The sequence below is a fragment of the Planotetraspora sp. A-T 1434 genome (assembly GCF_025420585.1).
Lineage (GTDB): Bacteria > Actinomycetota > Actinomycetes > Streptosporangiales > Streptosporangiaceae > JAOEGB01.
Window position 1 is genome coordinate 229064 of record NZ_JAOEGB010000004.1, and the last position, 56927, is coordinate 285990.

General features: G+C 70.3%; 51 protein-coding genes and 1 riboswitch (2 of these 52 running past the window's edge). Of the genes, 23 read left to right on the forward strand and 28 right to left on the reverse strand.

All coding sequences use genetic code 11. The annotated features are described in order from the left end of the window. The 3 genes in view from N5079_RS07675 to mtnK are tightly spaced (each overlapping or abutting the next) and all read left to right on the forward strand, a layout consistent with a single transcriptional unit that may run on beyond the window. Nucleotides 1-824, forward strand: partial view of a sugar ABC transporter ATP-binding protein gene (locus tag N5079_RS07675; RefSeq protein WP_261582877.1) — the 3' portion only. Its footprint begins 736 nt before the window's first position; the window shows 824 of its 1560 coding nt (coding positions 737-1560); the start codon falls outside the window, past its left edge; it ends in the stop codon at nt 822-824. Next, entirely contained in the window at nt 821-1807 is a 987-nt protein-coding gene (locus N5079_RS07680) for an ABC transporter permease (RefSeq protein WP_261582878.1), read from the forward strand. Before N5079_RS07675 ends, N5079_RS07680 begins: the two co-directional genes overlap by 4 nt. Further along, complete coding sequence (gene mtnK / locus N5079_RS07685) at nt 1804-3036, forward strand: S-methyl-5-thioribose kinase (protein WP_261582879.1); 1233 nt, start codon at nt 1804-1806, stop codon at nt 3034-3036. The genes N5079_RS07680 and mtnK overlap by 4 nt, the downstream gene beginning before the upstream one ends. A gap of 128 nt (nt 3037-3164) precedes the next feature. On the opposite strand, the gene mtnB is transcribed toward mtnK, so the two are convergent. The 9 genes from mtnB to N5079_RS07730 all read right to left on the reverse strand — a co-directional run bounded on the left by mtnB (nt 3165) and on the right by N5079_RS07730 (nt 11805). Next, entirely contained in the window at nt 3165-3788 is a 624-nt protein-coding gene (gene mtnB / locus N5079_RS07690; RefSeq protein ID WP_261582880.1) for a methylthioribulose 1-phosphate dehydratase, read from the reverse strand. Next, nucleotides 3785-4486, reverse strand: coding sequence for an acireductone synthase (gene mtnC / locus N5079_RS07695; protein ID WP_261582881.1), 702 nt, complete (start codon nt 4484-4486; stop codon nt 3785-3787). Before mtnC ends, mtnB begins: the two co-directional genes overlap by 4 nt. Beyond that, the gene (locus N5079_RS07700) at nt 4483-5439 is read right to left on the reverse strand and encodes a nucleoside hydrolase (RefSeq protein WP_261582882.1); all 957 of its coding nucleotides are present in this window, start codon (nt 5437-5439) and stop codon (nt 4483-4485) included. Before N5079_RS07700 ends, mtnC begins: the two co-directional genes overlap by 4 nt. Further along, complete coding sequence (locus N5079_RS07705) at nt 5436-6491, reverse strand: hypothetical protein (protein WP_261582883.1); 1056 nt, start codon at nt 6489-6491, stop codon at nt 5436-5438. The genes N5079_RS07700 and N5079_RS07705 overlap by 4 nt, the downstream gene beginning before the upstream one ends. Then, on the reverse strand, nt 6488-7399 hold the full coding sequence (locus N5079_RS07710) for an ABC transporter permease (RefSeq protein ID WP_261582884.1): 912 nt from the start codon (nt 7397-7399) through the stop codon (nt 6488-6490). Before N5079_RS07710 ends, N5079_RS07705 begins: the two co-directional genes overlap by 4 nt. Next, nucleotides 7396-8565, reverse strand: a complete 1170-nt coding sequence (locus N5079_RS07715) for an ABC transporter permease (RefSeq protein ID WP_261582885.1) — start codon at nt 8563-8565, stop codon at nt 7396-7398. Before N5079_RS07715 ends, N5079_RS07710 begins: the two co-directional genes overlap by 4 nt. Then, a complete protein-coding gene (locus N5079_RS07720) occupies nt 8562-10097 on the reverse strand; it encodes an ABC transporter ATP-binding protein (protein ID WP_261582886.1) in 1536 nt (511 codons plus the stop codon). The genes N5079_RS07715 and N5079_RS07720 overlap by 4 nt, the downstream gene beginning before the upstream one ends. Before the next feature lie 2 nt (nt 10098-10099). Then, nucleotides 10100-11140 (reverse strand): BMP family ABC transporter substrate-binding protein, encoded by a 1041-nt coding sequence (locus tag N5079_RS07725; RefSeq protein WP_261582887.1) that lies wholly within the window; start codon nt 11138-11140, stop codon nt 10100-10102. 98 nt (nt 11141-11238) lie between these two features. After that, nucleotides 11239-11805 carry a GNAT family N-acetyltransferase gene (locus N5079_RS07730; RefSeq protein ID WP_261582888.1) on the reverse strand — a complete coding sequence of 189 codons (567 nt, stop codon included), beginning with the start codon at nt 11803-11805 and terminating at the stop codon, nt 11239-11241. 212 nt (nt 11806-12017) lie between these two features. Here N5079_RS07730 and N5079_RS07735 point away from each other — a divergent pair, with 212 nt between their 5' ends. The 3 genes from N5079_RS07735 (at nt 12018) to N5079_RS07745 (ending at nt 15504) form a co-directional block, all read left to right on the forward strand. Then, nucleotides 12018-13334: an NYN domain-containing protein gene (locus N5079_RS07735; protein WP_261582889.1), complete on the forward strand. Its 1317-nt coding sequence runs from the start codon at nt 12018-12020 to the stop codon at nt 13332-13334. Nucleotides 13335-13479: 145 nt separating this feature from the next. After that, nucleotides 13480-14424: a C40 family peptidase gene (locus tag N5079_RS07740; RefSeq protein ID WP_261582890.1), complete on the forward strand. Its 945-nt coding sequence runs from the start codon at nt 13480-13482 to the stop codon at nt 14422-14424. A gap of 308 nt (nt 14425-14732) precedes the next feature. Continuing rightward, nucleotides 14733-14891, forward strand: a riboswitch (cyclic di-AMP (ydaO/yuaA leader). A 142-nt stretch (nt 14892-15033) separates the two neighbouring features. Continuing rightward, the gene (locus tag N5079_RS07745) at nt 15034-15504 is read left to right on the forward strand and encodes a C40 family peptidase (protein WP_261582891.1); all 471 of its coding nucleotides are present in this window, start codon (nt 15034-15036) and stop codon (nt 15502-15504) included. Between the two features lie 98 nt (nt 15505-15602). On the opposite strand, the gene N5079_RS07750 is transcribed toward N5079_RS07745, so the two are convergent. The 3 genes from N5079_RS07750 to N5079_RS07760 all read right to left on the reverse strand — a co-directional run bounded on the left by N5079_RS07750 (nt 15603) and on the right by N5079_RS07760 (nt 18391). Next, nucleotides 15603-16466, reverse strand: a complete 864-nt coding sequence (locus N5079_RS07750; protein ID WP_261582892.1) for a hypothetical protein — start codon at nt 16464-16466, stop codon at nt 15603-15605. A 342-nt stretch (nt 16467-16808) separates the two neighbouring features. Then, nucleotides 16809-18209, reverse strand: coding sequence for an inositol monophosphatase family protein (locus tag N5079_RS07755; protein WP_261582893.1), 1401 nt, complete (start codon nt 18207-18209; stop codon nt 16809-16811). Further along, nucleotides 18203-18391, reverse strand: a complete 189-nt coding sequence (locus N5079_RS07760) for a hypothetical protein (RefSeq protein WP_261582894.1) — start codon at nt 18389-18391, stop codon at nt 18203-18205. Before N5079_RS07760 ends, N5079_RS07755 begins: the two co-directional genes overlap by 7 nt. 151 nt (nt 18392-18542) lie before the next feature. On the opposite strand from N5079_RS07760, the gene N5079_RS07765 reads away from it, so the two are divergent. Together N5079_RS07765 and N5079_RS07770 are read left to right on the forward strand one after the other, a co-directional pair. Further along, a complete protein-coding gene (locus N5079_RS07765) occupies nt 18543-19556 on the forward strand; it encodes a hypothetical protein (RefSeq protein WP_261582895.1) in 1014 nt (337 codons plus the stop codon). Between the two features lie 282 nt (nt 19557-19838). Then, entirely contained in the window at nt 19839-21008 is a 1170-nt protein-coding gene (locus N5079_RS07770) for a glycosyltransferase family 4 protein (protein WP_261582896.1), read from the forward strand. On the opposite strand, the gene N5079_RS07775 is transcribed toward N5079_RS07770, so the two are convergent. The 4 genes from N5079_RS07775 to N5079_RS07790 form a co-directional block, all read right to left on the reverse strand. Then, nucleotides 20974-22305, reverse strand: coding sequence for a glycoside hydrolase family 36 protein (locus N5079_RS07775; RefSeq protein WP_261582897.1), 1332 nt, complete (start codon nt 22303-22305; stop codon nt 20974-20976). The two genes, N5079_RS07770 and N5079_RS07775, sit on opposite strands and share 35 nt — an antisense overlap. 19 nt (nt 22306-22324) lie before the next feature. Further along, complete coding sequence (locus N5079_RS07780; RefSeq protein ID WP_261582898.1) at nt 22325-23353, reverse strand: ABC transporter permease; 1029 nt, start codon at nt 23351-23353, stop codon at nt 22325-22327. Continuing rightward, the gene (locus N5079_RS07785) at nt 23350-25014 is read right to left on the reverse strand and encodes a sugar ABC transporter ATP-binding protein (RefSeq protein ID WP_261582899.1); all 1665 of its coding nucleotides are present in this window, start codon (nt 25012-25014) and stop codon (nt 23350-23352) included. Before N5079_RS07785 ends, N5079_RS07780 begins: the two co-directional genes overlap by 4 nt. Before the next feature lie 88 nt (nt 25015-25102). Then, nucleotides 25103-26146: a substrate-binding domain-containing protein gene (locus N5079_RS07790; protein ID WP_261582900.1), complete on the reverse strand. Its 1044-nt coding sequence runs from the start codon at nt 26144-26146 to the stop codon at nt 25103-25105. Nucleotides 26147-26370: 224 nt separating this feature from the next. Here N5079_RS07790 and N5079_RS07795 point away from each other — a divergent pair, with 224 nt between their 5' ends. Both N5079_RS07795 and N5079_RS07800 read left to right on the forward strand, forming a co-directional pair. Beyond that, nucleotides 26371-27147, forward strand: coding sequence for a DeoR/GlpR family DNA-binding transcription regulator (locus N5079_RS07795; RefSeq protein WP_261582901.1), 777 nt, complete (start codon nt 26371-26373; stop codon nt 27145-27147). 186 nt (nt 27148-27333) lie between these two features. Further along, a complete protein-coding gene (locus N5079_RS07800) occupies nt 27334-28170 on the forward strand; it encodes an SAM-dependent methyltransferase (RefSeq protein WP_261582902.1) in 837 nt (278 codons plus the stop codon). A 62-nt stretch (nt 28171-28232) separates the two neighbouring features. Here the strand turns inward: N5079_RS07800 and N5079_RS07805 are convergent, their stop codons facing one another. From N5079_RS07805 to N5079_RS07815, 3 genes are all read right to left on the reverse strand, one after another. Then, nucleotides 28233-29063 (reverse strand): carbohydrate ABC transporter permease, encoded by an 831-nt coding sequence (locus N5079_RS07805; protein WP_261582903.1) that lies wholly within the window; start codon nt 29061-29063, stop codon nt 28233-28235. Next, a complete protein-coding gene (locus N5079_RS07810) occupies nt 29060-29887 on the reverse strand; it encodes a carbohydrate ABC transporter permease (protein ID WP_261582904.1) in 828 nt (275 codons plus the stop codon). The genes N5079_RS07805 and N5079_RS07810 overlap by 4 nt, the downstream gene beginning before the upstream one ends. A 240-nt stretch (nt 29888-30127) precedes the next feature. Next, complete coding sequence (locus tag N5079_RS07815; RefSeq protein ID WP_261582905.1) at nt 30128-31423, reverse strand: ABC transporter substrate-binding protein; 1296 nt, start codon at nt 31421-31423, stop codon at nt 30128-30130. Between the two features lie 359 nt (nt 31424-31782). On the opposite strand from N5079_RS07815, the gene N5079_RS07820 reads away from it, so the two are divergent. Both N5079_RS07820 and N5079_RS07825 read left to right on the forward strand, forming a co-directional pair. Continuing rightward, entirely contained in the window at nt 31783-33426 is a 1644-nt protein-coding gene (locus N5079_RS07820) for an L-lactate permease (protein ID WP_261582906.1), read from the forward strand. A 115-nt stretch (nt 33427-33541) separates the two neighbouring features. Beyond that, the gene (locus tag N5079_RS07825; protein WP_261582907.1) at nt 33542-34273 is read left to right on the forward strand and encodes a FadR/GntR family transcriptional regulator; all 732 of its coding nucleotides are present in this window, start codon (nt 33542-33544) and stop codon (nt 34271-34273) included. Between the two features lie 388 nt (nt 34274-34661). Here the strand turns inward: N5079_RS07825 and N5079_RS07830 are convergent, their stop codons facing one another. Next, nucleotides 34662-36458, reverse strand: coding sequence for an AMP-dependent synthetase/ligase (locus N5079_RS07830; RefSeq protein ID WP_261582908.1), 1797 nt, complete (start codon nt 36456-36458; stop codon nt 34662-34664). A 269-nt stretch (nt 36459-36727) separates the two neighbouring features. Here N5079_RS07830 and N5079_RS07835 point away from each other — a divergent pair, with 269 nt between their 5' ends. The 7 genes from N5079_RS07835 to N5079_RS07865 all read left to right on the forward strand — a co-directional run bounded on the left by N5079_RS07835 (nt 36728) and on the right by N5079_RS07865 (nt 42834). Beyond that, the gene (locus tag N5079_RS07835) at nt 36728-37495 is read left to right on the forward strand and encodes a metallophosphoesterase (RefSeq protein ID WP_261582909.1); all 768 of its coding nucleotides are present in this window, start codon (nt 36728-36730) and stop codon (nt 37493-37495) included. A 14-nt stretch (nt 37496-37509) separates the two neighbouring features. Next, entirely contained in the window at nt 37510-37947 is a 438-nt protein-coding gene (locus N5079_RS07840; protein ID WP_261582910.1) for an SRPBCC family protein, read from the forward strand. Further along, entirely contained in the window at nt 37944-39104 is a 1161-nt protein-coding gene (locus N5079_RS07845) for an ArsA family ATPase (protein WP_261582911.1), read from the forward strand. The genes N5079_RS07840 and N5079_RS07845 overlap by 4 nt, the downstream gene beginning before the upstream one ends. Further along, on the forward strand, nt 39101-39607 hold the full coding sequence (locus N5079_RS07850; protein WP_261582912.1) for a DUF5304 domain-containing protein: 507 nt from the start codon (nt 39101-39103) through the stop codon (nt 39605-39607). Before N5079_RS07845 ends, N5079_RS07850 begins: the two co-directional genes overlap by 4 nt. Nucleotides 39608-39664: 57 nt before the next feature. Further along, nucleotides 39665-40606: an ROK family glucokinase gene (locus N5079_RS07855; RefSeq protein WP_261582913.1), complete on the forward strand. Its 942-nt coding sequence runs from the start codon at nt 39665-39667 to the stop codon at nt 40604-40606. 124 nt (nt 40607-40730) lie between these two features. After that, nucleotides 40731-41492 (forward strand): endonuclease/exonuclease/phosphatase family protein, encoded by a 762-nt coding sequence (locus N5079_RS07860; RefSeq protein ID WP_261582914.1) that lies wholly within the window; start codon nt 40731-40733, stop codon nt 41490-41492. 43 nt (nt 41493-41535) lie between these two features. After that, a complete protein-coding gene (locus N5079_RS07865) occupies nt 41536-42834 on the forward strand; it encodes a hypothetical protein (RefSeq protein ID WP_261582915.1) in 1299 nt (432 codons plus the stop codon). A 13-nt stretch (nt 42835-42847) separates the two neighbouring features. On the opposite strand, the gene N5079_RS07870 is transcribed toward N5079_RS07865, so the two are convergent. Then, nucleotides 42848-43300, reverse strand: a complete 453-nt coding sequence (locus N5079_RS07870) for a hypothetical protein (RefSeq protein WP_261582916.1) — start codon at nt 43298-43300, stop codon at nt 42848-42850. 12 nt (nt 43301-43312) lie between these two features. Continuing rightward, entirely contained in the window at nt 43313-44077 is a 765-nt protein-coding gene (locus tag N5079_RS07875; RefSeq protein ID WP_261582917.1) for an alpha/beta hydrolase, read from the reverse strand. A 128-nt stretch (nt 44078-44205) separates the two neighbouring features. On the opposite strand from N5079_RS07875, the gene N5079_RS07880 reads away from it, so the two are divergent. Both N5079_RS07880 and N5079_RS07885 read left to right on the forward strand, forming a co-directional pair. Continuing rightward, the gene (locus N5079_RS07880; RefSeq protein ID WP_261582918.1) at nt 44206-44904 is read left to right on the forward strand and encodes a lysophospholipid acyltransferase family protein; all 699 of its coding nucleotides are present in this window, start codon (nt 44206-44208) and stop codon (nt 44902-44904) included. A gap of 79 nt (nt 44905-44983) precedes the next feature. Further along, the gene (locus N5079_RS07885) at nt 44984-46522 is read left to right on the forward strand and encodes an MDR family MFS transporter (protein WP_261582919.1); all 1539 of its coding nucleotides are present in this window, start codon (nt 44984-44986) and stop codon (nt 46520-46522) included. Between the two features lie 136 nt (nt 46523-46658). Here the strand turns inward: N5079_RS07885 and N5079_RS07890 are convergent, their stop codons facing one another. The 4 genes from N5079_RS07890 to N5079_RS07905 form a co-directional block, all read right to left on the reverse strand. Then, nucleotides 46659-47243, reverse strand: a complete 585-nt coding sequence (locus tag N5079_RS07890) for a DUF4352 domain-containing protein (protein WP_261582920.1) — start codon at nt 47241-47243, stop codon at nt 46659-46661. A 259-nt stretch (nt 47244-47502) separates the two neighbouring features. Then, nucleotides 47503-48375 (reverse strand): homocysteine S-methyltransferase, encoded by an 873-nt coding sequence (gene mmuM / locus N5079_RS07895; RefSeq protein WP_261582921.1) that lies wholly within the window; start codon nt 48373-48375, stop codon nt 47503-47505. A 304-nt stretch (nt 48376-48679) separates the two neighbouring features. Then, on the reverse strand, nt 48680-51265 hold the full coding sequence (locus N5079_RS07900) for a VIT domain-containing protein (protein ID WP_261582922.1): 2586 nt from the start codon (nt 51263-51265) through the stop codon (nt 48680-48682). After that, the gene (locus N5079_RS07905) at nt 51262-52209 is read right to left on the reverse strand and encodes a helix-turn-helix domain-containing protein (protein WP_261582923.1); all 948 of its coding nucleotides are present in this window, start codon (nt 52207-52209) and stop codon (nt 51262-51264) included. The genes N5079_RS07900 and N5079_RS07905 overlap by 4 nt, the downstream gene beginning before the upstream one ends. 475 nt (nt 52210-52684) lie before the next feature. On the opposite strand from N5079_RS07905, the gene N5079_RS07910 reads away from it, so the two are divergent. Further along, nucleotides 52685-53803, forward strand: coding sequence for a PhoX family protein (locus tag N5079_RS07910; protein WP_261582924.1), 1119 nt, complete (start codon nt 52685-52687; stop codon nt 53801-53803). 637 nt (nt 53804-54440) lie between these two features. On the opposite strand, the gene N5079_RS07915 is transcribed toward N5079_RS07910, so the two are convergent. Both N5079_RS07915 and N5079_RS07920 read right to left on the reverse strand, forming a co-directional pair. After that, the gene (locus N5079_RS07915; RefSeq protein WP_261582925.1) at nt 54441-54911 is read right to left on the reverse strand and encodes a hypothetical protein; all 471 of its coding nucleotides are present in this window, start codon (nt 54909-54911) and stop codon (nt 54441-54443) included. Between the two features lie 402 nt (nt 54912-55313). Further along, nucleotides 55314-56222, reverse strand: a complete 909-nt coding sequence (locus N5079_RS07920) for a helix-turn-helix domain-containing GNAT family N-acetyltransferase (RefSeq protein WP_261582926.1) — start codon at nt 56220-56222, stop codon at nt 55314-55316. A gap of 114 nt (nt 56223-56336) precedes the next feature. Between N5079_RS07920 and N5079_RS07925 the strand changes: the two genes are divergently transcribed. Beyond that, a protein-coding gene (locus tag N5079_RS07925) for a DUF6185 family protein (RefSeq protein WP_261582927.1) crosses the window boundary here: on the forward strand, nt 56337-56927 show its 5' portion. 1902 nt of this gene lie beyond the right edge of the window; only the first 591 of its 2493 coding nucleotides appear in the window; its start codon is at nt 56337-56339; its stop codon lies beyond the right edge, outside the window.

Here is a 56927-nt window from a genome sequence, read left to right on the forward strand (position 1 = left end):
ACGCCTGGGAGGCCCTGGACCAGGGCCGGGGAGACGCCGCAGCGCCGCCGAAGCGCGACCTTCCGCGGGTTCCCGTGCTCGCGGCGGCCGGGATCCGGACCAGGCCCGGCGGCGAGCCGTTCGACCTGGAGGTCCGCGCGGGCGAGATCGTCGGCGTGACCGGTCTCGTCGGCTCGGGCAAGACCGAGCTGCTCGAACAGCTCTACGGCGCCCGGCCGCTGTCGTCGGGCGAGGTGCGCCTGGGCGGCCTGCCGTACCGGCCGCGTGACCCGCACGCGGCGGTGGCGGCGGGGGTCGCGTTCGCCGCGGAGGAGCGCTCGGCCCAGGCGATCGTGCCCGGCTGGTCGGTCCGCGCGCACGTCACGCTCCCCAGGCTGCGGCACCACAACCGCGCGGGGCTCCTGTCCCGCCGTTCCGAGCGCGGCTCGGCCGCGACCGTGGTCGAGCGGTTCGGCGTGCGCGGGCCCGGCGGCCCGGCCCCGGTCGAGGCTCCGATGGAGACCCTTTCCGGCGGCAACCAGCAGAAGGTCGTCGTGGGCCGATGGCTGGAGGCGTCGCCCGCGCTGCTGCTCCTCGACGAGCCGTTCCGCGGCGTGGACGTGGGGGCGCGGGCCGACATCGGCCGCACGCTCGCCCAGCACGCGGCGGACGTCGCGGTGATCGTCGCGTCATCGGACCCCCAGGAGCTGCTCGGGCTGGCCGACCGGATCCTGGTCCTCCATGAGGGAGACCTGGCGGGGGAGATCCCCGCCGCCGACGCGACCGCCGCACGCCTGGCGGCGCTCATGTCGGGCGCGTCCGGAGCGCCGGGGGCGGCGGCATGACGGCCCGCGCGGTAGCCCTCGTCCAGCGTTACGGGCTCGTCGTGGTCCTGGTCGCGATGCTCGCCGTCTTCTCTCTGGTCGCCCCGGCTTTCGGGACATACGGCAACGCCCTCATCGTGCTCCAGTCGGTCGCCGTCGTCGGCGTCGTGGCGCTCGGCGTGACCGTCTCGATGACCACGGGCGGGTTCGACCTGTCGGCCGGGGCGTGCGTCGGCTTCGTCGTGATGGTGACGGCGCTCACCATGGTCAGGTTCAACCTGACCGGCGGCACGGCGATCGTCGCCGGCCTGATCGCCGGTCTGGTCGTGGCCGGGATCAACGTGCTGCTGACCGTGGTGGCGAAGGTCCCCGACCTGGTGGCGACCCTCGGAACCATGTTCCTGTTCCAGGGGCTCGCGCTCATCGTCACGTCCGGCCAGTCGGTGTCGGCCGGGATGACGATCGGCGGGTCTCCCGCCCCCGGCCGGTACACCGGGGGGTTCGTCTGGCTCGGCGGCGGCACGGTCGGGTCCGTGCCGGTGCCCGTCATCGTGTTCGCCGTGCTGGCCGCGACCGTGTTCGTGTTCCTCAACCACACCCGCTGGGGCCGTGCGCTCTACGCCATCGGCGGGAACGCCGAGGCGGCCAGGCTGGCGGGCATCCGCGTCGGCCGCTACCGGGCCACGGCGTACGTGATCTCCGGGCTGTGCGCGGCCGTCGGGGGCATCCTGCTGTCCGCCAGGCTGGGCCGGGGCGACGTCGGCGCCGGTGATCCGTACCTGCTGCAGAGCGTCGCCGCCGCCCTCATCGGCTTCGCCGTGCTCGGGGCCAACCGGCCCAACGCGCTGGGCACCGTCGTGGGCGCCCTGTTCATCGGAGTGATGATCAACGGGCTCACGATGCTCAACGCGCCCTACTACACGCAGACCTTCGTCCAGGGAGCGCTGCTCGTGGGCTCCCTCGTGGTGAGCTACACCGGACGACGTGAAAGGAAGACGACGTGACAGCCACGGTTGACGCCGGCCAGTCCTATGAGCTCCTCTCGGCCGAGACCGTCCCGGCCTACATCGCCGGACGGCCGGCGCTGCGCCGCCTGCTCGACCCGGCCGCGATCAGCCAGGTGCGCGAGGTCGGCGACGGGAACATGAACCTCGTGTTCGTCGTGGAGGCCGCGACAGGGCAAGGGCTGGTGCTCAAGCAGGCTCTGCCGTACGTGCGGGTCGATCCGACCTGGCCGATCACGCCCGAGCGGAACGGGTACGAGGCGCGGGCGCTGCTCGCGCACAACTCGGTGGCGCCCGGCCTAGTGCCCGCGTTCTACGACGCCGACGAGGCCCGGCACGTGGTGGCCATGGAGGACCTGTCGGATCACCGGGTGTGGCGCGGCGCGCTCAACGAGGGTCTGCGCCACGAGGGAGTGGCCGCCGACCTGGGCAGATACGTCGCTCGGGTGGCGTTCGGCACGTCCGTCTTCGGACTCGGCGCCAAGGCGCACAAGGCCGCGCTCGCCGCCTCCGTCAACCCGGAGCTCTGTGAGATCACCGAGGACCTCGTCTTCACCGAGCCGTACATCCGGCACGAGCACAACCGGATTCTCCCGGCCAACGAGGCCGACGTGGCGGCCTACGCGGGCGACCCCGAGGTCCGTACGGCCATCGGCGCGGCGAAGCTCGCGTTCATGACGCACGCCGAGGCGCTGATCCACGGGGACCTGCACACCGGATCGGTCCTCGTCCGCGCCGAGACGCCGGGGATTCCTGCCTCGACCAGGGCGTTCGACATCGAGTTCGCCTTCTACGGCCCCGTGGGGTTCGACATCGGCGCGCTGTGGGGCAACTACCTGCTCGCCGCCGCCCGTGGATTCGCGCTCGGCGACGAGGCTCACGCCGCGTGGGTGCTCGGACGGGCGGAGGAGACCTGGCGGACGTTCCGCGAGGAGTTCACGGCGCTGTGGCCGGATCGCGCCGACCCCCGCGTCTTCGGCGACGGCGTGCTGGAGGGTTACCTGGCCAAGGTGTACGGCGACGCCGCTGCGGCCGGCGCCGCGAAGGCGGCCCGCAGGGTGATCGGCTTCTCCCGGGTCACCGACATCGAGACGCTGCCCGAGGAGGAGCGGGTCCGGGCGATCCGGGGCGTGCTCCGGGCCGCCCGGCTGCTCCTGGTGGAGGGGGCCGCCGTCACGGACCCTGCCGCGCTGTTCGACCGCGCCGGCGAGACCCTCTCCGCGCCGTGATCATGCAGGGTTTCCCGGGAAGCGCGAGGACGTGGGTTCCCCCCGGGAAGCGCGAGGACGTGCGTTCCCAGGGAAGTGCCGGGTGGGGCGGTGTGTGCGGGAACATGTGCATGATCACGGCGGGTGGGTCATCCGATGGCGAGGGCGTAGGACAGGAGCCACTCGACGCACTCGGTGACGTGCCGCGCCCGCGTGAGGTCGGCCCCCCAGGCGTACATGCCATGGGAGGCGACGATCACGGCGGGCGTGCGCGGATCGTAGGCCGCCTCGAACCAGTCGCCCAGCTCGGCCATGTCCTGGCTGTTGCGGATCACCGGGATGACGACCTCGTCGTCGTGGGCCAGGCGGCCGATGCCCTTCAGCGTCTCGACGTCGCGCAGGCGCACTCCGCCGGGCCAGCGGTGGCCCGCCACCACGGCGCTCAGCGCGTGGACGTGGACGACCCCGCCCGCGCCGGTCAGGGCCGCGACTCGGGCGTGCAGCCCGGCCTCGGCGGAGGGGACCAGCGGCGGGACGCCCTCGACCGCCACCGGATCCCCCGTGGGGCCGACGACGGCGACGTCCGTGGCGGTCAGCTCGCCCTTGTCCAGCCCGCTGGCGGTCACGGCGAGCCGCAGCGGGTCGCGGGAGACGACCTCGGACAGGTTGCCGGACGTGCCGCGCATCCAGCCGAAGCCGGTGAACCGTGCCGACTCGACGGCCAGCCGTCCGCCGGCCTCGTAGACGCGCCCGGCGGTGAGCGATTCGGTCATGAGACCCGGACCTCCCCGAACGACGCGACGACGGGATGGGCGCCGAAGTCCGCGTGCTCGCTCGGCTCGCCGGGCCGGCGCAGCCCGGTCGTGTGCCAGCCCGCCGCCACGGCCGCGTCCAGTTCGGCGGGCACATCGGAGAGGAAGAGCAGCCGGCCGCCCGGCTCGCCCAGGGCCTCCGCGATGCGGGCGTAGGACGCCGCCTCGCGCTTGGGGCCCGCGTTCACCGTGTCGAAGTGCCGCTCGACCAGGGCCGAAAGGTCACCCGCTTCGGTGTGCTTGAACCAGGGGCGCTGGCTGGCGACCGATCCGGACGAGAACACGGCGAGCCGCCGCCCGGACTCGTGCCACTCCCGCAGGGCGGCCGGGACGTCGGGGAAGAAGTGCGCGGTGAGCTCGCCGGCCGCGAACCCGGCCGCCCAGATCTGCCCCTGCAGGGTCTTCAGCGGCGTCGCCTTGACGTCGCCGTCCATCCACTCGTGGAGGGCCTTCACCACGTCGGCGGTCGTGGCGTCCTCGGGCAGGCCGGCCTGCCGACACGTGTCCGCCACGGCGGCGCGGACCTCGGGGTCGTCCGGATGGCCGTCGATCCACGAGCCCAGCCGGGGCCGGGCGTAGGCGTAGAGCCCGACGTGGACCGACTCGGTCGAGCTGGTCGTGCCCTCGATATCCAAGATGATCCAAGAAATCTGTGTCATCGCGTCAATACCTCCACGAAGTCGGCGACGAAGCGGGTGGCGTCCACGGCGGTGATCACCCGTGTGCCGGGAGCGGGCTCGTACGGGAACGCCGGCGGCAGGCCGTCCACGGTCCGCATGAGCCGGGCCCGCGACAGGAAGCCGTCGCTGACCACGTTGACCGGCCCGTCCGTCCACGCGGTCGCGAAACCGGGATCGAGGAGGATCCCGGCCGCCAGCGGATCGTGCAGCGGGATGATCCGGCGGCCCCACTCGTTCTGGTAGAAGTCCAGGTACGCCTCGAGGATCTCGCTCGCGAACCGCGCCCGCGGGGTGTCGGTCGCGCGGAGGGCCGCGATGGCCCGCTCGTCCAGGATCGTCCCGGCGGTGACGTTGACGCCCACCATGACGAGCTCCCGGCGCGGCGCGGAGAAGACGGCCCGCGCGGCCACCGGGTCGTTGTTGATGTTGGCGTCGATCATCAGCAGGGTGCCGGGCTCGGCGTACGGCCCGGACCCGCCCATCAGCACGACGGAGCGGTATTTGGTGAACAGGTCCGGGTCGATGCGCAGCGCGAGCCCCAGATTGGTCAGCGGGCCCAGCGCCAGCAGGTCGAGCTCTCCGGGCTGCTCGTTCGCCAGCCGTACGAGCAGCTCCGCTCCCGTCTCGCCGGTCACCTCGGGGAGCGGGCGGTCGTAGCCGCGGTCGCCCAGGCCGTCCTTGCCGTGGACGTAACCGGCGATGTGCGCGGCCCCGGCCAGCGGCTCGGCCGCGCCACGGGCGATCGGGACGTCCAGCTCCAGCAGCCGGGTGACGTAGCCGATGTTGCGCGTGGCGTCCTCCTCCACGCAGTTGCCGAACACCGAGGTGACGGCGACGATCTCGGCGTCGGGACGGCCCGCGAGATACAGCAGGGTGTGGGCGTCGTCGATGCCGGTGTCGGTGTCCACGACGACGCGGCGGACCTGGCTCATGAATTCTCCTCGAAGTGCTGTGACACGTGCTCCGGCCGGAAGGCGCCGCGTTCGGTGACGATCCGGGTCACCAGCCTCGGTGGGGTGGCGTCGAAGGCGGGGTAGTAGCCGGTGGTTCCCTCGGCCGCGCTCCGGGCCCCCAGGACATGCAGGACCTCGTCGCCGTCGCGGTGCTCGATCACCACGTCGCCGATGCCCGGCGCGAGCGGGTCGGGCGCCTGGACCAGCGCGTAGAAGGGCAGGTCGAAGGCGCGGGCGGCCAGCGCGACGCCGAGCGTGCCCACCTTGTTGACGACGTGGCCGTCCATCGTCACCCGGTCGGCGGCGGTCAGCGCCACGTCGGCGAGCCCGTCGGACAGCGCCGCCGCCACCATGCCGTCCGTGATGACGGTCGGCCGGTAACCCATCTCCACGAGCGTCGCGGCGGTGAGCCGCGCACCCTGGAGGTAGGGCCGGGTCTCCGTGCAGACGAACTCCAGCCGCTTGCCCGCCTCCTGAGCCGCCTCGACGGTGGCGATCAGGTAGGCGTCGGCCCAGCAGTGGGTGAGCACCCGGGCGCCGTCGTCCAGCAGCGCCGCGGCGTGCCGGCCGAGGGCGGCGCTGCGCGCCCAGTAGGCGGCGTCGTGCTCGGCCCCCGCCGCCGTGACCGCCTCGACCAGCTCGTCCCCGGACGCCTCCGGCAGCGGGCCGTCCACGGTGGCCGCCAGGATGGCCCGTACGGCGTCGCGGATGTGGTTGTTCGTCGGGCGGGTGGCGACCAGCCGCCTGCCGGACGCCCGCAGCCGCTCGGCGGCGCGGCCCGGAGGCTCGTCCCTGGCCTCCCGGGCGGCGAGTGTCATGCCGGCCGTCGTCGCGAACAGCGGGCCCGAGCTCTGGGTGACCATCTGCTCGATCGCCACGGCGACGTCCTCGCTCGTGGCGCAGTGCACCCACCGCCGCTCGAACGGATAGACCCGCCGGTCGAGGATCTCCACGCCGTCGCCGGAGAGCCGGACCGAGTCGGCCAGCGCCGGGCGCCGGGATGTCGCGTTCATGTCAACTCCGGTGCTCATGTGAACTCCAAGCGGGCCGACCGCCGCCGACCGGCCACACTGGCGAGGACCAGGGCGAGCAAAGTGATCACGTACGGCGCGGCGTCGGCGAACTGCTGCGGCAGGCCCACGCCCTGGAGCCGGAAGCCGAGGGCCTCGGCCACACCGAACAGGAGGCAGGCGCCGAGCACGCGGTACGGCCGGACGCCGCCCAGCATGACCGCCACGACGGCGACCCAGCCGCGGCCCGCGCTCATCCCCTCACTGAACAGCGTCACGTTGCCGAGCGCGAGCTGAGCCCCGGCGAGCCCGCACAGGGCCCCCGCGGCGAGCACGACCCCGTGCCGGTACGGCCCGACCTTGAGGCCGAGCGACTCGGCCGCCTCCGGGTGCTGCCCGATCCCGCGCAGCCGCAGCCCCGAGCGGGTCCGCTTCAGCCACCAGGCCGCAGCGACCACCAGGACGAACGCCACCGGCACCAGCGGAGACTGCGGTCCAAGGACCGGGCCGATCACGGTGATCTTCCCCAGTCCCAGGGACGCCAGGGTCGGCAGGCCACGCAGCTCGGGGGAAGTGTAGGTGCCGGCGGTGCCGAGGATCCGCCGCATCAGGAACGACGTCAGCCCCAGCGCCAGCAGGTTGAGGCCGACCGCCACCACGACCGGGTCCGCGCGGAAGGTCACCGCGGAGACGGACAGGACGGCCGAATACAGCGCCGTCGCCGCCACGCCTCCCGCGACCCCGCACCACGCGTTGCCCGTCAGGTGGCTGACCACCACGGCGCTGAACGCGCCGAACAGGAGCTGGCCCTCCAGCGCCATGTTGAAGATGCCCGACACCGAGCAGAGCAGCCCGCCGAGGGCCGCCAGGACCACGGGGGCCGTGGCGGTCAGGACGGACGCGACGAAGGTCCATTCCAGGATGTTCACGACTCCGCCTCCGTGACGCCGGCCGCCTGCCCAGCCCGGGCAGGCTCCGTGCTCCGCGCCTCGGCCTCCCCGGGCTCCGGGGCGTCTGCCCTGATCGCGGCCGCGACCGCGCGTTTCCCGGCGCGATGCCGCACCGTGGCGAGGACCGCCACGATTACGATGATCAGCCCCTGCATGATCTGGGTGAGCTGGCTCGGCACGCCCGCGTCGCGCTCCATGCCCTGGCCGCCCACCTGCAGGATCGTCATGAGCGCCACAGTGAATGGGACCACGACCGGTCGCCCGGTCGCCAGCAGGACCGCCGCGATGGCGGTGAAGGTGTAGCCGGGGGCGGTCAGCGCGCCGTCGACGAAGCGGAACGGCGGGCCGAGCACGATGAGCCCGCCCACCAGACCGGCGAACGCGCCGCCGCCCGCCAGCGTGGAGATCTCCAGCCGGTCCACCGGCACGCCGCCGTAGCGGGCGAACTCCCGGTTGGCGCCCGTCGCACGGATCTCGTAGCCGAGGACCGTCCGCCCGTCCACGTACAGCCAGGCCGCCGTGAGCAGGAGGATCAGCGGCAGCCCGAGGGTGACGTAGCCGCTCTCTCCGACTGACGGCAGGTGCGCGTCGTCCGGGATGAGAGGGGTCTGCGCGTTGCCGGTGCCGGCCTCGGCGAGCGGGAAGCGGACGAGGTAGGACGCGAGCGCCACGGCGGGGCTGCTGATGAGAAGGGTGGTCACGATGGCCGGGATGCCCAGCCGCGTCCGCAGCGGCGCGGAGACCCCCGCCACCAGCGCCCCGGTGAGCGTCGCGGCGGCGAGCGGCACGATCACCGCGATTCCGGACGGAAGCGGCACGCGCAGCGCCAGCGCCGCCGCGACCACGCCGCCGAGCGCCATCTGACCGTCGCCGCCCAGGTTGAACTCTCCCGTCCGCAGAGGGATCGCGAACGCCAGCGCCATGCCCAGCGTCGGGACGAAGGAGGCGATCGTGTACTCCAGGTTGCCGTCGGCGACCGCGCCCCTGATCAGGGCCGGATACGCCTCGGCCGGATCGACTCGCACGATCACCATGACGAGCGTCGTCAGGGCCAGCGCGCCGGCGATCGTGAGCACGGCGGTGCCGCTCCTGTCCATGAGGCGGCTCACGACCCGGCTCATGACCTGGTTCACGTCGCGGCTCATGACTCGGCCCCCGTCATGGCGGCCCCGAGACGCTCGTCGCCGGCCTCGTCGCCCGGGATCTCGGCGACCACCCGGCCCTCGTACATGACCAGGACGCGGTCGGCCAGCGCGCGCAGCTCGGCGAGCTCGCTCGACTGGAGCAGCACGGCCTGTCCCCGGTCGCGCGCTTCGAGCAGCAGCGCGTGGATCTGCTCCTGCGCGCCGACGTCCACGCCCTGGGTCGGCTCCTCGACGACGATCACGGGCGTCCGCCGCGACAGCTCGCGGGCGAGCACCGCCTTCTGCGCGTTGCCGCCGGACAGCGTCGAGATCGGATCGCCGACGGAGGCGGCCCGAATGGAGAACCGCTCGACCAGGCTCTTCGCCCGATCCCGTACGGCACGGCCCGATAAGCCGATCCGGCCGCGCAGTTGGGGCGACCGGTGGTCGCCCATCGCGAGGTTCTCCGCGAGCGACATGGCGGGGGCCGTTCCCCGGCCGTGCCGGTCCTCGGGGACGTAGGCGACGCCCGGCTCCCGGCCCCGCCGTACGGGCTCGCCGGACAGCAGCACCTCGCCCGAGTCGCCCGGCCCGGGCGGGCGCAGGCCCGTCACGGTGTCGGCGAGCTCCCGCTGGCCGCTGCCGGCGACGCCCGCGAGGCCGACGATCTCGCCGGGCCGCACGCCGAAGGAGACTCCGGAGAGCCGGAGGACGCCGTCGCGGTCGCGGACCGTGAGATTCCTGACCTCCAGCGCGTACGGCTCGGCGGAAGCCCGCGAAGAGGTCCTGGACGGGGCCTGCGACGTGCCGAGGGAGCGGCCGATCATGGCGACCACGAGCTCGTCCGCCGTCGTCTCCGCAGTGACGAAGGAGCCGGTCACCCGGCCGTGGCGCAGCACCGTCACCCGGTCGCTCGCCGACAGCACCTCGGTCAGCTTGTGCGTCACGAGCACGACCGACACCCCGGTCTCCGTGACCGTGCGGAGCACGTCGAAAAGGCGGGCCGCCTCGCCGGGGGTCAGCACCGCTGTGGGCTCGTCGAGGATCAGCACCTCGGCCCGGCGGTAGAGCGCCTTGAGGATCTCCACCCGCTGGCGCACCCCCACGGGCAGCCGCCCGACCTCGGCCAAGGGGTCGGCTCGCAGGCCGTAGAGCTCCCCGAGCCGCTCGACCTCGAGCCTGGCGGCCGCCAGGTCGAGCGCGCCGCGGCGGGCCGGCTCGGCGCCGATCACGACGTTCTCGGCGACCGTCAGCTCGGGGAACAGCCGGAACCGCTGGTGCACCATGCCGAGCCCGTGGGTGATGGCGTCGGCGGGGGAGCGCAGCCGGATCCGCGACCCGTTCCTGAGGACGTGACCGGCGTCCGGCCGGTGCATGCCGTACAGGATGGACATGAGCGTGGACTTGCCGGCCCCGTTCTCGCCGACCACCGCGTGGATCTCACCGCGCGCGATCGCGAGGTCGATCCCGTCGTTCGCGACGACGGGACCGAACCTCTTGGTGACGCCGACGAGCTCGGCCGCCGCCTGGGCGGGACCGCTGTCGGTCGGCATGCCTAGCCCGCCAGCGGGTCGGCGACGGTGACCTTGCCCGCGACGATGTCGTCGCGGACCTGCTTGACCTTCGCGATCACCTCGGGACTGGAGGCGACGGTGCACTGCGAGGACGCCACGTCGCCGTCCAGCGCGTTGACGCCAACGCCGCCCTCGGCCAGGCCGTACACCTTGGTGCCTCCGGTCTTGCCCGCCGCGATGTCCTTGATCGCGGCGGACTCGGCCACGTCGACGTGCTTGATGACGTTGTCGATGATGTTCCCGGGGCTCTGGGCGCACTGGTTGACGTCGACGCCGAAGGACTTCGCGCCGGCCGCCGCCACGGCCTCGAACACGCCCTGGTTGCCGCCCGACGCGGACGCCGCGACGACGTCGGCGCCTTGCCCGATCATCGTCTGGGTCTGCGACTTGGCCCGCGCGGGGTCACTGAAGGGGTTGTTGCCGCCCACGTAGAGCGTGGTGCCGGCGGTCTTGGGGTTGACCGACTTGGCGCCGGCGTAGAACGGATCGATCCACCGGTGCATGAAGGGCGTGTCAAGGGGGGCGACCACGCCGATCTTGCCGCTCTTGGACAGCATCCCGGCCTCGACCCCGGCCAGGTAGGCGGCCTCGTGCTCCTTGAAGGACACGCAGGTCAGGTTGGGGGCCTGGGTCTTGGCGCAGGAGTCCACCTCGAGGAACTGCAGGTCCGGGTGCTGCTTGGGGACGGTGCTGAAGATGTCGTCGAAGGAGAAGCTGATGCCCACGATGATCGTCGGCTTCGCCCGGACCGCCGCGTCGACGTTCTGCGCGATGCTGTTCGGGTCCTTGCTCTCGTACAGCTTGAACGAGGCGCCGATCTCCTTCGCCGCGGCCTGGGCGCCCTTGACGCCCAACTGGAGGAAGCTGTTCACGCCGACGGGGTTCGGGCTGATCAGGATGACCGACTTGCCCGGCGCGGACGCACCGGTCTCGGGGGTGGAGCTCGTGCCGCACGCGGCGAGCATCAGGGCAAGTGCCGCGCCGGTATAAGCGAAGAGGCCGGTTTTAAAGGTGGTTCGCATAGTATGTCGTCTTGTTCCTTCAGTGCCACCGTCCGGGGGATATGCCCGGCTCAACACCGCGCAGCATATAGACTTATTTCCTACCCGGACAAGGTGGATTAGCCGGGCGCGCTCTCCGTCCACTCGCGGCGGAGCATCGCGTAGATCAGCTCATCGCCCCACTCGCCCTTGAACAGCTCGTTCTCCACCAGGTGGGCCTCGCGACGCATGCCGAGGCGCTCCATGAGCCTGGCCGAGGCGGTGTTGCGCGCGTCGCAGCGGCCGAATATCCGGTGCAGCCCCAGGCCGTCGAACCCCAGCCTGAGGATCTCCCGCGCGGCCTCCGTGGCCAGCCCGCGGCCCTGGTGGCCGGGATGGAAGACGAACCCGATCTCCCCCTGGCGGTGCTCGCGGCTCCGCCAGTACAGGCTCAGGTCCCCGATCAGGGCGCCGCTCTCCCGCGACTCGGCGGCGACGCTCAGCGCCCGCCCCTCCACCCGGAGCTCCGAGCCGCCGATCTTCTCCTCCAGCACGGCCCTCGTCTCCTCGCGGGTGTGCGGCTCCCAGTAGAGATAGCGGGTCACCTCGGGGAGGGAGCGGAAGGAGTGCAGGTCATCGAGGTCGCCGGGGGCGAAGGGACGGAGCAGCAGCCGGGGGGTTTCGATGGGGTAGGGAGGCTTGAGCATCCGGACAGCGTATGTTCGCGCCCGCGAGGGCGGCCAGGGGTTATCGCGCAGCCCGCCGCGGGCAGGAGATCGCGACCGGCGGGAGCCCGAGGCCTGGCAGGAGGCCGCCGCCGGATGGGCGATCGCCGGCGGAGGGGAGATCGCGAAGGCGACTCTCCCATGGGCGCGGCAGCCGTACCCTTGGATGAAGGACAAGTACAAGGAGCGACAGGATGAGTTCAGCCGGAGAGGGCCTGTCTCGTCCGTTGCCCGAGCAGGTCCGGTTACATGTCGTGGAGCTCGCGGCGCAGGTGCTGGGCTCGATGCCCGCGGCCACGGTTCCGCCCCCGCTGCGGGGAATCGCGAAGTTCGACCCGCGCAAGCGCGCCCGCCTCGGCAGCGCTCCGATCGCCGCCCAGCTGGAGAGCGACAAGGAGTTCCGCGAGCTGGTAGCCGAGGCGATCCAGACGGCCTGGCCCGAGCTGGTGGCCGGCCTCGCCGAGGGCACGGTGCCACCGGCGGCCGAGCCGGTGCTGGTCGCCGCCGCCGCCTACCTGACGCGCCCGCCCGGCTGGCCGGACATGGTGGAGCAGGCGCGGGCCGACCTGGAGCAGGCGGCATCTATCGGCACGCAGCGGGAGCAGGCGGAGACGCGGCTGCGCGAGCAGCTCGCGGCCCAGCGCGCCGCCGCCAAAGAAGAGGTGGACCGGGTCCGCGAGCAACTCAGGGCCGCGCGCGCGGAGAACTCCGACCTGCGGCGGAAGCTGCACGACGCCCGCGAGCGGGTCAAGGCCGCCGAGGCGAGGGCGGCCGAGCTGGAGGCGGAGACCGCGGAGACGCGGGCCAAGGTCGCGGGCGCGAACGGCGCGGCGGAGACCGAGATCCGCAGGCTCAAGGAGCGCCTCGCCGACGCCGAGCGCCAGCTGGAGGCGAGCCGCCGGGCCGCCCGTGAGGGGCGCAGCGTGGAGGACGCCCGGATCCGCGTCCTCATGGACGCCCTCCAGGACTCGGTGGCCGGGCTGCGCAAGGAGCTCGCCCTCCCCACCACGATCAGCAGGCCGGCCGACTACGTGACGGCGGTGACGCCGGGCGCTCCCAGTGTCGGCGCGGTCCCCGCGCGGGCGCTCGCCAACGACGATCCTCAACTGCTCGACCAGCTGCTCGCGATCCCGCATCTCCACTTGATCATCGACGGGTACAACGTCACGAAGACGGGCTATCCGTCGCTCACCCTGGCCGACCAGCGTGCCCGGCTCCTCACGGGCCTCGGCGGCCTCGCCGTACAGGCCCGGGTGGAGGTGACCTGTGTGTTCGACGGCGCAGAGCTTAACGGGCCGGTCCAGGTGTCGGCGCCGCGCGGGGTGCGGGTCATGTTCAGCGCGCCGGGCGAGATCGCCGACGACCTGATCCGGCAACTCGTGCGCGCCGAGCCCGCGGGGAGGCAGATCGCCGTCGTGTCCTCCGATCGGGAGGTCGCCGAGTCCGTGCGGCGGATGGGCGCCCGGCCGGTCCCCTCCACGCTGCTGCTCCGCCGCCTCGGCCGCAGCTGATCACGGTACGGCTCTTACCCCTTGCTCTGAGTCATGAATGCCGTGAATACCTGCGAATAGGTTGAAGCTTCATGATCGCCTGAGTAGAGTCGCGCCGCGGGTTTCGGACTATTCCCAGGGGGCCTGAGTGCGAGGGCGTGTACCGGTGGCCGCTGGACTGGCCACCGCGTTTCTGTTGCTGCCGATCGCGGGCGCGCAGGCCGATCCGAAGCCCACAGCCGCACAGGTCAAGGCCAAGCTGCACAAGCTCAACACGCAGGCCGACCAGCTCGTCGACCGCTACAACGCGGCCAACGAGAAGTGGAAGAAGGCCAAGAAGCAGTACGGCGCGCTGAACGACGACTACAAGCAGCGGTACAGCAGGGTCGAAGCGCTCCGGCAGGGCCTCGTCTCGATGGCGGTGAACGGCTACCAGACCGGCGACTTCGGGTCATGGGGCGGCGTGTTCTACAGCTCGGCCCCGGAGGCGACGCTCAGCGGCCTCGCCGCGCTCGACCAGGTCTCCCTGGCGCGGACGACGCAGCTTCAGGAGTACGAGAGCGCCATCAAGGGCCTCAAGCAGCAGCGGGACCAGAAGAAGGCGGTGTTCGACCAGGCCGCGAAGGTCAAGGCGGACCTGGCGGAGCAGAAGGATCAGGTCGAGAAGCTCGTCAAGCGGCAGACGCGGCTGCTTCGCGACCTCGGAGTCTTCAACGCCGGCAATCCGAACAGCCCCGGCGTCGTCTACAACGGCCCGGCGTCCGGCAACGCGCGGGCGGCTCTGGAGTTCGCCTACAAGCAGGTCGGCAAGCCGTACCGGTACGGCGGGACCGGCCCGGGCGCATGGGACTGCTCGGGGCTCGTCCAGGCTTCCTGGGCGGCGGGTGGCGTCGGCCTTCCCCGGACCAGCTACGAGCAGTGGGCGTGGGGCGCGAGCCGCCGGGTGTCGCTCGACGAACTCCAGCCGGGGGATCTGCTCTTTCACGCGGGTTACGGACACGTTGGTCTGTACGCGGGTGACGGCAAGGTCGTCCACGCCCCTCAGACGGGGGAAGTAGTGAAGATTGTCACACTCTCCGAGTACAACGCCATCGGTGCCGTACGCCCTTAAGATCATAACTTCTGTGACTGATGTGACCAATGTGACAACGTTCAGGTTCTGTTCCGTTAATTGTGAGCAGCATCACATTTAGGTAAATAAGGCATGGGTATGCTGCGGCTTTCTCTTTGCCTACGGCCTCGTTTGATCTCTGTTCATGGTCCGCGCTTTGCCTGAAGCGGGAATCGCTCGGTAGCTTCTGGCCCGCGGCGAGCACGCCATGCCCGCCGGAAAGATCGGCCACCCGGCCGATTTCGCACCGCAAAATCCACATGTCGCCGTCGTCGTCAACCACCATCCCCCCAAAGGGATCTCTTGGCGGCGGTGACCTGCCGAGTCCGTGCAGTCAGGAGGCACGGAGCCGGGGAACCATTCGACCTTCGGTGAAGGTCCGGGGTGAATCGGCGCTCACAGCGCCGTAGGGCGACTTCCCTGCCCGAATCCGTCAGCTAACCCGGTAGGCGCAAGCGGAAGACCATAGGAGAGATCCTGTCTACCACCCCCGCACGTCTGTCCCGTATTGCCCGCCTCTCCCTGGGGGGCGTCGCGCTGACCGCTTCAGTCGGAGCCATCTCCGTACCTCCCGCGTCGGCCGACACGGTGGCAGTCACGGTCACGAAGGTGGCCACGGCGACGGCCGCGAAGACCGTCTCCACCCAGTCGACGTCGAAGAAGGCGTCGGCCAAGAGGTTCAAGAAGAAGATGAAGCTGAGCAAGGCCGCACGCCAGCGGGCCAGGGCTCGGCGGGCCGTCGCGGCGGCCAAGCGGCACATCGGCGACCCGTACCGGTGGGGAGCCACCGGCCCGCGGGCGTTCGACTGCTCGGGCCTCGTGCAGTTCGCCTGGCGCAAGGCCGGCGTCAGGCTGCCCCGTACGACATGGTCCATGCGGAGCGCCGTCCGGAAGAAGATCTCCTGGGGCCACCTCAAGCCTGGTGACCTCATCTTCACGAGCGGCGGCGGCCACGTCGGCATCTACGTCGGACACGGCAAGATGATCCACTCGCCGCACACCGGCGCGCGCGTCCGGATCGACAGGCTGGACTCCTACCGCAGGCGCACCTTCGCCGGAGCCGTCCGCCCCGGCGCCTGACGGCTCTTCAGAAAGAATGGCCTCTTCTCAGCAGAGATGTCCGTGGCTGTCTTCGCGGATGTCTCTGCTGAGAGGCCCGCCGCCGCAAGGATGTGGGCTCAGGTGAAGATTTCGTCGGCGGAGTTCACGATGGCGGCCCGGCGGACCCAGGCCCTGAGCAGGTCAGGGTCCTTGCACCGGGCGATCCGGTTGTGCGTGTCAGGAGAAATTTCCAGTCCGCGGGCGTCGAGGACGGCCAAAATCGAATCCGCTTCGCCCTTCGCGAGCCCTTCCGCGAGTCCTTCCGCGAGTCCTTCCGCGAGTCCTTCTTGACGGCCCTGCTCGACCCAGTGGGAGAGGTACTGCCGGGCAGCGCGCTCGTAGCGGTCGCTCGTGGTCGTCACGATCTCCTCCAGGTGCTTGCGCGCCACGGTCGGTAGCGCGTCGAACACGTAATTCAAATATAGCTTGATCCGGTCCTCGTCCAGGGTGTCCATCGCTGTGATCATGGCCTCCAGCGCTGCTCGGCCCTCCGGCTCCTCCGCGTGTGCCAGGGCTGACAGAACGGCCAGCTCTGGATACGCGCGCGCCTTGACCGGGTCGATGATCAGCGGAATGCGGGTGGGCTGGACGGCCAGAGGGGTGATCGTGCCGCTGGGACCCAGATTGATGACCTGCTCGCACCAGCGGGCCACGCCCGCGCTTCGGCAGATGACCATGAGGGCGGTGGGGCACTCCAGGCGGGCCCGCAATGCAGTTGCATAAACGGGCCAGCTGAACCTTTTGCGGGCGTCGTGGCGGTTCTGCACCTCCACGATGAGGGCCAACTCGGCTTTACCTTCGGCGTCGCGCAGCACAACTACGGAGTCGGCGCGGAACTCCACTGGTGCCAGTTGTGTGCAATCCACTGCCTCCACCGTGGCGGTTGCGAATGGGGGCGGCTGGACCCCGGCGGCGTCCCGCAGCAGTTCCACGGCGATCATGGGCCGGTTGTGGATGAGTTCTATGGTCATCTCGTGATCGATTCCTGGCACAGGAGGAGATTACTGTTTGTAGTTGAGCCACCACGCCCTTCGCCTTTTGCTGGTGGCAGGTTCCTTGCTCCTGGTCGAAGTTCTTTCACCCCTGGTCTCGAAGGCGGATCCCAGGGAGTAGAAGGATCGATCCGCCGGATTGAGACCGGAGGGTCGGCCGCCGCCGGAACGGTCCCGCGGACGCTCCGGCGGCCACTCCGGCGGTCGGGGTCACCGCCAACACGAAGGTACGAAGCATTTCTCGAAGAGTCATGAGCCTCCGGCGCCTCCGCTCATGCTCTGAAGCCCGCCCTACGGTGCCGCGGTTAGGTCCAGGCGCCAGTCGTTACATCGCATGACGCTCCCCGGCGGGTATTCGAAGTCACACTCACCGACGAGCCGGAAGCCTGCCCTCTGGCAGATCGCGTTCGACGCGGGATGGTCGACGGACGGGAACGCGTGTATGTATCTGTGTTTCCCCTCGGCCCTGGCATTCGCGACGGCTGCGGTGGCGGCCGCGACCGCTATGCCTCTGCCCTGGAACTCTGGCAGGACGCCCCAACCCGTCTCGTACACGGTCTCCTCCCGCCAGACACGCTCCCAGTACCCGATGGCGCCGACCGCCTCCAGCCCAGGAAGCAGGAGGATGCGGAACATTTGACCGGTCCCCGGCTCGCCGACCTGGGCATACCGCTTGTGACGTGCGAGGACCGCCTCTTCCGTCTCTGGACCTCCCAGATGCTCTGTCATCTCCGGTGTGTTGTTGCGACGCAGCAGGTCAAGGTGGGCCTCTGCGTCCGCCCAGGGCTCAAGGCGTATCCGCGGTGCGTTCGCTCCCTCTGGCATTCCTCTCCCGTCTTCGCTCGAACCCGTGCGGTCAGCGCGCTTCCGCGATCCTGCCTGAGCGGTACGACAATTTCGATGCAGGAGCAGCGGGCGCACAGTGTTCCAGCAGGCTAGGTCGGCGGCGTTGAGTAAGCCCGGACGCGGGTCCGCGGCCCGGTAGGCGCTCCCGTCCGGGCGGCGGGCGACACCGCCCGCCTCGGTCAGCAGCAGGACGCCCGGCGCGTGGTCCCAGGGCAGCGTCCGCTGGAAGAGGACGAAGTCCTGCTCGCCGTCCAGAAGCCGTGGATAGTCCACGCCCGCGCAGCCGGTGCCTGGCCCCAGCTCGGCGAACCGGGGCGCTGTCGCCTCGGCACGTGCCAGTGCCGGGGGATCGAGGAACCTTGTCAGCGCCGCCCCGCGCAGCTCCGCCGGATCGGCGGGAGCCGGACCCCGGCGCACCCGGACCCCGTCCCGCCAGGCCCCCGAACCCCGCTCGGCCACGTAGACGCGGTCCTCCGCCGGGCGCACGATCCACGCCGCGACAGTCTCCCCGCCGCGTACGAGCGCCGCCATCACCGCGTACTCGGGACGGCCCGCCACGAAGTTCGACGTCCCGTCCAGCGGATCGACGAGCCAGGCCTCCGGGGCCTCCCACAGTGCCGCGACCTGCCGAGGATCGCGGGCCGTGGCCTCCTCGCCGACGACCGGGGCATCCACCACCTCACGAAGCCGACGGCTGATCAGCTCCTCCGCCTCCCGGTCCGCCACGGTGACAACCTCGCCGGGCGACTTCTCGTGGACCTCCCCCTCGGCCAGTGCCCGGAAGCGGGGAAGGACCGCGACCTCGGCCGCCTCGAGAAGGATCCCGGTCACCTCGTCGATCAACATGATCGCGACGATAGTTCGGCGTCACCCCGCACGGAAAGGTGCTGTGCCTGCCGCAGGTACACGGGCGGCTGGCTCGGCAGACGGTCGGCGACGCGCTGGGCGGGCCTGCCGAGCACCCGCGCCAGGTCGTCGCTCTGACGTTCCAGCGCTCCCATGCGAACCTGCGCGTTGAGCCAGCTCATCGGCCTCGGCCAGCGTCGGGCACTTCCCGGCAGGTCACGCCGAGCGCACGGGCCGGCTCCGGTGCGGAGGGAGACGCCAGGATCCCCGAGCGGTGACGCGCGAACCGAGCCCCCGCCTTCCGGTGGAGGTGGAGTCAATACGATGCTCGGCATGCGTGCTCTCGGCCGGTGTGCGGCGGCTGTGCCGCTGGGCGGCCTACTGTGCGGGCTGCTTTGCGCACTCACCGGGGCCGGGCCGCCCGATCCGCTGCTGCCGGAGGCCAGGGCGATCATCCGGGAGCACCCCGGGATGTGGGCCCAGGCGTCCGTCGCCAGGGGAGAGCACACGATCGTCGTGGGAGGACCCCGTCGCCTGGTCGCCGACCTGTCCGTGCTGGCCGACCGCGCGAGCCGTACGGTCGCCCGGGTCTGGGGCCCGGTGGACGCGGTGGTCCTCGTCCCGGCGACGGCGGAGCAGGCGGAGGTGCTGGCCGCACCCGCACGGGTGGAGGGCCTGGCGGCGCTCGCCGGGGTGGGCCGGGTCATCATCGAGCCGGACGGATTCGCCCGGCTGACCCCGACCGGCCGCCAGGTCGTGCTCGCCCACGAGCTGGTCCACGTGGCCACCGGAGCGGCGGTCACCGGCGACCTGCCGGCGTGGCTCGTGGAGGGCTTCGCCGACTATGTGGGCTACCTCGGCAGCGGGCTCTCGGCGCGGACCGTCGCCGCCGAGCTCGCCGCCGAAGTCCGGGCCGGGGCCCTGCCGCGCGAGCTGCCGGGGCGCGCGGACTTTCGGGCCGGGTCGGCACGGCTGGCGCAGGCGTACGAGGAGGCGTGGCTGGTCTGCCGGTACATCGCCGGGCGCTTCGGCGAGCGGAAGCTGGTGAAGCTCTACCGCGCGGCCCTGCGTCACCAGGGCCAGGGCGACCAGGACCAAGGCGAGCAGGACCAAGGCGAGCAGGGCCAGGGCGAGCAGGGCCAGGGCGAGCAGGGCCAGGGCGAGCAGGACCAGGGCGACCAGGGCCAGGGCGAGCAGGGCCAGGGCGACCAGGGCGACCGGGACCGCGAGGGGATCGCCCCGGCCCTGTGGGAGACCCTGGGCATCACCCAGGCGGAGCTGACCCGAGACTGGCTGGCCTCCCTTCCTGAGCAGCTGGGCATCCCCACCGTCCCCTCTTCCCCCTGATCATGTTGTGATCATGCACGGATTCCCGTTTCCGCCCCCTAACCAAGCCCATCCTCCATGCGTGATCATGCGCGGACTCCCCGCTATCCCGCGAAAGCGGAACGGCCACCGCGCGGAGCTGCCACCATGCGGATTGCGACCTTGTCTTCGCATGATCACGCGAGCGAATGGCCCTGGCGGTGCGGGACGCCGGGGAATCCGTGCATGATCACGCATGGAGGATGGGCCGGTCGCGGGCCGCGAGCGGGAATGTGTGCATGATCACGGGGAAGGGGTGCGGGGATGGGGAGGACGCTGATCGTCACGAATGACTTTCCGCCTCGGGCCGGGGGGATTCAGGCGTTCGTCCATGGGCTGGCCTCTCGGCGGCCGCCGGAATCCGTGACGGTCTACGCCCCCCGGTGGGAGGGATGCGAGTCCTTCGACGTGCGTCAGCCGTACGAAGTGGTGCGGCATCCCGGCACGCTCATGCTGCCCACGCGGCGGGTCGCCAGGACGGCGGCGGTGCTGGCGAGAGACTGCGACACCGTGGTCTTCGGCGCGGCTGCCCCGCTGGGCCTGCTCGCGCCGGCCGTACGGGCCGCCGGACCCAGCCGCGTCGTGATGCTGACCCACGGGCACGAGGCGTCCTGGGCGCGGCTCCCGCTCGCCCGTGGCCTGCTCCGCCGCATCGGCGAGGGAGCCGACGTCGTGACCTACCTCGGCGGCTACACGCGCCGCAGGCTCGCGCCGGTGATCCCCGAGTCCAAGCTCGTACGGCTGGCGCCCGGCGTGGACACCTCGGTGTTCCACCCCGGGGCGGGCGGCGACGACGTTCGCAAGTCGCTGGGCCTGGAGGGGCGGCCGGTGGTCGTCTGCGTCTCGCGGCTGGTGCTCCGCAAGGGCCAGGACATGCTGGTCCGCGCCTGGCCGGGGGTGCTCCGCCACGTCCCCGACGCGGCGCTGCTGCTGGTCGGCGGCGGCCCGTCCCGTCAGGCGCTCCAACGGGCGGCCGCACGGCACGGCGTGAAGGAGTCGGTCGTCTTCACCGGATCGGTGCCGTGGACCGCCCTGCCCGCCTACTACGACGCGGGCGACGTGTTCGCGATGCCGTGCCGCACCAGACTGGCCGGGCTGGATGTCGAGGGGCTCGGCATCGTCTATCTGGAGGCGTCGGCCACCGGCCTCCCCGTCGTGGCGGGCTCCTCCGGTGGCGCCCCCGACGCCGTACGGCACGGCGAGACCGGCCTGGTGGTCGACGGCACGTCGCCCGCCGGGATCGCCCGTGCTCTGGTGGAGTTGCTGGCCGATCCGGCCCGCGCCCGCGCGATGGGGGAGCGGGGCCGGGCCTGGATCGAGGAGGAGTGGGGCTGGGACCGGGTCGCCGCCCGGTTCGCCCGCCTTCTTACGGCAACGCCCACTACGGGAACTACGGGAACTACGGGAACGGGGTCGGCGGCGGAACGTCGGTGAGGAGCCGTCGCGTGGTCTCCATGCCCCAGTCGTCGAGCGAGGCGATCCGGTCGGACGAGACCCGCAGGCCGCCGTAGCGCTCGATCACCTCGGCCCAGTCCTCCCGGCGCTCGACCTCCGGGCGCACGATCAGGCAGTCCGGATCGTTGACCCAGAACCGGCCGTGCTGCCAGGCCCGGCCGATGGTGGACAGCGCCGCGCCGAGCTGGCCGGGCAGGGCGGGGTCGCCGTACCACGGCTCGTACTTCGGGGCGGTGTCGGCGGAGACCCGCATCGCGTCGAACAGGCCGACGCTCGGCAGGATGGGCGCGCCGCATCCCAGCAGGTACGACTCCGTCCCGATGGCCTCCCTGATCACCCGCAGCCCCTCGCGGTACGCCTCGAGCGGGCCGGCTCCCGAGTGCCGCGGCCCGTCGAGCGCCCCCGCGTAGAGGAAGTCGATCTTGAAGTAGTCGAAACCGGCGTCGCGGAGCATGCCGAACGTCTCGCGCAGGTAGGCCGCGGCCCCCGGGTGGGTGGCGTCGAGCGCGGAAAGGTCCTGGTCCCAGTTGTGCCCCGCGTCGGCGGGCTCCCCGGCGGTGTGGCCGATCAGCCATTCGGGGTGGTCGCGGACGACGGCGCTGTGCGACCCGGCGAGGAACGGCGCGACCCAGATCCCGGCGCGCAGGCCCGCCTCCTTGATCCGCTTGGTCAGCGCCTCCAGGGAGGCGAACCGGTCGGACAGGTCCAGCCAGTCGCCGATCTCGGCCTCCCAGCCGTCGTCGATCTGCAGCACGTCGACGGGCAGCTCCGCGTCGGTGATCGCCCGCAGGTTCTCGTCGATGTCGGCTTCGGTGACGTTCTCGAAATAGTGGTACCAGGAGCACCATGCCGTGGGCCCGGGCCGGATCGGCCCGTTCCCCGCCCGTACGGCGAAGCCGTCCGCCCAGGTGGCCAGGGCCTGGTACATCGTCCCGGCATGCGTCTGGACGTCCACCGGCCCGTCGGCGCTGATGGTGAGCCGGTCGCCGGACAGCTCCGCCCGGATGGAGGCGACGCTCGTGATGCCGTCGGCGCAGCCGTACACCACCGTGGAGCCGTCGCCGAGCTCGACGGCGAGCAGGCCCTCGCCCTGGAAGCCCAGCTCCGGGCCGGGCATCCCGGGCCGGTAGCTCATGGTCTGCGTCACCGGCTTGACCGGCCGCAGGCCGGAGCCGGTCACGGGGTAGTCCGTCGAGGGGCCCCACGACTGCCAGCCGTGCTCGTAGACCCGCGTCCTGGCCGGGTCGACGGTAAGGACCTCGATTTGTTCGTACACGATCCCTCCTCAGAGATCCTCAGGTCGGCAGCCCGACGGCGCGTTCGCCGCTCCGCCGCTGCTGGATGACGACCGCGATGACGAGCAGCGCCCCCTGGGCGACGTTCTGCCAGAAGGTGCTGATGTTGTTCAGGGTCAGGCCGTTCTCCAGGGCGCCGAGCAGGACCATCGCGAGCAGCGTGCCGCCGACGCCGCCCTTGCCTCCGGCGAGCGCGCAGCCGCCCAGCGCGGCGGCGGTGATGGCCTTCAGCTCCAGGCCCGAGCTGCCCGAGGTGGGGTGGCCGAAGCCGGTCCGCGCCGTGAGGATGATGCCGGCGATCGCGGAGACGACCCCGGCCAGCGCGTAGACCGCGATGAGGTACTTGTTGATGTTGATCCCGGCGAGGCGGGCGGCGGTGTCGTTGCCGCCGATGGCGTAGATGTTCCGTCCGATGTCGGTGTACTTCAGCAGGAGGTGGATGGCGAGCGCCACGGCTGCGAGGATCCACATCAGCGTCGGCAGGCCGAGCAGGGAGCCCCGGGAGATGAAGATCCACAGGTCGTCGCCGAGCACGAAGCCCATGGCCGCCCCGTTGGACAGTAGCTGGGCGAACCCGCGGTAGGCCGCCAGCGTCGCCAGGGTCGCGATGACCGGGTTGACCCGGCCGTAGACGATGATGACGCCGTTGACGAGCCCGAGGACGAGCCCGACGACGATCGCCAGACCCATGCTGGCCAGCGCGTTCTGCGTCGCGGTGAACGCCATCGCGCTCACGACCGACGCGACGCCGGTGGCCGAGCCGACCGAGATGTCGAGCGCCCCGCAGATGATGACCACGGTCTGGACGACGGCCAGCAGTCCGGCGATGGTGACGGCGTCGGCGATCACGCGGATGTTGGCCCAGGCCAGGTAGCCGGGGTTGATCACGCCGAAGACCACCACGACCAGCACGATCGCCAGCACGAGGATCAGGTTCTGCGCCCCGACGGCGCCGATCAGGTCGCCCAGGCGGCGGCGGGACTCCGGGGCCTGCTCGCCGGGCCCCGCTTGCACGGAGGTGGTGGTCACTGCGCTTCTCCAGAATTCGTCGCTTGGGTGGTGGCCGCTCCGGAGACCGCAGCGGTGAGGTCGTCGACCATGGCGAGGGCGAGGATCGCCTCCTCGGAGGCCTCCTCGCGGGACAGCTCCCCGGTGATCCGCCCGTTCTGCATCACCACGATGCGGTCGGCGAGGCCGAGCACCTCGGGCAGTTCGGATGAGATGACGAGGACCGCCACGCCCGTGCGGGCCAGGTCGGCGATGATGTGGTAGATCTCGGCCTTGGCGCCGACGTCGATGCCGCGGGTCGGCTCGTCGAGGATCAGCACCTTCGGCCGCCGGGCCAGCCATCTGGCCAGCACGACCTTCTGCTGGTTCCCGCCCGAGAGCTTCCGGACCTCGTGCTCGATGGACGGCGTGCGCACGCGGAGCCGCTCGACGTACTCCTGGGCGACGCGGCGCTCCTCGCCCCGCCGTACGAACCGGAACCGGCGGAGCCGGTCGAGCACGGCGAGCGTCGTGTTGTCGCGCACGCTCCGGGACAGGAAGAGGGCCTGCGCCTTGCGCTCCTCCGGCGCGTAGCCGATGCCGGCCCGGACCGCGTCCTGCGGCTGGCGGAGGCGCAGCGGCCTCCCCTCGACCAGCACCTGGCCGTCGCGGATCGGCAGGTCGCCCACCAGGGCGCCCGCCAGCTCGGACCGCCCGGCGCCGACCAGCCCGGCGAGCGCGACGACCTCGCCCGCCCGCACCTGGAGGCTGATGTCGCGGACGTCGTCGGTGGTCACGTCGCGCACGTCGAGCACGACCTCGTCGGCGGTCGCGGCCTGCTCGCGGGCGAACATGGCCGACAGGTCGCGGCCGACCATCATCCGGACCAGCTCACCCTCGCCGGTCTCCGCCACCGGCCGAACGCCCACCAGCGCGCCGTCGCGGAGCACGGCGATGCGGTCGGCGAGCCGGAAGATCTCCTGGAGCCGGTGCGACACGTAGACGATGGCGAGCCCCTGCTCGCGAAGCCGCCTGATCAGCCCGAACAGCGCGTCCACCTCGTGCTCGCCGAGGGAGGAGGTCGGCTCGTCGAAGGCGATGACCTTGGCCTCGGTCGTCATGGCGCGGAGGATCTCCACGAGCTGCCGCTGGGCGGCCGTCAGCGACGACCCCAGCGCGTCCGGGTCCAGCGCGCGCTCGAAGCCGAGCCGCACGAGGTCGTCGCGCATCCGCTCGCGCAGGGCCGTACGGTCGAGGACCCGCCGGGTGAGCAGGCCGGAACGGCGGGGGAGCGACCCGGCGTAGACGTTCTCCGCGACCGACACGTGCGGGATGATCTCCGGCTCCTGGGCGATCACCCGGATGCCGAGACGGCGGGCGTCGGCGGGCGTGTGGAGGTCGACGGGCTCGCCGCCGAGGGTGATCCGGCCCTCGTCGGGGATGTAGTCACCGTTGATGATCTTGATGAGCGTGGACTTGCCCGCGCCGTTCTCGCCCATCAGCGCGGTCACCTGGCCGGCGGGGAAGTCGAGCGTCACGTCGCGGAGCGCCCGGACCCCGGCGAAGCGCTTGGAGATGCCCTCGGCCCGTAAGCCGGTGTCCGGTCGTGCCCCCGGCTCGGCATCCGGGCGATGGTTCTTTTCGCCGGCCCTCGGGTCGGCCCCCTGTTCCTGCTTGGCCGCGGCGTCGGCTGGCTCTGTCATCGGCCCCTTCTCACATTGGTGTACGGCTTGCGCGAGGGGTTCTCCTCGCGCAAGCCGTACGGCTTTCCCTCACCACCACAGGGTCAGGTCAGGCGCTGCACTTCACGCCCTCGGCCTGCCAGTTCGAGGCGTCGACCATCTTGGTGGGGGCGAACGCCTCCGGGGGCATCGCGGTGCCGCTCTTGATGTTGTCGTACATCGTCTGCACGGCCAGCTTGCCGACCTCGTAGCCGTTGATGAACAGGGCGGCCTTCATGCCGGTCGGCTTGCCGCTGTTCCAGTCCTTGCAGGCGAGGTAGGCGCCGAGACCGACTCCGATGATGTTGTCGGGCTTGATGCCGGCGTTCTGCATGGCGGTCACGCCGCCGCTGACGTTCTCGTCGTTGCAGCCGACGATCACCCAGTGCTTGACGCCGCTGTTGCCCTGGACGGTCGCGGCGACCTTGTCCTGCGCGCCGGACGGGGTGTTGTCGGTGCCGACCTCGATGACCTTGACGCCGGAGACGCCGGCGGCCTGCTCGAACGCCGGGACGGCGGCCTTGACGCGGTCGGTGCAGACCGTCACGTCCTGCTGCCAGGCGGTGATGATAGCCGTGTCCTCGGGCTTCCAGCCGGCCTTCTTGAACTCCTCGCCGGCCCGCTGGCCGACCTGCTCGCCCATCTGCGTCCCGCTGAAGCCGACGCGCGGCACGAGCTTGTCCTTGGTGCACTTCGACGGGTCGGGGCCGTCGACGCAGACCTGGTCGTCGGAGGTGAGCAGCGGGGTGTTCGCCTCCTTGGCCAGCTGCACGATCTGCGGGCCCACCGCCGGCGCCGGGACCACGATGATGATGCCGCCGACCTTCTGGCCGAGCGCCGCCTGGGTCTCGCTGACCGCCTTGTTGGTGTCCTCGCCCAGGTTGACGACCTTGAGGTCGACGCCGAGCTCCTTTGCCTTGTCGGCCGCGCCCTGGGCCTCGCCGACGAAGTATTCCTGGTCTCCCTGCTTCTGCAGGTAGGCGATGGAAATCTTGCCCTGCGCCGCGGGCTTGCTCTGCGTCGCCTGGGTCTCCTCCTTGCCCGACGAGCAGGCAGCGAGACCGAGGGTGAGCAGAACCGCCATCGCGGCGAGCCTTCCAGGTGCCAGGTTCATGGCAACCCGCTCCTCTCAGCGACCCCGAATGTAAAGAACATTTCCTAATGCAGAAGGGACCATATTCCGCCACATTCCCGCAAGACCACTCATGGTCACAAGTCCATTTCGACAGTTTTCCACACAAGAGCCCTGGGATCCCGATGGGTGCTGTGTCATTATGCGTGCGAACGTGTTGGATGCGACCTTGATGCGACCTTCCTGACGACTTGCAAGGAGGCGGGATGCTGGCCCCTCAGCGGCAGCAGGCGATCCTGGACCTCGTCCGCGCCAACGGCGCGGTGCGGGTGGGCGACCTCGTCCGCGAGTTCGGCGTCTCCGACATGACGATCCGGCGTGACCTGGAGGTCCTGGCGGATCGCGGTCTCGTCGCCAAGGTGCACGGCGGGGCTACGGCCATGAGTTCGGGGTCCACGGAGGAGCCCGGGTTCGCGGCCAAGTCGGTCCAGCAGCGCGCCGAGAAGGAGGCGATCGCCCGGGCCGCGGCCGCCATGGTCGGTCCCGGTACGGCTGTCGCCCTCTCGGCGGGCACCACCACCTGGACCCTGGCCCACCACCTCATCGACACGCCGGGCCTCACGGTGGTGACCAACTCGGTGCGGGTGGCCGAGGTCTTCTACCGTTCGGGGCGGAAGGACCAGACCGTCGTGCTGACCGGAGGCATCCGCACGCCGTCCGACGCGCTGGTCGGGCCGGTGGCCGTGGCCGCGATCCGGCTGCTCAACGTCGACATCCTGCTGCTCGGGGTGCACGGCATGAGCACGCACGCGGGGTTCACCACGCCGAACCTCATGGAGGCCGAGACCGACAGGGCCCTCGTCGGGGCCGCCAGGCGGCTGGTCGTGCTCGCCGACCACACCAAGTGGGGCACCATCGGGATCAGCACGATCGCGCACCTGGACGAGGCCGACGTCCTCATCACCGACGCCGGGCTCGACGAGCCGGCCCAGCGGACGCTGGGAGAGCAGGTCGGCGAGCTCATCACCGTCGAGGGCGAGTAGCGGGGTCATCTCCCGGCCCTCGGTCGACACAGCAGATTTCTATCATCCGACCTCTCGGCCGTGAAAGAGCCGTCCCGGGCCACATCGGCGCTCGCCGGCCCAGTCAAGCTCCGATGAATGTTCACGGTAATGATCCACATTAGCGATGTCGCGCCATAGGATTCCCTCGAACGGGGAGGCGAGGACATGGGCGATGACACGGGCGATGACATGACGGCGCGCGAGGACCTACTGGCGGGCATCGATCCGTCCATCCCGAGCGTGGCGCGGATGTACGACTACTACCTGCGCGGCAAGGACAACTTCGAGTCCGACCGCCGGGCCGCCGAGAAGATGATCTCCCTGGTGCCGAACATCCGCGAGGTCGCCCGCGCCAACCGCGATTTCCTCGGCCGTGCCGTACGGCTGGTGGCCGAGTCCGGGATCAGGCAGTTCATCGACATCGGCGCCGGCCTGCCGACCCAGCAGAACGTGCATCAGGTCGCCCGGTCCGTGGCTCCCGGCAGCCGGGTCGTCTATGTCGACAACGACCCGATCGTGCTGGTCCACGCCCGCGCCCTGCTCGCCGACAACCGCGACACCATCGTCGTCCAGGGCGACGTCAACGAGCCGAAGGCGATCCTCGACGATCCCGCCGTCCGGGAGCACATCGACCTCTCCCAGCCTGTCGCCGTGCTGATGCTCGCCATCCTGCACTTCGTGCCCGACGACGAGAAGGCGGCGGCGATCGTGGCGCGACTCCGTGACGGCATGGTGCCGGGGAGCTACCTGATCATCTCCCACGGATACACCGGCGAGATCGGGGGGCGGACCGACCAGCAGGTCCGCGCGCTCTACAACAAGACCGCGACGGGCTCGATCAAGCCCCGGGACCATGCCGAGATCGCGGGCTACTTCGACGGCTTGGACCTCCTGGAACCGGGCGTCGTGCCGGTCGACTCCTGGCGGCCCGAGCTGGACTGGCAGGCCGGGATCGACCTGACGAAGCCCACCATCCTCGGGGGCGTCGCCCGCGTACCGTAGCCGGACCAGCCGGCCACGGCACGCGGATCTCCGAGGCGACCGCCGGGTGCAGGTCACCCCTGTCACCCCTTGGTCGCTCCGCCGGTGAGGCCCTTGACGAAGTGCTTCTGCAGGAACAGGTAGAAGGCCAGCACGGGGATCGTGCCCATGAACATGAGCGAGAAGATCGTGCCGTAGTCGGTGCGCCAGACTCCCACCGACCGGAAGATGCCCGTCGTGATCGTGGTGCCCTGGCTCGGCCCGAGGATGATCAGCGGGTCGATGAAGTCGTTCCAGATCCACACGCCGAGGAAGATGAGCACGCTCGCCGTGGCGGGGCGGAGCAGCGGGAAGACGATCCTCCAGAAGATCTGCCCGCGGGTCGCGCCGTCGATCGCGGCGGCCTCCTCCAGGTCCACGGGCACCGACCGCATGAACCCCGTGAAGACGAAGACGCCGAACGGCACGTAGTAGCCGACGTTGAACAGCACCAGGCCGGGCAGCGTGCTCATCAGCCCGACGGCCCGCAGGACGTAGGTCACCGGCGCGAGGATCACCTGGGGAGGGATCATCAGGCCGCACAGCAGGAGCAGCATCAGCAGGCGGCCCCACAGGCTCGACGTCCTGGCGAGGTAGTGGCCCAGGGTCGCGGACAGGATCGTCAGAACGATGATCGACAGCCCGGTGACCAGGATGCTGTTGGTCACGCTCGCCCAGTACAGGTTGTCCGGGCGCGACAGCAGCGTGGTGATGTTGCGCAGCGTGAACGGCTGGGGAAGCGCGAGGGGCCGCGTGCGGATCTGGTCCGGTTCCTTGAACGTGTTGATGATGCCCAGATAGAGCGGCACGAAGAAGAACGCCCCGACGGCCAGGCCGGCGAGGGGGCGCAGCCACGGGAGATTGCCGGTCCTCACAGGTTGACCTCCCTTCTGCGCAGCACGCCCAGCGAGATGGTCGTCAGCACCGCGATCACCACGAGCATCGCGATCGCCTCGGCGGACGCGTATCCCTGGTGGTTGTCCACGAACGCGGTCTGGATCGCGAGGAACGCGATGGTGGCCGTCGAGCCGGTGCCCGGGCCGCCCTGGGTGATGACCTGGACATGGTCGAAGATCTTGAACGCGGAGATCAGCAGGACGACCGTGTTGACGGTCAGCGCGGGCGCCAGCATGGGCCACGTGACCTGCCAGAACCGCCGGATCGGTCCCGCCCCGTCGATGGAGGCCGCCTCCAGCAACTCCTTCGGCACGCCGGACAGGCCGGCCAGGTAGATGACCACGCAGAAGCCGAGCATCTGCCAGCACAGCACCGTGGCCAGCGAGTAGAGCGCGATGTCCGGGTCCGACAGCCAGCCGGGCGGATCCTGCACCCCGATCGCCCGCAGCACGTCGTTGATGGGGCCGTCGTCCTGCAGCATGCGGGTCCAGATCACGCTGATCACCACGGAGCTGAGCACCATGGGGGTGAAGAAGACGCTGCGCAGCGCGTTGTACAGCCAGCCGTTCCGGTCGAGCAGCACGGCGATTCCCAGGCCGACGACGTTGGGCACGATGACCACGATGGCGGTCAGAATCGTGGTGATCTTCAGTGACGTCAGGAACGTGTCGTCCTGGAGCATCAGCTGGTAGTTGCGCAGGCCGACGAACTTGGTCGGCGGGTTGAACGGGTTGTAGTTGGTCAGGCTGTAGCCGAAGCTCACCACGATGGGGACGAGCACGAAACAGACGTAGATGAGCACCCCGGGTGCGCCGAAGCTCAGGAAGTGCCAGACGCGAGGCCAGATTCGGCGCTTCGGCCGATGGCGCGTCCGGCTGCCGACCGGGGGCTTCCGAGGCCGTGCGGCGACGTCGGAGACCATTGAATTCAGTCCCTTGCGTTAGGAGCGGGAGGGCCGTCCTTGCCGGGGGGATCGCCCCCGGACCTGCCAAGGCCGCTGGCCGAGGCGGCATCGCGCGCCTCGGCCAGCGGATCGGGGGGATCAGGAGGACTTGTCCCACTCGGTGTCGAGATACTTGAGGACCTCTTCGGGCGTCTTCTTCCCGGTGATGATGTCCTGGGCGGACAGGTTCCACTTGTCGGGCATACCGGCGATCATGCCGTCGTCGCCCTGCTCCCATCCGAAGGAGGGGACGGTCGCGTTCTGGTCGACGGCCTGGCGGTACAGGTCGTACACCGCCTTGAAGACGGTGCCGTCCTTGGCCGGGAGCGTGTAGCCCTTGATCGCGGGGAACAGGGCGTCGGCCACGGCCGAGGTGTCCAGGTAGTCCTTGTCCGTCTGCCAGGCCACGGCGAACTTCTTGGCGATGTCCACGTTCGGCGACTTGGCGTTGACCGTCAGCCCGCCGCCCGTGAACGAGGGCAGGTGGAAGGAGCCGTCGTCGGCCGGCCAGGCGAAGATGCCGATGTCGTCCTTCACCTTGGAGGCGTCGCTCGCGGCGGCGAACCAGCTTCCCATCGGGTACATCGCGCCCTTGCCGTCGAGGAAGGCGGCCTGTGACGCGTCGTAGCTCTGGCCGAGGTCCTTCTTGTTCAGATAGCCCTTGGCGGCGAGGTCGGCGAACTTCTTCGTCGCCTTCAGGAACTCGGGCGAGTCGAACTTGACCTTGCCGTCGCGGCGCTGGTGCATCCACTCGGGGTTGCCGGCGTAGAGGTCGGTGGTGAGCTCGCCGGTCCAGGGGAGCGAGGAGCCCCAGCTCGGGTTGCCGCCGATGACGAACGGCTGGACGCCCTTGCCCTTGAGCTTCTCGGCGTCGGCCAGCAGCTCGGCGTAGGTCTTCGGCGGGGCGCTGATGCCGGCCTTCTCGAACAGGCTCTTGCGGTAGAAGACCTGCCACGTCTGCGTGTTCGCCGGAAGCTGGACCGTCCTGCCCTTGATGGCGCTGCACTTGGGGCAGAGGAAGGGCTGAAGGTCCTCGTCGGAGAACTCGGCGAGGTTGCCGCTGCCGTCGAACGAGGGGAGGTCCTGCAGACCGATCTGCACATCGGGGAACTGGCCGGAGGCGAGCAGCTGCTTCGCGTAGGCCGTACGGTCACCCGGGGCCACGATCTTCTTGACCGTCACCCCGACTTTCTCGCTCACCCTCTTGATGTTGTCGTCCCAGAACTTGGGGGTGAGGTTATCGGTCTCGAAGACGAGGAAGGTGATCTCCTTCTTCGCCGCCGCTCCTGAGCCACTGGGCTGGGTGGTGCTTCCGCCGTTGTTATCCCCGACCGAGCAGGCGCTCAAGCCGGCGGCGAGCGTGAGGGCCGCACCTAAAGCAAGGATCTTCTTCATACTGCCACCTTCCTCGCCGGTCCTGACCGTGCCGACGAGTTGACGACCCCTACTCATCAGACCACTTCGGGTGTTGTAACCGCTTACCCCCGGAGTGTGCTGCGTGTTGTAGCTAATTGGTTTGACCACTGCTTACCTATGACCTGCGTCACATGTCAAGATGGACAGCCGCTCTTCACGGCAGCCGATATCGAGGTGTGACTTAGCCTCCGACCTCTCGACAGGTGTCTTCTCCCGTTGTACCTTCGGTCCGCAGTCCGGGACAACGTTCTGCTACATAGAACATGGCTGCACGGCCTGTCGAATCAGGGGCGCAGGCCGGGCGAGCCTTCCTATGCCGCTTTCGCGCTGGAGGCACGGTGTATCAACAGAACTTCAATCCGACGGGATCACTCCTCCTGTCCGCCCTGCTGGCCGCCCTGCCCCTGGCGACGGTGCTGGTGCTCCTCGGGGTCCTCAAGTGGAAGGCGCACTGGGCCGGCCTCGCCGCGCTCGCGGTGGGCCTGGTGGTCGCGGTGGCGGCCTACAAGATGCCGGTGGGGCAGGCCCTCGACGCGGGGCTGTTCGGCGCCGCCCGGTCGATCCTGCTGATCCTGTGGATCACCTTCAACGCGATCTGGATCTACAACCTCACCGTCAAGAGCGGCCACTTCGCCGTCCTCCAACGGGCCTTTTCCGGGATCAGCGACGACCAGCGGATCCAGGCGATCGTCATCGCCTTCTGCTTCGGCGCGCTGATCGAGGCCCTCGCCGGCGGTGGCTCGCCCATCGCGATCTGCGCGATCATGCTCATCGCGGTGGGCTTCGACCCACTCAAGGCGGCCGCCCTCGCGCTCGTCGCCAACACGGCCCCCGTGGCCTTCGGCGGCATGGGCAACCCGATTACGATTCTGGGTGGTGCGCCCATCAATCTGGACCCTGAGCAGGTAGGCGCCATGGCGGGCCGCCAGACCGCGTTCATCGCGATCTTCGTGCCGTTCATCCTGCTCTTCATCGCGGACGGCCGCCGCGGCCTGCGCCAGGCGTGGCCCGCCGCGCTCGTCGCCGGCCTGAGCTTCGGCGCCACCCAGATCTTCGTCTCCAGCGCCTTCGACTACCGCCTGACCGACATCGCCGCCTCGCTCGTGTCGGCCGTCGTGCTCATCGTCTTCGGCAAGTTGTGGCGGCCGAGCGAGCGGGTGCTGCCCGTCCCGACCATCGCCGGCGGCTCGGTCGACGACCCGGCCTTCGTGCGCAAGCACGGCAGCCCGGCCGGTGACACCAGAGCGGACCGGATCCTGGCCTTCGCGCCGTACGCCATCATCATCGTCCTGTTCTCCCTCTCGGTGATCGAGCCCATCAAGACGTGGCTGAGCAGCGGCTGGCGGACCTACAAGTTCCTGTGGCCGGGGGCCCACATCGCTAAGCCGAACGGCGATGGGCTCAAGGTCGAGTACGTCCTCAACTGGGCGTCCGCCCCCGGCACGCTGCTCTTCATCTCCGGCATCCTCACCTTCCTGGTCCTGCGGATCGGCGTCGGCACGGCCATCAAGACGTACGGTGAGACGCTGCGCCAGTTCGGCTGGGCCATCGTGACGATCCTGGCCGTGTTCGCCCTGGCCTTCGTGATGCAGTACTCCGGCCAGATCCAGACACTGGGCCTGTTCCTCGCCGGGGCCGGCGCGTTCTTCGCCTTCCTGTCCCCGGTGGTGGGCTGGTTCGGCGTGGCGATCACCGGTACGGACGCGGGATCGAACGCGCTGTTCGGCGTGCTGCAGACCACGGCGGCGGGCAAGCTGGGCGAGTCGCCCATCCTGTTCGGCGCGGCCAACAGCTCCGGCGGCGTCATGGCCAAGATGATCTCTCCGCAGAGCCTGGCCATCGGCGCGGCCGCCGTGGGCATCGTCGGCAAGGAAGGGGAGATGTTCCGCCGGGTGGTCGGCTGGAGCGCGCTGCTCCTTCTCGGGCTGTGCGTCATCGTCTACCTGGAGTCGACGCCTGTCCTCGGCTGGCTCGTCCCCTAGGGACCGGATGCAAAGCTCCTCCGACCAATTCTCGATAGGATCCAGCAGTGGGGTCCGCCTTCTCCAAGACTGGCAGAATTGGTAGGACCACCGGCGAACCAAGGGAAGACGCGGCGTGAAGCGGCCACTCAGGGAGGAGCCCGAGTCCTCGGGCGCGCGGACCACGGTCACCGAGCGGGCGATGCAGCGCATCAAGGACATGATCTCCGACGGCCTGCTGGTCCCCGGCCAGCGTCTGCCGACGGAACGGGAGTTCGCGGCAGACCTCGGTCTGTCGCGGAGCTCCATGCGAGAGGCCATCAGGGCGCTGACCGTGCTCGGCGTCCTGGAGGCCAGGCACGGCGCGGGGGTCTACGTGACCTCACTGGAGCCCCGCGACCTGCTGGACACGTTCGGGGTCGTCGCGGAGATCTCCCGCGGCGACACCCTGCTCCACCTGGTGCAGGTCCGCAAGATCCTGGAGCCCGCCGCGACGGCCACCGCCGCGGCGCGGATCGACGACGAGATCCTGACCCTGCTCCGCGCCGAGATGACGGCGATGGAGCAGGGCGGCTCGGCGGAGGAGATCGTCGGCCACGACCTGGAGTTCCACCGGCTCATCGTCGAGGCCGCGGGCAACCCGGTGCTGTCCGCGATCCTCGATGGCCTGTCCAGCCGCACCTTCCGGGCGAGGGTGTGGCGCGGCTATCGGGTGGAGGGCGTCTTCGAGCGCACCTTCCAGGAGCACGACCGCATCTACCGGGCGCTGGCCGAGCGCGACCCGGAGAGCGCCAGGACCGCCGCTGCCATCCACGTCACGGCGGTCGAGGACTGGCTCCGCACCCAGGCGGAGATAGACGAGGTCTAGCCCCCCCGGGGCCCCCGCCCCCGCCGTGATCATGCAGGGTTTCCCGGGAAGCTCCAGGACGTCCCCCTTCCCGAGTCGTGATCATGCAGGGTTTCCCGGGACGCTCGTAGGCGTCCCGTTCTCCGAAGTGCGATCATGCACGGATTCCGCCGCGCCCTATCTGATCAGCGTCGCTACAGTGCGTGATCATGCAGGTGTCCGTCCGGCGGGGCCCCCTTACAGTGCATGATCACGTCACGCATAGCGCCCGGTAGGAGGGGTTATGCGGGAAAGCACGCATGATCAGGCCGCGTATAGCGCCTGGTAGCAGGGGTTATGCGGGAAAGTATGCATGATCACGGCGGGTGAGGCGCCAGGTGGGACGGGTTACGCGGGAACATGTGCATGATCACGCGGGGCGGGGGGTGTACAGCTCGTCGATCTGCTTGGCGAAGTCGCGCATCACGAGGTTGCGCTTGACCTTGAGCGACGGCGTGAGATGGCCGGTCTCTTCGGTCAGGTCGGTCTCCAGGATCACGAACTTCTTGATCTGCTCGGCGTGGGAGACCATCCGGTTGGCGACGTCGACGGCGCTCTGCACCTCGGCGACGATCGCCGGGTCGGTCGTGGAGACCTCCGGCCTGCCGTTGGCCTCCTTCCACTGCTCCAGCGCCTCGGGGTCGAGCGTGATGAGCGCCCCGATGAACGGCCGGTCGTCGCCGACCACCATGACCTGGCTGATCAGGCGGTGCGCGCGGATGGCGTCCTCCAGCGGCGCCGGCGCGACGTTCTTGCCGCCCGCCGTGACGAGGATCTCCTTCTTGCGGCCGGTGATGCGGAGGTAGCCGTCGTCGTCGAGCGTGCCGACGTCGCCCGTGTGGAACCAGCCCTCGGGGTCGATGGTCTCCTTGGTGGCGCGCTCGTTGTTCCAGTAGCCGTCGAAGATGTGACGGCCCCTGACGAGGATCTCGCCGTCCTCGGCGATCCGGATGCCGACCCCGGGGAACGGCTTGCCGACCGTGCCGATCTTGTTGGCTCCCGGGATGTTGACCGTCGAGGGCGCGCTCGTCTCGGTGAGCCCCCAGCCCTCGAAGACCTCGATGCCGACGCCGCGGAAGAAGTGGCCGAGCCGCTCGCCCAGGGCCGAGCCTCCCGACACGGCCGCGCTCAGCGCGCCGCCCGTCGCCGCGCGCAGCTTGCCGTACACGAGCTTGTCGAACAGCGCGTGCTTGAGCCGGACCTTGAGCCCCGCGCCGCCGTCGCTCTCGGCCTTGCTCCACTCGATGGCCGCGTCGGCGGCGGCGTGGAAGATCTTGCCCTTGCCGTCGGCGGTCGCCTTCTGCTCGGCGGCGTTGTAGACCTTCTCGAACACGCGCGGCACACCGAGCAGGAACGTCGGCTTGAACGCCTGCAAATCGGGGGCGACGTTCTTCATGTTCGGGGTGTGCGCCAGGACCGTGCCCGTCTCGATGAGGACGATCTCGATGAGCCTGGCGAAACTGTGCGCGAGCGGCAGGAACAGCAGCGCCGCCCGGCCGTCCACGTCGAAGAGCAGTTCGAGCGGGCCGTGGGCGACGTTGCGGGCGGTGAAGAGCAGGTTGTCGTGCGTGAGCCGGCAGCCCTTGGGCATGCCCGTGGTGCCGGACGTGTAGATGATGGTCGCGAGGTCGCGGCCGCCCCTGGCCGACCTGCGCTCGGCCAGCGTCTCGTTGCTCACGTCGGCCCCGAGCGCGGCCAGCTCGTCGAGGCCGCCGTCCTCGATGCGCCACACGAGCGAGAGGTCCGGCATGGCCTCGCGGACCGTCTTCTCGTGCGACTCCAGCTCGGCGAACGCGCCCTTGGCGCCGCTGTCGGACAGGATCCACTTGACCTGGTCGGCGGAGGAGGTCTCGTAGATCGGCACGCCGACGCCGCCCGCCGCCCAGATCGCGTAGTCGATGACGGTCCACTCGTACCGCGTGCGTGACATCAGCGCCACCCGGTCGCCGGGCTCGACTCCGGCCGCGATCAGCCCCTTCGCCACGGCCGCGACCTGATCGCGGAACTGGGCGGCGGTGATCGGCTCCCAGGGGGCACCGGGCGCATCGCCGCTCTTGCGACGGATCACCACGGCGGCCGGCTCGTCCACACCGCGCTGGAACACCACGTCGGTGCAGTTGGCGGACGGCGGAACGTCCACCAGCACGGGAACGCTGAACTCGCGCACGGTCACTCCTTTGTGCACGCTTCTACGGTCTCCACGAGCAGGGGCGAGCCTTCGACTGGCCCGCGTGACTCGGAGCCGCATTGGCGAACGTCACTCTGCAGGTCTCACAGGACGCTACCGCGCGAAGTTACGCGTGGGTAGGGTCCGTCACCCAGGCGTTATCCGGGCTCTTCGCACGCTATCAGTCTCCCCGCCCGGTCCCGGTCCGAACCGCTTTGTCACGCAAGCGCTTGGTTGGTATCCGGCCAGCCGGCATTACGATGTCCGCCATGCGGATCCATGTCGTCAGCGACGTCCACGGCCGGGTGGACGCCCTCGCCCGGGCCGGTGACGGCGCCGACGCTCTCGTGTGTCTCGGCGACCTGATCCTCTTCGTGGACTACGCGGACCACTCCCAGGGCATCTTCGCCGACCTCTTCGGCGCCGAGAATGCCGGGGTGTTCATCGGCCTGCGCGCGGAGGGCCGGTTCGACGAGGCCAGGGCGATGTCGGCCGAGCTGTGGGCCGCCCTCGGCGGAGACCCGCAGGCGCACATCGAAACCGCGGTCCGGCGGCAGTACGAGCAGATCTTCGCGGCCATGCCGGCCCCCGCCTACCTCACCTACGGCAACGTGGACCTGCCGCACTTCTGGAAGGAGTACGCCCGGCCCGGCCACCACGTCCTCGACGGGGCCACGGCCGAGATCGGCGGCCTGACCTTCGGCTTCGTCGGCGGCGGGCTGCGCACGCGCTACCGCACGCCGTACGAGATCGACGACGAGGAGTACGCGCGGAAGGTCGAGGCGGTCGGCGAGGTGGACGTGTTGTGCTGCCACATCCCGCCCGCGATCCCGGAGTTGCTGTACGACGTGGTGGCCCGGCGCTTCGAGCGGGGGAGCGAGGCGACGCTGGAGGCCATCAGGAGGACGCAGCCCCGGTACGCCCTGTTCGGCCATGTCCACCAGCCCTTGGCCGGCAGAACGCGCGTCGGCCGCACCGAGTGCATCAACGTCGGCCATTTCCGCGGCCGTGGCACGCCTTTCGCCCTGGAATGGTGAAGTACGGTTAGCCCATGGCTGATCGCACCACGTCGAGCATCACGATCGGCGCAGACCGGTCGACAATCATGGCCGTGATCGCCGACTTCCCCGCCTACCCCCAATGGGCCGGCCAGGTGAAGGCGGTAGACGTCCAGGAGACCGGCGTGGACGGCCGGGCGTCCCGGGTCCGCTTCGTGCTGGACGCGGGCGTGATCAGCGACGACTACGTCCTGGCCTACGACTGGGACGACGACACGGCCGTCGGCTGGCACATCGTCGAGGCCGGGAAGATGGTGTCCGGCCTTACCGGAAGTTACCGGCTCACCGATGTGGGCAGTGGCACCGAGGTGACATACGAGCTGGCCGTGGACCTCAAGGTCCCCATGATCGGCATGATCAAGCGCAAGGCGGAGAAGGTCATCATCGACACCGCGCTCAAGGGGCTGAAGCGCCGCGTCGAGGGCCGATGAGGATCCTTCTCTTCACGGGGAAGGGCGGAGTCGGCAAGACCACCGTGGCCGCCGCGACCGCGACCCTCGCCGCGAAGCGGAGCCTCAAGACGCTCGTCGTGTCGACCGACACGGCGCACTCGCTGGCCGACGCCCTCGCCGTGCGGCCCTCCGAGGAGCCCGTCGAGGCGGCGCCCGGCCTCTACCTCCAGCAGGTCGACACCCAGAGGTCCCTCGAACGCCACTGGGGCGAGCTGCAGGAATACGCGCGGAACGTCTTCAGCGAGCTGGGCCTCGACGAGATCACCTCCGAGGAGATCACGGTCCTTCCCGGGGCCGAGGAGGTCATCGCCCTGCTGGAGCTGCGTGAGCAGGCGCGCACCGGCAGGTGGGACGTCATCGTGGTCGACTGCGCGCCCACCGCCGAGACCCTGCGGCTCCTCGCCCTCCCCGAAGCGCTCGACTGGCACGTCAACCGGCTGCTCCCCATCGGGCGCCGCGTGCTCAAGGCGGTCTCGCCCGTGATCCGGCACGTCGCCAAGATCAGCGTCCCCGAAGGGGAGGTCATCTCGGCGGGGGAGCGGCTGCACCGCGGCCTGCTGGAGATCCGCGAGCTCCTCACCGGCGACAACGCCTCGGTGCGCCTCGTGCTGACCCCGGAGGCGGTCGTCGTGGCCGAGGCCCGCCGCACGCTCACCTCTCTCAGCCTGTACGGCTACCGCGTCGACGCGGTGATCGCCAACCGGGTGTTCCCGGCCGAGGGCGCCGACGAGTGGCGGCGGGCGTGGGTCGAGGCCCAGGTGAGGCACCTGACCGAGGTCCACGAGTCGTTCGCGCCGCTGCCGGTCCTCACCGTGCCCTACCTGGCCGCCGAGCCCGTCGGCCCCGCGGCCCTCGCCGAGGTCGCCGAGGAGCTGTACGGCACGGCCGACCCGTTCGCCCGCCCCTCCGTCGAGCCTCCGATGCGGATCACGGCCGACGAGCTGTCGCTGGCCCTGCCGCTCGCGGACCGGGACGACGTCGACCTGGCCCGCAAGGGTGACGAGCTGATCGTGACCGCCGCCCCCTACCGCCGGGTGATCGCCCTGCCCTCGTCCCTCGCCCGGCGGACGATCTCCTCCGCGGCGCTCCGCGACGGCCGCCTCCGGGTACGGTTCGAAGCAGGAGGGGCGAAATGACGGAAAGCAACGACACCACCACCGGGGCAACCGGGTCCGGCGGGTATGGCGAGTCCGGGGGCGCCGGCAGGCGGCAGGACCAGCTCGGCTCGGCGGCGGAGGAGGCGCTGAAGCTACTCGACGCGCTCCAGCAGCGCGTGGGCCGCGAGTTCGGCAAGGGCCTCGTCAAGGGCGGCGTGAGCGGGCTCGGCGGCGCCGTAGGCGGCAGGATCGGCGGCGCCTTCGGCGGAGGCGGCGGTGCGAGCCGTACTGACGACGTCTGGAGCGAGGCGGTCGCCGGCGGCCACGACGACGAGTACATCTGCCGCGCCTGCCCGGTCTGCCGGGTCATCGCCGCGCGCAAGGAGGCCGGGGGCGACGTCGCCGACCACCTCATGGCCGCCGGTGGCGAGTTGTTCGCCGCGGTGCGGCAGGCGTTCGACGCCCTTCAGCGGGCATCCACGGGATCCGCCGAGTCCCGGCCGCCGCGGGAGCCCCGAGTGGAGCACATCGACCTCGGCTGATTTGATCGGCTCCGATCGGGCTCGCGGCCCGCGGACCCGGGGCGGGAGGAAGACACCATGGCGCTGACCATCGGCGTGGACGTAGGCGGCACGAAGATCGCTTCCGGAGTCGTGGACGACGACGGACGGGTCATCGAGCGGGGCCTGCGCCGCACTCCCGCGGAGAACCCCGAGAAGGTGGCCGAGACCATCGCCGACGCGGTGACCGAGCTGGCCGCCCGGCACCAGGTGGAGGCGGTCGGCGTGGGCGCCGCCGGATTCGTTGACGAGACCAGGTCGATCATCCGGTTCGCGCCCAACCTGGCCTGGCGGGAGGAGCCGCTGCGCAAGAGGGTCAGCGAGCTCGTCGGTCTGCCCGTGGTGGTGGAGAACGACGCCAACGCCATGGCCTGGGGGGAGTACCGCTTCGGCGCCGGGCGGGGCGAGAGCCACGTGGTCTGCGTGACCGTCGGCACCGGCATCGGCGGCGGCATCGTGCTCGGCGGTGAGCTCTACCGGGGCCGGTGGGGCATGGGCGCCGAGCTCGGCCACGTGCAGGCGGTGCCCGACGGCCGTCCCTGCGGCTGCGGCAACCGCGGCTGCTGGGAGAAGTACGCCAGCGGGAGCGCGCTGCTCCTTGAGGCCAGGAACAACGCCGAGGCCGACCCGTCGTCCGCCCCCCATCTGCTGAGGCTCGCCGGGTCCGTCGACGCGATAAAGGGCGAGCACGTGACTGAGGCGGCCAGGCACGGCGACGCCGCCGCTCTGGAGGCGTTCGACGCGATCGCCGGCTGGTTGGCCCAGGGCCTCGCCGACCTCGCCGCGATCCTCGACCCCGGCCGCTTCATCCTCGGCGGAGGCGTCTCCGGGGCCGCCGATCTGTTCGTGGACAAGGTCAGGGAGGGCTACGCCGAACGGCTGACCGGCCGCGGCCACCGTCCCCTCGCGGAGATCCGGGTGGCCGAGCTCGGCCCGTCGGCCGGCGTGGTCGGCGCCGCCGACCTGGCCCGCCTCCGCTGAGGCGGCGGACTGAGGCGGCGGACTGAGGCGACGGACTGAGGCGACGGACTGAGGCGACGGACTGAGGCGACGGACTGAGGCGACGGACTGAGGCGACGGACTGAGGCGACGGACTGAGGGTCGAATGCTGAGGGTCGCGACGTACAACGTGCGGGGGCTGCGCGACGACCGCGCGGCGCTCGTCCGCGTCATCCGCGCGATGCGGCCGGACGTGCTCTGCCTTCAGGAGGTTCCCCGCTTCTCGGGCTGGCGGGCCAAGCGGCGACGGCTCGCCCGCGACACCGGGATGACGGTCGCGGCGGGCGGCCGGGTCGGCGGTGTGGCCGTCTTCGCCGGTCCGGGCGTCCGCGTGCTGCACGGGCGCGGCGCCCGGCTGCGGTGGTTCCCCGGCCTGGAGTGGCGGGCGGTCGCCCTGGCCGTCGTGGAGAAGGACGGCGTGCGGTACGCCGTGTGCTCCGCGCATCTCGATCTGCTCCCCGGCGCGCGGCTGCGGCACGCCACCCAGATCGTGCCGATGCTCCAGCGGACGGCGCGGATGTTCGGGGCGAGAGCCGTACTGGCCGGAGACGTCAACGAGCAGCCCGGCGAACCGACCTGGCGCTACCTGGCCGACCGGTTCACCGACTGCTTCGGCTGCCACGCCGCGTCATCCGGGGCCGCCCTGGCGGACCGGCGTGAGGGCGGCACGTTCACGGCCACCGACCCCGCGAGGCGGATCGACGCGATCTTCGCTGAGGCGGGGCTGGCCGTGCTGACGTGCGGCGGCGCGCAGGCCGCCGCCGAGGACCTCCGGAGGGCCAGCGACCATCTGCCGGTGGTCGCCGACATCGGGCCCGGCCATCCCGTCCGATCGCGCCCACGCATCGCTTCGGGTTCGGAATCGTGACCTCTCGCCCGAAGCGCCCGCCCGCCCCCGTACGATCAGTTCCATGACCCGCCGCTCGACATGGCGTGCGGTCCCGTTGTGTGTGCTGTTCGCCGGTCTGCTGGCCGGCCACTTCCTGCGCGTCACATCGGTGGCGCACGCGCACGCAGCAGTTCCGGGGCCCGTCCCCGAAGCCGTCCGGGGAGCCCCGCAAGCAGTCCGGGCAGCCCCGGAAGCCGTCCGGGGAGCAGTCCATGAAGCCGGCCGTAGAGCGCCGGAGAACGCGGACCCCGGCCGTCCGAAGGCGGAACACACGGTGGCCGCCCAGGAGGTCCCCCAGGGGGCCTCGTCCGCCAAGCTCCAGGCGGACGCCTCGCTCTCCGACGTCGCCGGGCTCTCGGCCAAGAACATCTGGGCCGTCGGGCAGCAGAACGTCTGGGACTTCTGGAAGAACCGCGGCGTGATCACCCACTGGGACGGCACGGCGTGGACCGAGGTGGGCATCCGCGGCGACACCACCGGGGCGGGCCACCTGCGCTCCGTCGCCGCCTCCTCCGCCCAGGAGATCTGGGTCGTCGGCGACGGCCACGACGGCCTGCCGTACGTCGCGAAGGGCTCGGAAGACGGGTTCGACCGGGTCGGCGTGCCGCAGTTGCGCTCGGGCGACTGGCTCGGCGGCGTGGCGGCGTCCACCGGCAGAGTGGTCGCCGTGGGGAGCCGCGACGGCCGGGCGTTCATGGTGGCGAGCAGTGGCGCCACCAAGGGCACCACCTGGACAACCTCCCGGGGACCCGACGGCGCGTTGTACGGCGTGGCGGTCGTCGGCAAGTCCGACGGATGGGCGGTCGGCGACTCCGGCACCGAACCGATGATCATGCGGCTGACCGGCCGCGGATGGAAGTCCGCACACATCCCGGACATCAAGGACGGCTTTCTCCGGGACGTCTACGTGGAGAGCCGCAAGCGCGCGATCGCCGTCGGCGGCGTCTACGAGAGCGGCGGCGGGAACGGCAAGGACGACAGGATCGTGCCGCTCGTGCTGTCATGGGACGGCAAGCGCTGGAACAGGGAGGACCCGCCGGAGCACCAGGCCGAGCTGTACGGCGTGACCGGCGACGGGGACGGCACCTTCTGGGTGTCGGGATTCGACTCTCAGCGGCCGGCCGAGGGCTTCCTGCTCCGGTACGACGGATCCCGGTGGACCACGCTGCGCGGGCAGGCGTCCTCGGAGGACAGGACGGTCCGGCTGCAGGCCGTCACCCACGTCTCCGGTCTCACCGTCGCGGTGGGCCACGCGATCGACGAGGCCGACCACTACGGCGACCTGGTAGAGCGTTTCGGACCGCCGCCTCCGTCCGAGTGAGCGCGCGCAGCCGTTAGATGACCGCGCCGTCGTCCCAGCCGGAGTCGGCGGGCGGGCCGTCGCCCATGCGGACGACCAGCGCCACGAATCCGCCGATGAACGCGGCCACGGCGGCGAAGACGATCCAGCCGTCCATCGGCCACCTCAGCAGGGCCGCGAGTAACAGGTAGGCGGGGCCGCCGAACAGGGCCAGCCAGGAGGCTCTGCTGACCGCGTCGCCCCGGGGTAGCGGCGGGGGAGGCGGCGGCACGTAGTGGCCCTCGTCCTGCCCCTCGTCGCCGTCCTCGCGATGGAGGTCCGGATCCTCGCCCGTCCCGTCTCCGTCCTCCTCACTGTCCTCGCCACGCTCGTCCGGCACGTTCTCCCGGTCAGGCCATGGCTGATCGGCCGAGGAGTCCTCGGCTTTCTCGTTGAAGGAGGCGACGATCTGACGCCAGACCTCGTCCTCGTCACTCTGTGGCGTCACTTCGATCCCAGGTCACAAGTCCTTGGTCAAGGGTACAGAGGCATGGGAGCGGATGAACTCGAGGCTCCCCTCGAAGATCAGGGGCGCGTCGTTGTCGAGGGTCGCGACATGGTAGCTGTCCAGCAGCTCCCTGACTTCGAGGTTGTCACCCATCCGGGCTCTGAGGAAGGCCACGCTGACCGGCTTGACGACGTGGTCGTCGCGGCTGTGGAAGACCAGCACGGGCTGGGTGATCTTGCCGATGTCGTCCTGCACCAGCTTCCAAAGCTTCGGCAGGGTGGCGGCCGCCCGGACCGGGGTCCGCGAGTAGCCGAGCTCGTGCTCGCCCCCCTTCTTGATATCGTCCGCCAGGCCGGGAACCGAGGGCAGCACCCATTTCAGCACCGGCGCGAGCCGCAGCAAGGGCGCGTCGTTCACCACGGACGGGTTGACCACGACGACTCCCCGCACGCCCTCGCCGTGGATCTCGGCGATGCGCAGGGCCATGCAGCCGCCCATGGAAAGGCCCATGACGAAGACGTCCGAGCACCGCCCGCGCAGGTCCGCGAAGGCCTTGTCCAGCTCGGCGTACCAGTCCTCCCACCGGGTCCGGCTCATCTCCTGCCATGTCGTGCCGTGGCCCGGCAGCCGGGGGAGCGACACCGTGAGCCCGGCCCGCGCCAGGTGCTCACCCCACGGGCGCATCGACTGCGGTGACCCGGTGAACCCGTGGCACAGCAGGACGCCGATCTCCCCGCCGTCGTGGTGGTACGGCTCCGCGCCGGGCATCACTGGCATGGGAAACCTCCGCGTCACGAGGCCGAAGTCCGTAATTATTTCGCCCGATAGTCCCACGTAAGTCGTCGTTAGTGCGAGAGGGCGGCGCGTGCGAAGATGACTGCACGTCCGACGGAGGGGGTGCCTGAGTGTTCTACTGGGTGGTTAAGGCGGTCCTTTGGCCGTTCCTCCACTTCGTGTTCCGCCCGTGGGCCGAGGGCGTGGACAACGTGCCGAAGGAGGGACCGGTCATCCTGGCCGGCAACCACCTGTCGTTCGCCGACCACTTCTTCGGAGCGCTGTTCCTGCCCCGCAAGGTGATCTCGCTCGGCAAGGCGGAGTACTTCACCGGCCGCGGCCTCAAGGGCTTGTTCAGCCGGGCCTTCTTCTCGGGAGTCGGGACCGTTCCGATCGACCGCTCCGGAGGCAAGGCCAGCGAGGCCGCCCTCCGCACCGGTCTGCGCATCCTGGGGGACGACCAGGTCCTCGGCATCTACCCGGAGGGCACCCGCTCTCCCGATGGCCGGCTGTACAAGGGGAAGACCGGCGTGGCCCGGCTCGCCCTGGAGTCCCGCGCGCCCGTCATCCCCTGGGCGATGGTCAACACGTTCGAGATGATGCCCCCCGGCCGGCCGTTCCCCCGCTTCGGCATCCGCCCCGGAGTGAAGTACGGCAAGCCCCTCGACTTCTCCCGTTACTACGGCATGGAGAACGACCGGCTCGTCCTGCGGGCGGTCACCGACGAGATCATGTACGCCCTGATGGAGCTGTCCGGCCAGGAATACGTGGACAAGTACGCCGCGAGCGCGAAGGTGGAGATGGTCCGCGCCGCCCGTCAAGCCTCCTAACGCGGCGGAGAGTCCCGGAAACGTCGGTCGTGGGGAGTAGCGTGGCCTCGTTCCCGCTCGCATTCAGAACGGAGCGCGCATGAGCGTCCGCGAGGAGCCGGAGGTCACCTCCGGCTACCTTCCCCACCGCCAGATCCTCGTCGTGCTCTCGGGCGTCGCGGCCGGCATGCTGCTCGCCGCCCTCGACCAGAGCATCGTCGGCACCGCGCTTCCGCGCATCGTCAGCGAGCTGGGCGGCCTCGACAAGCTGTCGTGGGTCGTGACGGCCTACCTGCTGACCTCGACCGCGGCCACCCCGCTCTGGGGAAAGATCTCCGACCTGTACGGCAGGCGGATCATCTTCCAGGCGGCCATCGGGATCTTCCTGGTCGGCTCCTGCCTGGCCGGGCTGAGCCAGGACATCGGTCAGCTCATCGCGTTCCGGGCAGTCCAGGGCCTGGGCGGCGGCGGCCTCATGGCCCTCGCCTTCAGCATCATCGGTGACGTCATCCCACCCCGCGAGCGCGGGCGCTACCAGGGATACTTCGGCGCGGTGTGGGGTGTGTCGAGCGTGGCCGGGCCGCTGCTCGGTGGCTTCTTCACCGACGGCCCCGGCTGGCGGTGGATCTTCTGGATCAACCTCCCGATCGGCCTGATCTCGCTGGTCGTGACGTCGGTCGCGCTGAGGATCCCGGTGGTCCGGCGCCCGCACCGGATCGACTACCTCGGGGCCGCGCTGATCGTGGCCGGGGTGTCCTGCCTGCTGCTCTACCTCGACTGGGCGGGCAACGAGCTCGGCTGGACGGCGCCGGGCGCCCTCGCGCTGCTCGCCGGGTTCGTGTCGCTGTCGGCGCTGTTCGTGCTGGTCGAGCTGCGGGCGCCGGAGCCGATCCTGCCCATGCGGCTGTTCCGCAACGCCATCTTCAGCGTCGGAAACGGCTTCACCTTCCTCGCCGGCCTGGCGATGTTCGGCGGCATGATCTTCCTGCCGGTCTACCTCCAGGCGGTGCAGGGCATGTCGCCCACCAAGTCGGGGCTGGCTTTGCTGCCCGCCGTCGCCGGCATCTTCTCCACGGCGGTCAGCTCCGGGCAGCTCATCTCCCGGACCGGCCGCTACAAGATCTTCCCGATCGTCGGCGCGGCCATTCTCCTGGTCGCCCTCTGGCTGCTCTCGACCATCAAGGTGGACACGCCGTACTGGAAGGTCGCGATCTACGCCTACCTGTTCGGCGCGGGCCTCGGCTTCACCATGCAGACCGTCGTGACCGCCGTCCAGAACGCCGTGGAGCGGGCCGACATGGGCACGGCCACCAGTTCGACGTCGTTCTTCCGCATGATGGGCGCCGCCATCGGCACCGCCATTATGGGCGCCGTGCTGACGAGCCGGCTCACTCACTACCTCACCGTGGAGTTCGGCGGGCGGATGCCCTCCGGGAGGGTCGACGCCAACAACGTCCAGGCGATCCAGCAGTTGCCGCCCCCCGTCAAGGAGCACGTGCTGGTCGCCTTCACCAACGCGATCGACGACGTGTTCCTCGCCAGCCTTCCCTTCGTGGCCGTGGCGCTGGTGGTGGCGTTCTTCCTCAAGGAGATCCCCCTGGGCACCCGCGCCGACGAGCCCATGCCCGTCGCCGGCTGAGCGCAGCGCGAAACGGTCTGCGCTCGCGAGGCATGGGGCGATGACGACGGCCCGTCAGCGGGTCGTCGTCAGCGATTGTCCGGAAGGCGAGCGGAGCTAACGCCATGTTCGCGAAATGGGACTGATCCTCGCCTTATCACGCAACCTGAACAGTGATGACCGAGCCATCTAAGTCGATCTGCAGGGCCTTCGCCTCCACCTCCTTGGCCACGTCCCAGACCACCCGAATGTTGTCCTCCGTGACTCCAGGGTTCATTGACTCATCGCCTGGCATGGTCCAGCCCTTGGGCTCGTAGACGGCTCCGTCACTGGACACAAGTTTCGCGTTTGGGAGGCCGGTCATGCTGATGTCGGCCGGAGCCTTCCCTGCGTTCTTGGCTTTGAAGTGGGCGACGATGAGCTGTCCCTGTGTCGTGACGATGGTGTCCCACGTTCCCTTCTCGGATCTGACGCCGGTGGCCACCTTGACGGTCTTAATCCTGAGGTCGCCGATGCGGAAGATCTCACCGACGGACGGGTTCGGGTTACCCACTGCGGCGCTGTTGGCAGGGGACGGCGCTTCGGAAGGCTTTTCCGCGGCGGGAGTCGGGCTTGCGGTGAAAGCTTCACTGAAAGCCTGAGTGAATTCGTACTTCAGGTACTCAAGTTGGCCGAACCAGCCGGCGAAGAAGAACAGCACCGCTGTCAGTACGTATCCCGTTATGATCTTGCCCTTGCTCATGCGGCGCCTTTCGGGGACGGCTTCCTGTCGTCATTGCCAACACCGCAGCGTCTTGGACCGTGCCAAGAGCTGAAGCGACGCTTGATCATCGCCGTAAAGCCCCTAATGGTTACGCATGGAATGCGATACACACAATCGTTCTCACCGACCGCGTCGCCGGCTAGGGGCACGATCAGGCATACGGCCTACTTGGGGGGCGACACGTTCACCAGGTGGTACCGAACGAGCGTCCCAAGGGTGAGGAGTCGGGCGACCCGCGTCAGGGGCAAAGGGGGAGGCCGCCGAGGTGGGAACGGACCTCGCGGATGTGGTCGGGGGTGGTGCGGCAGCATCCGCCGATGTGCTCGGCGCCCATGTCCCGCCACTGCGCGGCGGCCTCGCCGTACTCGACGGGGTCGGCCAGGCCCAGCCAGCGCTGGTTGGCCGCGTCCCAGGTCTCGCCCGAGTTCGGATAGACGATGGTCGCGCCGTTGCCGATGAGGCTGGGGACGAACCTCGGCGCCGTGCAGTTCACGCCCACGGCGATCACCTGGGGGAGGTCCGCGAAGACGGCGGCGCATTCCTTGAACGGCGTTCCGTCGCTGACGTGCTCGCCGTCGCGGCAGGAGAACGTGACCCACGCCTGCGCCGACGGCGTCTCCCGCAGCAGGGTCGCGAGGGCCCGCGCCTCGTCGAGTGATGGGATCGTCTCGCAGGCCAGCAGGTCGGCCCCGGCCGAGGCCAGGAGCTCGAAACGGTCCCGATGCCAGTCGACCAGGCCCTCTTCGTCGAGGTCGTAGTCGCCGGTGTACTCGGCGCCGTTGGCGAGGTAGGCGCCGTACGGTCCGACGCTGGCGGCCACCAGGCCGTGTCCGGCGGCGTCCCTGGCCTGCTTGGCCAGTGTCACCGACAGCTGGATGAGGTCACGGGCCTCGCCGGGCGTGAGGCCCCGCCGTACGAACCCCGGGATGCTGGCCTGGTAGCTCGCGGTGGTCGCGACGTCCGCGCCCGCGGCGAAATAGTCGTGATGAGCCTGGCGGATGACGCCGGGATCCTCCACCAGCAGCTTCGCGGACCACAGCTCATCGCTGAGGTCGCAGCCGAGCGCTTCCAGATGCGTGGCCAGACCGCCGTCCAGAACCAGGGAACTCATTCAATAACCCTATGCGTTCTTCGCACATGGGGCTTAAAGGGCTCATCAACCGTATGCTGCGCCGCCGTTCTCGTGTCCTCGCAGGAGGACGTGACGATCGGCCCGACACGGGAGGGGTGAGGGAGCCGCGGCGTCCCAAACCCACACCCCCGTCCGATGTCATCCGCCTCCCCGAACCCAAGTGATCGACGGACTACTGATCGAACACCTGCATGAACGACCCGAGGGCCGGGCGCTGCCACGCCGGGCACTCGGGTCGTTGTGGTGGTAACGCCGGTATCCCGTCCTCGTCCGCTTGCAGTCGTCAGGCGCGCTTCCAGAAGGCCCGGCGGCTCTTCGGCTTCGCTTCGGAGTTCGCTTCGGAGCCGCTGGTCAGCGCTGTCAGCACGTCGATGGCACGTCGCCACAGGGCGTCGAGGCCCGTGGCGGCCCTCTCGGCCGTGTCCAACTCGGCCGCGAGCGCGGTGAGCTCGGCGTGGCCCCCGATCATCTGGTCGATCACCCGGAGTCGGCTGGCGAGGTCGGCCAGGTAGCGCCGCCTCTCAAGCTCCGGCAGCGAATCGGCCGCCCGTAGCCGGGCCAGTTCCTCCGACAGCAGCGGGCGGACACCGTCGAGGTCCGTCTCCGGAGCCCTGTCCCGCCCGGGGTGCGGCATGCGCGCTCCGACGGAGAAGCCGCGCCCGCCCGTCACCCGTCCCATGGGGCCGGGAGCGGCAGGCGGGGCAGCCGCGTACGGCACCTGCGCCTGGCCGGGCGCCATGGGCGCCGGGGGAGCGGACGGTGAGGCGCCGCCCATCGCGACGGCCTCGTCCGTCGCCCACTCGGCACTGTTCGTGGTGGTGAACGCCGCCATCTTGGTCATGGGTGCCGCGGCCATCATCGGCATGGCCACCGGCATCTCCCAGCCGCCCGGAATTTCGACGGGCTGGATGACGTGATGCTCCGGGCCGCCGTCGGTCACTACGCGGGAGTCGACTGCCACGAACGCGGTGAACCGGCACAGCACGCCGAACTTGAGCGACGTGGCGACGATCTCCTGCTCCAGAGAGCGGTCGCCGATGGCGTACCGATCCTCCAGCCGCCGGAGGTGGGCCCGCGCCCACACGGCCCGCGCCGCGGTGCCGGCGGCCTCCTGGCCGGTCACCCGCGTCTCCCACGGCCGGCCGTCCGAGGTCAGCCCGCGTACGACCATCGCTCCCGACGGACGGCCCCGGTAGCGTCCGGAGACGGTCAGCGGGACGCCTGGATAGAGCGAACCGACGTGGGTCACGGTGTCCGCGACGATGTCGAGGCCCTCGGCCTTCAACGCGATGTCGGTGACGAGAGGCGAACCGATTCTCCGGTGGATGTGCTCCATCGCCTCGTCGAGACGGTCCTCCGACTCGACCAGTTCGCACCGCCCGGAGCCGAGAAGGGCCAGCCTGCCGAGGAACCCCGCGTTGACGGCCTGGTCGATGCCGACGGTGTGCATCCGGATGCCGCCGAGCCGAGCCCCGGTCCGCTCCAGGATCTGGTCCTCGTTGCCCACCTGCCCGTCCGTGACGAGCACCAGGACGCGGTCTCTCGGAGAGTCGTCCAGCAGGCGGAGCCCTTCCTCCATCGGGGCGAGGATCTCCGTGCCGCCCCGGGCCTCCAGCCGGGCCAGGTGCTCCACCGCCCTGTAGCGGTTGCGGTCGGTGGCCTCCACCAGTCCGCCGGGGAAGGCCCGCTCGATGACCGAGTCGAACGACAGGACCGCGAACCGGTCGCGCTCGGTCAGCGTGTCGACGATCCGGGCCGCCGCCCGCCTGGCGGCTACCATCTTCCACCCGGTCATGCTGCCCGAGCGGTCGAGGAGCAGCACCACGTCACGCGGGTGGACGTCGGCTGCGGCGTCGGAAGGCGGCACCACCGTCAGCGTGAAGGTCCCCTCAAGGTCCTCCCGGGAGCCCTCGCTTGAGCCGCCTACAGGCCGCTGGGACGACTGCCGCGACAGCGCCTCGGAGCCTTCGCGGCTTCCGCTCTCCTGGGTCTGCGCCTGGCGGCTGTCGCTCAAGCCGGCGCCGGGCGTCCTGCTCCCTGGAGTCCGCTTCCCGGGAGTCTCGGTGTCGGGAACCAGGGCCAGCGCGGTGGAGGCGTCGAAGGCCAACCGGAGGATGAAGTCCCGGTCGAGGCGCTCGCCGGGCCGGAGGCTGATGGTGTCCCCCTCGCGGGAGACCTCGTGGAGGCTGGAGCGGATCTCACGGAGGTCGAGCCCCGCCGGTTCGATCGTCGTCGCCAGCGACAGCCGTACCGGATTGGGGAATCCGGGCAGCAGCACGGGCGGAGTGATCCGGGAGGCGTCGGGCACCGCGTCGGTGTCCGGCGCCACGCCGTCACCCGCCGGGGAGCCGGGCAGCGATGCGCCCGGGATGTAGCGCGGTGCCACCACCAGCGGGAACCGGAACTCGGCCGCGCCGTCCTCGTACGGGAGTGGCTGGCTCAGGGTGAGCCGTACCCGGACGTGCTCTCCGGGCACGATGTTGCCGACGCGGATGGTGAAGACGTCGGGCCGGTCCTCCTCGGCGATCGCGGCCCGCCTGCCCTCCGCGAGGGCGCGGTCGTAGTCGGCACGCGCCTGCCCACGCTCCTTGAGCACGCCTTCGATGACCCGGTCGTCGGCCTCCATCCGGAAGGCGGTGACCGCTGCTCTCGGCGGGAGGGGGAAGACGTATGTGGCCTCCAGCGACACGTCGAACGGGTTCCGGAAGCCCTGGACCACCTCGACTCCGGCCACGAGCCCGGTCACACGCGCCGTTACATCGACGCTTTCCAGTGGCAGGTTGCCCTTCTCGGTCTCGAGTGCCCCCAGGCCGGCGTCCGGCAGGGGCCGGCACTCCTCCGGCCGCAAAGGCGTGATGGGAACGGTCATTGCGTCATCCCTTCAGCGTGGTCGGAGCCTGTGTCGCCCCGGGTCCGGGGAGTCTTGCCGCCTCCCGTGAGGCCGAGCCCGGCCAGCGTGGCCAGGAGCGGCTCAGAAGATCGCCGGAGCGCGGCCATGTCATCGGCGGTCGGCGTACGGCCGGCGAGATCGAGCATCACCATCACCCCCGGCGCCAGCCGAACCCCGTACACGACGTCAGCGGGCAGCCGGTTGTCATCAGGCGGCCCAGGTTCCGCCGGCGCGGATGCCGGATAGGCCGCCACGGTCGCCGCGTGCAGCGGCTCTTCCGTGGCTGTACCCGCGGAGGCGGTTTCTCCCGTGGTCGCCAAGGCGCCCTCCGGCATGGATTCCGGTGGGGGCACCGGCGCGGCTGGGGGAGCGGGTCGTGTCCAGAAGCGCTGACGATTCGCTGCGGCCACGCCGCCGGCCTCAGTGGGGTGGCCGTCCGGTGTGACGGCCCCGCCCCGTGAGACTTCGGCCTTCCGCGTGGCGGCGCCCTCCTGCCCGGAAAGGCCGTCCGGTGTGACCGACCCGAAGGGCATCCTCCCGACGGGCGTGCTTTCCGGCATGTCGGCATCGGCGGGCATGACGGCGTCGAGGGGCATGACGGCGTCGAGGGTCATGGCTGGAAGGCCCGCCGCCCGTTGGAGCATGCTGTCCGTGGCTCCGGCGAGCTCGGTCTGGATGGCGGCGATCGAGAGCCCGTCCGCCTGGCGGCGTTTGATCGCCAAGAGCTGGAGCAGATGACGACGCCCGTAGAGAGCCACCCTTCCGCGCCGGGTCAGAGGCGGGTCAACCAGGCCGATCGTCGCATACCACCTGATCAGCCGCTCATTGGGCACCTCTCGAACCCGGCCGTTCACGCGTAGCTCGGAGCCGAGCAGGGCCGCCGCCCGCTCCGCCAGCTCGCCGATGGTCCAGGTCTCGCTCATGCCCACATAGTGACACTGTCATAATGACACTGTCAACTTGGCCTCAAACGCTTCGCGGCTCGGGCGGCCGTGTCGGCATGCCCGGGGCCGTGAGCCGTAGGTTCGGCGGCCGGCGTCATGACCGGCCACGCGTCGTGGAAAGTTTGGCCGCAGGAACCATGTGGCTTCCCCGCCTGTTCATCTCGTTCCGATCGACTGGCCGGGGTCCCACGGCGGGTGGATGTCTCAGTCGACGTCCCATGGGCGTGGTAGGGAACGGCGAGCCGGGGAACGGGACACCGGTGAGCAGAGGGCGTTCAGCAGGTAAGTAAGCGCAGGTCCATAAGCGCATGTCATGTCCATAAGCGCATGTCCATAGGCGTAGGTCGAGGAGGCGGTCATGGTGGGCCGTACGTCCGTCCGGTCCGGAGCTCTCGCCCCACTGTCGGGCTCACTCTGGCGGTTGGCCCGCGCAGTCCCGTCGCGGACGGAGCCCGTGACCCGCCCGGAAAGCGGTCCCTTCGGCCCGCTGAAGGCGGTGGACGGCAACGGTGTCGCGCTCCCCGAGGGCTTCACCTGCCGGATCGTCGGCCGGTCCGGCGAGCGGGTCGGCGGGGTGACGTGGCACGCCGCCCCCGCCGGGGGAGCGTGCTTCCCTGACGGCGACGGCTGGATCTACGTGTCCAACTCCGATGTCCCACTGGTCGGCGGGGTGTCGGGCGTGCGGTTCGAGCCGGACGGGACCGTCGGCACCGGCTACCGGATCCTGTCCGGGACCGACCACAACCGTGCCGGCGCGGCGACTCCTTGGCACACCTGGCTGTCGTGCGAGGCCATCCGACTCGGCCGGGTCTTCGAGTGCGATCCGTACGGCTACCGCGCCGGGCTGCCACGCCTCGCGATGGGCCGGTTCAGGCACGGAGGGGTCGCGATCGACCCCGACAGGGAGGTCGTCTACCTCATCGAGGACGAGCCGGACGGCTGTTTGTACCGGTTCCGTCCGGAAGACTGGGGCGACCTGACCACCGGCACTCTGGAAGTTCTGGCCGGGCCGCCCGGCGAACAGGTCGCGATCTGGAAGCCGGTGCGGAACCCCGGCGCGACGTCCGTACCGGCCAGAGAGCAGGTCGAGGGGGCCCGGCGTTTCGACGGCGCTCAGGATTGCCACTACGCCGACGGGTTCTGCTACTTCACGACCAGGGGCGACGGCCGGGTGTACGCCTACGACGCGGTGAACGAGCGCGTCACGGTCCTCTATGACGGCGGGGCCCGCTCGTACGGATATGACCAGGACGCCCAGCCGTACGAATACGACGGCGGCGCCATGAGCACCCCGGGAAACCTCTTCGTCGCGGAGGACGACGGCGTCATGGAGATCAACGTCATCACCCGCGACGGAGCGGTCTCCCCCTTCCTCCGCGTCGAAGGGCACGAGGGGTCGCGAATCACGGGCCCGGCGTTCTCGCCCGACGGCGGCAGGCTCTACTTCTCGTCGCGGCGCGGCGGCACCCAGCAAGCCGGCAGCACAAGCCCACGCGGCAGCACGAACCCGGGCGGCGGAGGCTCAACCGGCGCGGGCATCACGTACGAGGTCAGCGGCCCCTTCAGAGGGTGACCCCGGCACGCGAGCCGGGCCGGACGCGGACTGCCTGCCTGAGAACCCCGCGGAAGAAGTACCAGGACACCTTCCTGCGCAACCACGACGGCGGCCCACAGGGACCCTTATTGTCCAGCGGGGATTCCTCGTCACCACGTCCGCTTTGGAGAAGGGAGACTCGGCGTCGCCCGCGCGAATTCTGCCCCCGCCGCCATTCGCTCTCGCGCCGAGTAGGGCAGCATCTGCGTGTCGGGTTGCTTCGCTGCCTGGTCCGCTTCCCCGGGGCGTACGGCCGGCGCCGCCGGATGGCCCGGCGGAGAAGGGACGAAACGGCATGGAGCCGGCCCGTCGTGAGAGTGATCGCTGTCAGAAGATCCGCCTGGTCCTCGCGGCCGCCAGGTTCATCACCTGGCTGGTCTGGATCATCTGGCTTCGCGATCACTAAGGCGCCCGGGTAGGGCGCCGGGCCTCCTACCGGCCAAATGCTTGGACGCCCGGCAGGTAGGAGGCCCGTTCACGGCTCAGAGTACGGCGCCGGGCCGAGGGACACGAGGCTGGAGCGCATCTGGCCGGGACCGAGTTGAAGCAGGCTCAGGCCTCGGTCCGCTCGGCGTGGGCGTCTCGACCGAGTCGCCCAGGCCCGCGGCGTCCGTGGTCAGCAGGGCGAGGTGTTCGTCTGGGCGAGGATGTGCGCATCCGCGTTGTCCGCGACCTTGACCCAGGCCGCCGACTGCCCCCTCCGGTCGTAGGTACGCGTGAAGTCGCTCCCGAAGGAGACGACGAACTTCACCCTGTAACACCACCCGGCGTCCACTCGAAAAGCGTCCCAGTCCTGGCCGAGCGGGGTGTGCCCCCCTGAGTCGAGGTAGAAGGTGTCCTGCGACGCGCCTCCGCTGGTGCACGTCGGTTCGCTGACCGTCCAGGCGCCCGTACTGTCGCCCTTCCTACACCAGTTGAAATAGGCCCATGCCTCCATCGGGCTGTCGTTGAACGTCGTCGAGCAGCCCGCGACTGTACAGCTCGGGCCTGCGAACGCGGCGTCCGCCGGAAGCACCGCCAGCGCTGTGGAACCGAGCAGCATCGCGGCAAACGCGGTGCGGCGACGCAGAGTGTTGCGGTTTCGCATGGTCTGTTCTCCCTTGATTGTCGGTCCTCGCTCCCGGAACCGGCGAAAGCCTCCCGGGAGCCTCCACCTCTGCCGCCGGCGTCACTGCCACGTCACTGCCACCGCCCCTGTTTCGTCGCAGTCGCGCGTGATCATCTTTCTCCTCATCGGCCCCTCAACGCCCGGTTGTTCGCCGATGCGAGGCAGGGGACGAAGCCGGGAACGGCTCGGGCTGAGCATCGGATACGTCGGTATACGTGAGGTATAGGCCCTGCTAGAACGCGCTTCGGCGCCCGCGGTCGGGGGCGGCGGGGTCGAGGCCGCGCGGGCGGCGCGCGATTCATTGGGCGGCCCGTGGAAGGCCGTCAGGCAATGGTGAGGCGGTACGGCATGGGTGTGAGCCGCAGCATGACCGGTAGGGGGTCAGAGGTCGCGGGCCCAGATCTCCTCGGTGACGGGCTTGCCGGACTCCTCACCCGGGTATTGCTCGACGAGTTCGAAACCGGCCGTCTGGTAGATCCGGCGGGCGCTGACGAGGACGTCCCGGGTCCACAGCATCATCCGCTCGTAGCCCGCCCGCCGGGCGAACCCGACGCACTCCTCGACCAGCCGCCGGCCCATCCCCATGCCGCGCGCCGACGGCTCGACCAGGAGCAGGCGCAGCTGGGCCGTCGTGTCGTCCTTTCGCACACAGAAGACGCAACCGGCGGGCTCGCCGGCGACCTCGGCGATCCAGCACGCCTCTTTCCCGGGGTCGTGCTCGCCCGCGTAGTCGGCGACGATCCGGGCGACGAGGCCCTCGAAGCCGACGCCCCAGCCGTACTCCTCGCTGTAGAGCGCGCCGTGCCGGTTCACCACCCAGCCGAGGTCCCCCGGTCGCGGAGGCCTGATGACGTACGGCTCCCGCGCCTCGGCGGGGTCCAGAAGGCCCCGGATCGTCGCCATGCTCGCGACCAGCTTGCGGCGCTCCTCCTGGGTCAGTCTGCCGAGGATCGTCTCGACCTCGGCGGCCGAGCGCTCGTCGAGCATGCCGTACGCCTCCTGGCCCTTGCCGGTGAGCCGGACGATCTGGCGGCGGCCGTCCTCGGCCGACCTGTCGCGGGAGACGAGCCCGTCGCCTTCGAACCTCGCGAGGATCCGGCTCATGTATCCGGCATCGAGGCCGAGCAGCTCCCTGATGGTCGCCGCCTCGGACTTCTCCCTGCCGCCCAGCTCGAAGAGCACTCTCGCCTCCGTCAGCGAGTAGGGCGTGTCATGCATCCCGGCCCCGAGGACCCCGATCACCTCGGTGTAGAAGCGGTTGAACGCACGGATCTCCGCCACCATATCCATTGACCACCTCAAGTATTTCGTTGACTGCGTCAACCATAACGGAGATGTAACCCCGCGTGTAAGAGAAGCGACTTTTCTAAAGGATGTTCTTCGCGAAACGACGGAGGTGGCGGGTTGCGAGCACTCGTGACGATCCTGACGATCCTGCTCGTATCGCCGCTCCTTTCCCCGGCACCCGCTTACGCCGCGACGGGGTGCGCCTACGGGCCTCCGGCGTACGCGTGGGTGGAGAGCTCGCTCAGGCTGGCCGAGCGCGGCCACGACTTCACCCAGGTGATCGTCAGGACTCAGGTGGGCGTGCCGCGCGACTGGCCGGGGGCGTCCGCCCTGTGGCGGGACGGGGAGGACGCGGCCGACCTCCAGGCCGTCAGCTGCCTCCTTCCCGCCGACCTCGGCGGCCGGGTCCCCAGCCGTACGGTGACCGAGTCGCCGGACCGCAAGGAGATCATCGTGACGGGCACCGAGGAGGCGGCCCTGGCCCCGTATGCCGGCAACGCCGGGCCGGCCGATCCTCTGGTGACCCTCGGCTACTGGAACGTCGGCGTCACGCGGACGCCGGACCGTGACCTGGCCTGGCGCCTCCGGTTCAACCCGGCGCCCGGCCTGCGGGCCCCGGGGCTCGCGGACGCCCAATGGCGGCGCGTGACGGTCAGGGTGCCCGAGTTCACCGTGCACGACGTCGGGCCGCTGCCGTCGGCCACCGCG

Bases quoted from the DNA above. Each gene is read 5' to 3' on its own strand.
- N5079_RS07680 (WP_261582878.1), top strand. From the start codon at position 821: ATGACGGCCCGCGCGGTAGCCCTCGTCCAGCGTTACGGGCTCGTCGTG.
- mtnB (WP_261582880.1), bottom strand. From the start codon at position 3,788: ATGACCGAATCGCTCACCGCCGGGCGCGTCTACGAGGCCGGCGGACGG.
- mtnC (WP_261582881.1), bottom strand. From the start codon at position 4,486: ATGACACAGATTTCTTGGATCATCTTGGATATCGAGGGCACGACCAGC.
- N5079_RS07700 (WP_261582882.1), bottom strand. From the start codon at position 5,439: ATGAGCCAGGTCCGCCGCGTCGTCGTGGACACCGACACCGGCATCGAC.
- N5079_RS07705 (WP_261582883.1), bottom strand. From the start codon at position 6,491: ATGAGCACCGGAGTTGACATGAACGCGACATCCCGGCGCCCGGCGCTG.
- N5079_RS07715 (WP_261582885.1), bottom strand. From the start codon at position 8,565: ATGAGCCGCGACGTGAACCAGGTCATGAGCCGGGTCGTGAGCCGCCTC.
- N5079_RS07720 (WP_261582886.1), bottom strand. From the start codon at position 10,097: ATGCCGACCGACAGCGGTCCCGCCCAGGCGGCGGCCGAGCTCGTCGGC.
- N5079_RS07725 (WP_261582887.1), bottom strand. From the start codon at position 11,140: ATGCGAACCACCTTTAAAACCGGCCTCTTCGCTTATACCGGCGCGGCA.
- N5079_RS07730 (WP_261582888.1), bottom strand. From the start codon at position 11,805: ATGCTCAAGCCTCCCTACCCCATCGAAACCCCCCGGCTGCTGCTCCGT.
- N5079_RS07735 (WP_261582889.1), top strand. From the start codon at position 12,018: ATGAGTTCAGCCGGAGAGGGCCTGTCTCGTCCGTTGCCCGAGCAGGTC.
- N5079_RS07750 (WP_261582892.1), bottom strand. From the start codon at position 16,466: ATGATCGCCGTGGAACTGCTGCGGGACGCCGCCGGGGTCCAGCCGCCC.
- N5079_RS07755 (WP_261582893.1), bottom strand. From the start codon at position 18,209: ATGTTGATCGACGAGGTGACCGGGATCCTTCTCGAGGCGGCCGAGGTC.
- N5079_RS07760 (WP_261582894.1), bottom strand. From the start codon at position 18,391: ATGAGCTGGCTCAACGCGCAGGTTCGCATGGGAGCGCTGGAACGTCAG.
- N5079_RS07765 (WP_261582895.1), top strand. From the start codon at position 18,543: ATGCGTGCTCTCGGCCGGTGTGCGGCGGCTGTGCCGCTGGGCGGCCTA.
- N5079_RS07770 (WP_261582896.1), top strand. From the start codon at position 19,839: ATGGGGAGGACGCTGATCGTCACGAATGACTTTCCGCCTCGGGCCGGG.
- N5079_RS07785 (WP_261582899.1), bottom strand. From the start codon at position 25,014: ATGACAGAGCCAGCCGACGCCGCGGCCAAGCAGGAACAGGGGGCCGAC.
- N5079_RS07790 (WP_261582900.1), bottom strand. From the start codon at position 26,146: ATGAACCTGGCACCTGGAAGGCTCGCCGCGATGGCGGTTCTGCTCACC.
- N5079_RS07795 (WP_261582901.1), top strand. From the start codon at position 26,371: ATGCTGGCCCCTCAGCGGCAGCAGGCGATCCTGGACCTCGTCCGCGCC.
- N5079_RS07800 (WP_261582902.1), top strand. From the start codon at position 27,334: ATGGGCGATGACACGGGCGATGACATGACGGCGCGCGAGGACCTACTG.
- N5079_RS07815 (WP_261582905.1), bottom strand. From the start codon at position 31,423: ATGAAGAAGATCCTTGCTTTAGGTGCGGCCCTCACGCTCGCCGCCGGC.
- N5079_RS07835 (WP_261582909.1), top strand. From the start codon at position 36,728: ATGCGGATCCATGTCGTCAGCGACGTCCACGGCCGGGTGGACGCCCTC.
- N5079_RS07840 (WP_261582910.1), top strand. From the start codon at position 37,510: ATGGCTGATCGCACCACGTCGAGCATCACGATCGGCGCAGACCGGTCG.
- N5079_RS07845 (WP_261582911.1), top strand. From the start codon at position 37,944: ATGAGGATCCTTCTCTTCACGGGGAAGGGCGGAGTCGGCAAGACCACC.
- N5079_RS07850 (WP_261582912.1), top strand. From the start codon at position 39,101: ATGACGGAAAGCAACGACACCACCACCGGGGCAACCGGGTCCGGCGGG.
- N5079_RS07855 (WP_261582913.1), top strand. From the start codon at position 39,665: ATGGCGCTGACCATCGGCGTGGACGTAGGCGGCACGAAGATCGCTTCC.
- N5079_RS07860 (WP_261582914.1), top strand. From the start codon at position 40,731: ATGCTGAGGGTCGCGACGTACAACGTGCGGGGGCTGCGCGACGACCGC.
- N5079_RS07865 (WP_261582915.1), top strand. From the start codon at position 41,536: ATGACCCGCCGCTCGACATGGCGTGCGGTCCCGTTGTGTGTGCTGTTC.
- N5079_RS07875 (WP_261582917.1), bottom strand. From the start codon at position 44,077: ATGCCAGTGATGCCCGGCGCGGAGCCGTACCACCACGACGGCGGGGAG.
- N5079_RS07885 (WP_261582919.1), top strand. From the start codon at position 44,984: ATGAGCGTCCGCGAGGAGCCGGAGGTCACCTCCGGCTACCTTCCCCAC.
- N5079_RS07890 (WP_261582920.1), bottom strand. From the start codon at position 47,243: ATGAGCAAGGGCAAGATCATAACGGGATACGTACTGACAGCGGTGCTG.
- mmuM (WP_261582921.1), bottom strand. From the start codon at position 48,375: ATGAGTTCCCTGGTTCTGGACGGCGGTCTGGCCACGCATCTGGAAGCG.
- N5079_RS07900 (WP_261582922.1), bottom strand. From the start codon at position 51,265: ATGACCGTTCCCATCACGCCTTTGCGGCCGGAGGAGTGCCGGCCCCTG.
- N5079_RS07905 (WP_261582923.1), bottom strand. From the start codon at position 52,209: ATGAGCGAGACCTGGACCATCGGCGAGCTGGCGGAGCGGGCGGCGGCC.
- N5079_RS07915 (WP_261582925.1), bottom strand. From the start codon at position 54,911: ATGCGAAACCGCAACACTCTGCGTCGCCGCACCGCGTTTGCCGCGATG.
- N5079_RS07920 (WP_261582926.1), bottom strand. From the start codon at position 56,222: ATGGATATGGTGGCGGAGATCCGTGCGTTCAACCGCTTCTACACCGAG.